Genomic DNA, 55,163 nt, shown 5'->3' with positions numbered 1-55,163 from the left:
CCCGCTACGACCCTGACGATTGAGACTGGCGGCGCCGGGCCTGATACCCTTTAGGTTTTCGGCGGTCCGTCGCGACCCTGGCCCAGGCGGCCGGTGGTCCGGGTCCGCCGGCCCGCAGACTGCCAGCCCCCAATGAACGCACCCGCCAAATTCACGACCTCCCAGATCCGCAGCGATTTCCTTGAATTCTTCAAGGGCAAAGGCCATACCATCGTGCCGTCGGCACCGCTGGTGCCTGGCAACGATCCGACCCTGCTGTTCACCAACTCCGGCATGGTGCAGTTCAAGGACGTGTTCCTCGGTGCCGAGAAGCGCAGCTACGTGCGCGCGGCCGATGTCCAGCGCTGCCTGCGCGCGGGTGGCAAGCACAACGATCTTGACCAGGTTGGCTACACCGCCCGCCATCACACTTTCTTTGAAATGCTGGGCAACTGGTCGTTTGGTGACTACTTCAAGAAGGACGCGATTGCGTGGGCGTGGGAGCTGCTGACCCAGGTCTGGAAGCTGCCGGCCGATCGCCTGCTGGTGACTGTCTACCAGACCGACGACGAAGCCTACGAACTGTGGCGCGACATGGTGGGGGTGCCGGAAGAGCGCATCGTGCGGATCGGCGACAACAAGGGCGCGCCGTTCGCGTCGGACAACTTCTGGCAGATGGCCGACACCGGCCCGTGTGGTCCGTGCACCGAGATTTTCTACGACCACGGCGACCACATTGCCGGCGGTCCTCCGGGGTCGCCGGATGAGGATGGCGACCGCTTCATCGAGATCTGGAATCTGGTGTTCATGCAGTTCGACCGCCAGCCGGACGGCACTCTGGTGCCGCTGCCGGCGCCGTGCGTGGACACCGGCATGGGCCTGGAACGTCTTGCGGCGATCCTGCAGCATGTCCACACGAACTACGAGATCGACCTGTTCCAGGCTCTGATCCGCAAGGCCGCCGAGCTGACCGGTACCTCCGACCTGGAGAACAAGTCGCTGCGCGTGATTGCCGACCACATCCGCGCCTGCTCGTTCCTGATCGTCGATGGCGTCCTGCCTTCCAACGAAGGACGGGGCTATGTGCTGCGCCGTATCATCCGCCGCGCCCTGCGTCATGGTTGGATGCTGGGTGTGCGCCAGCCGTTCTTCAGCAAGCTGGTGCCGACGCTGGTTGCACAGATGGGCGAGGCCTATCCGGAGCTGCCGGCGGCAGCGGACACCGTGACCCGCGCGCTGCAGGCTGAGGAGGAGCGGTTCGCCGAGACGCTCGACGCCGGCATGAAAATCTTCGAAGACGTTGCGGCGAGGGCCGGCAATGGCGTGATCCCGGGAGGTGACGCCTTCCGCCTTTACGACACCTATGGCTTCCCCCTGGACCTGACCCAGGACATCGCCCGCGAGCGTGACCTGACGGTCGATATCGCCGGGTTCGATGCGGCAATGGAACAGCAGCGCGAGACCGCGCGTGCCGCGGGCAAGTTCGGCGGTGGCGTGACCCTGCCGGCCGAGCTGGTGGCGACGCTCACCCCGACCGTGTTCCTGGGCTACGACCGCCTGCAGGCCGGTGACCTGACCGTGCTGGCGCTGCTCAAGGAGGGGCGTCCGGTGCAGTCGGCCAGTGCCGGCGATGCCGTCATCGTCATCACCAACCAGACGCCGTTCTATGCCGAGTCCGGCGGCCAGGTCGGCGATACCGGCGTAATGACCGGCAACGGCGTGCGCCTGGCGGTGGAAGACACCCAGAAGTTCGCGGGCCAGTTCCACGGCCATGTCGGTACCCTGACCGAAGGCGACCTGAAGGTGGGCGATGTGCTGGCTGGCGAGGTCGACGGTGAGCGCCGCGGCGCCACCATCCTCAACCACTCGGCCACCCACCTGCTGCACGCGGCCCTGCGCGAAGTGCTGGGTACGCACGTGCAGCAGAAGGGCTCGCTGGTGGCGCCGGACCGCCTGCGTTTCGATTTCTCGCATTTCCAGCCGATCAGTGCCGAAGAACTGGCCGTGATCGAGCGCAAGGTCAATCAGCAGGTGCGTGCCAACAATGTTGCCGAAGTGCACTCCATGGGCATGCAGGAAGCACTCGATTTCGGCGCAATGGCACTGTTCGGAGAGAAGTACGGCGAACAGGTCCGGGTACTGAAAATGGGCGACTATTCCACCGAACTGTGTGGTGGCACCCACGTCAAGCGCACCGGTGATATCGGCCTGTTCAAGATCACCTCGGAAGGCGGTGTCTCCGCGGGCGTGCGTCGCATCGAAGCGGTCACCGGTCAGGGCGCCCTGGATTACGTCGATGCCGAAGAGGCGCGGTTGTCCGAGGCGGCCGAGCTGCTGGGTGGCAGTGCTGCCGACGTGGTCGAGAAGATCCGGGCGCTTGGCCAGCGCCAGAAGCAGCTGGAACGTGAACTGGAAGCGGTGAAGGCCAAGGTTGCCGCGGGTGCGACCGCCGACCTTTCCAGCCAGGCGGTCGAGGTCGCGGGCGTGAAGGTACTGGCGGCCCGCCTGGAGGGCTTCGACGCCAAGGCGCTGCGCGATGCCGTGGACCGCCTGAAGCAGCAGCTGGGAGACGCGGTGATCGTGCTGGCAGGTGCCCAGGACGGCAAGGCCGCCCTGGTCGCCGGCGTGAACGGCAGTGCAACGGGCCGGGTCAAGGCCGGGGAACTGTTGTCGCATATCGCCGGTCAGATCGGGGGCAAGGGCGGCGGACGCCCGGACCTCGCCCAGGGTGGTGGCGAGGACGGGCCCGCCCTTGCCACTGCACTGGCTGCCGTCGTCGAATGGGTCAGCCCCCGCCTGTGATGAAGCCTGCCGTCCCCCTTCTTGTAGGAGCGGGACGGCTGACGGTACCATTGCGAATCTTTTCCCTTTGTCGTGGTAGCGCTTCTTGACGAAGCGTCAAGCCGGTGGGGGATACCCTTCCACACGGTTCCATGGAGACTTACAAAAATGTTGATCCTGACTCGCCGCGTCGGCGAAACCTTGATGATCGGTGACTCGGTGAGCGTCACCGTGCTCGGCGTCAAGGGTAACCAGGTACGTATCGGCATCACTGCGCCGAAGGACGTCGCTGTGCATCGCGAAGAGATCTACCAGCGCATCCAGCGTGGTGACGAAGCCGGCAGCGCCGGTGGTGAAAATTCTGCGGAATAAGGCTTTACCTTCGCGCGTGATTAACGTTATGATTCACGCCCCGCTGAGGTGCGACGCACCCCCGCGGTGAAATCCCCGGAGTGATGCCCGAGTGGCCGAAGGGGCTCCCCTGCTAAGGGAGTATAGGGTCAAAAGCTCTATCGAGGGTTCGAATCCCTCTCACTCCGCCAGATACTCAGAAAAGCCCCTGGAGACAGGGGCTTTTTTGTGGCCGGAATTCTCCCGTGCAGCACGTTGCCCATCACCTGCAGGAATCGAGTCTGCGCTGATTGCTGGACTTGGATTGCAGGTTCTGATGTGCTGAGCCGGTACGCCGACGGATCGGCGATCGATGGGACGGGAAGTGCGGATGCAGATTTCATTGAAGCGCGCTCTGATCGTGGGCGGCGTGGCAGTTGTCGTGTTGACCGGCGGTTATGTCCTGTGGGGCCGCGCGGATTCCATGCCGCAGGCGATTGCGGCGCACGCGCCTCACACGCAAGGCCGCACTGACGTCGCACCCGTGCCCTCAAAGCAGCATCGTGCCGCTGCGCGAACGGGTCCGCAGCCGCCGAATCCCCAGGTCTTCCGCCGGGTAGGTCCGAAGGCATACGAGATTGCCGGCAACCGTGAGCGGCGGCCGCCGGGCGATGCGCTTGAGTACATGAGGGTGATGAAGCAGCGTTCCGACGCCGGTGATGCGGATGCGAGCTATCTGATGGAGTTGACGGTGCGCGAGTGCAGGAACCTGATCAAGCATGATCCGGTCGCGTCATTCGATTTCCTTCGTAATGCAGGCATGACGCCGGATCCTGCCTCGTTGGTCAATGATGAGCGTCGTCTGGGCGAGTGTGCGTCCCTGGTAGCTGCGCCTGCCTTCTATCATGGAGCATGGCTTGCCAGGGCCGCCTCGCAGGGTTCAATCGAAGCCAAGCTGCTTTACGCGGCCGATCCCGAGACCGTCATCGGCCCTCCGTCGGAGTGGCTTGCGAATCCGGAATCCCTGGTCAGATGGCGGGAGAGTGCGATGCGCCATCTCCATGATGCTGCGGCAACGGGAAGCCTCGATGCGGTCAGTCACCTGTCCAGCGCGTACGACAAGGGAAGAATCACCGCCTACGATGGCGTGAATGCCTATGCATATGCCTTGGCCGCTGCCAAGGCAAATCCGGCACATATGCCGGCGAGGAGCCTGCAGGAGTTGCAGGCGAAGTTGAGCCCTGCGCAGCGCGAGGCTGCGCGCGAGCGGGCGACGCAGGTGTACGCGGACTGCTGCATCGCAGATCAATGACGCGCAGTCCCGATTCCGTCGGTTTCGATGGGGCAGGACGCGGCCTGCCGAATTTCGTCCTCGACCTCAATCGTGCTGGAACCGCAAGGGTTCACTGCCCATCGCCGGATCGCTGGTGCCGGGGCGGCCATCCTCGACGCGCCCTGCCAGGCGCAGCGCACCGCTTCCAGCGCTGACATGCAGGTCGTACCACCCTGCGGTAGGCGCTGCATCCCAGGCCAGTGATGTTTCCGAGCGCGCGGCAATGTCCAGCGTCTGGTCCGGCATGTGCCCGGCATAGGCGCCTCCCTGCACGCGGACCCGGCAGGGTTCATCGCCCGGATTACGCAGTCGCAGGCGAAGCTGGCCATCGGCGCGCTCCATCTCCGCCAGCAACATCGGGGAAGTGGCATCGCCGCGGAAGTGGCGATGGAATCCATTGGGGCCCAGCAGCCACAGGTCGAAGCGGCCATCGGCAGCAAGTGGCCAGCGCGCCTGCACGGGCGTGCCCGGCACCAGCGTGTAACGCCTCGGAATCGCGTCCAGGCGCAGCCGGTCGTAGACATGCAGTACCGCTGCCGCTCCTTCGCAGGCCAGCTGCAGATCGATGCTTCCGGCGGCCAATGCGGTGATCCGGGCCTGCGGCCGATAGGGCAGGGCGCGTGCCGGTCTCACCCCGGCTTCCTGGCGTGCAGGGTGCAACCCCTCCGGCAGGGCAGGCACGGTCCGGCCCGGCAGGGCCGCCGCGCGCGCGGCCACCGCATCGACGTCAGGCAACGCTTGCACGAAGGGGCGGGTATCGCGCTGGGCGAAATCGAACGCGTGGGTCAGATCGCCACAGACCGCGCGCCGCCACGGTGAGATGCCCGGTGCGGGCACACCGAAGCGGCGTTCGATCAGACGCAGTACCGAGGTGTGGTCATACACCTGCGAATCGACCCAGCCGCCCCGGCTCCAGGGCGAGATCACGTACAACGGCACGCGCGGGCCCAGTCCATAGGGGCGGCCACGCAGCTCGGCGGCGTCGTACTTCTCGTCGCCAGGCGCAGGATGCCGATGGTATTCGCCTTCGGTGCCGACCGACGATGCGCCGGCCCAGCCATCCGCCAGCGGTGAAGGCGGGGCGGGCGGCGGCACGTGGTCGAAGAAGCCGTCGTTCTCGTCGAACATCAACAGCAGGGCGGTACGACTCCAGACCTCCGGGTCGGCGGTCAGCGCGTCGAGCACGCGCGCGGTGTAGGCCGCGCCCTGCGCCGGGCTGGAGGGGCCGGGATGTTCGCTGCCGGCAGCGTCGGCGATGATGAAGCTGACCTGTGGCAACTGCCCGTCGACCACATCCTGGCGCAGCTGTGCCAGCCCGCGCGTGCTGACCCCGCGGGCGCGAAGCTGCGGATCGTGACCCGGTGCAGCGCGGTACGCCTGCCGGAAGGTCTCGAATCCCGCCAGCGGGTTGTCGGTGAAGTTGTCGGCCATGTCCTGGTAGATCTGCCAGGACACCCCTGCCTGCTGCAGCTGCTCGACGTAGCTGGTCCACTGGTAGGACGCCGGATGGCCGCCGTGCTCCGGGAAGTTGTCGTGGGAGTTGGCGATCACCGGGCCGCCGGCGCGGGCAAAGGGATCGTTGTGGCCGGTCCACAGGAACACCCGGTTCGGGTTGGTGCCGGCCTGGATCGCGCAGTGATAGGCATCGCAGACGGTGAAGGCATCGGCGAGTGCGAACTGGAAGGGCAGGTCGCTGCGCTGGAAGTAGCCCATGGAGTGATTCTGCTTGGCCTTGGGCCACTGCCCCATGCGCCCATGGTCCCAGGCACGCTGCGCGTCAGGCCAGGTGTGCGGCGTGCCTTCGACGCGCATGTAGCCGAAGTGCGCGGCGGTATCCAGCGGGAACGGTGCGATCGCCCGGCTGCCGCTGGCATCGGGTTGCAGCCACAGGGTGCGCGCAGCGCCACCGCCCGCCAGGGGGGCGGCGGGGGCCACGAAACGATCACCGAATCCGCGCACGCCCGGCAGGGTGCCGAAGTAGTGATCGAACGAGCGGTTCTCCTGCATGAACACCACGATGTGCTGCAGGTCCTGCAGGCTGCGGGTGCGTGCATCGGGGGCGATCGCGGCGGCCCGGGCGATGCTCGGCAGCAGCGGTGAAAGGCCGGCGGCAAGGCCGGCCTGCAACAGTCGGCGACGGCCGATATCGGTCACGGGTTCACTCACAGGTCCACGCGGAAGGAGATGCCGACGGTGCGCGGAGCGCCGATGAAGGCGCTGTCGCGGCCGTCGACACCTGCAAGATACCGCTTGTCGGTGAGATTGCTCACCACCAGGTTCGCACCCATGCCCTTCAGGCGTGGCGACAGGCCCTGCAGATCGAAGCCGATGTTGGCATTGAACACCGTGGCCGAGGGCAGTCTGCTGGCGTTGGCAGCATCGAGGTAGCGCGTTCCCAGGTAGCGGCCTGACAGGCCGAAGTTCCAGTTCTCGCCCTGCCAGTCAGCCGAGACCACCAGGATCTGCTCGGGCTGGCCGATCACCTTGGCGCCATCGACGATGCCCAGCTGGGCGTCACGCGCGGAATCGCCGCTGCCGAGGTACTTCGAGCGGTTGTAGGTATAGGCCGCGTTGATCCGCCAGCCGTTGTCCCAGCCGTATCCGAGCGCCGCTTCCAGGCCATTGCTCTCCACGCCCCCGAAGTTCTCGTAGACGCCGTCGGTCTCGCCCAGGTAATCGATGCCGCTGACGAAACCGGCCGGCAGGTAGACGATGCGGTTGTCGAACTTGATGTTGTACAGGGTGACCGAGGCGGTCAACGGCCAGCGGCTGATGCGCATGCCGAGTTCGATGTTGTCGGCGGTCTCCGGCTCGACGTTGCGGAAGCGCTGCGGATCGGTCTCGCCCAGTACGCCGGAGGGGATGGCCGCGAAGTTCTGCGAGAAGCCTGCGAACAGTTCCATGCCCTGAACACCGGGTGCCCAGGTGAAGCCGGTGGACAGCAGCGGATCGGACTTTGAATCGGACGTGACGTTCTCGGCGGCGCCGATCACACGCCGGCGGGACTGGTCCACGAAGAACTGCTTCACGCCCAGGCGCGCGCTGAAGGGGCCGAAGCGGGCCACGTCCTCGATGTAGTACATCTGCTCATCGACCTTGTACCGGTCTTCGAACTGGACCCAGTACGGCTGGTGATCGAAGGCGATGTCCTGCCCGACGTTGAGCAGCCGGTGCCAGTCGCGGCGTGCGGAGCGGTCCAGCTTTTCCACCCACAGGCCACCGCGGACCGTGTTGTCGATGCTGCCGAAGGTCTGCCGCCACTCGACGTCGGCAGTGACGCCCATGCGGTCGTTGTCGTAGTGGGTGTGGCGGTAGGACTGGGCGCCGAGCACATTGCCGGCGTAGCAGCCCGGATCATACTCGGCCGTGAAGCCCAGCCGCGGCGTGCAGGTGGCCAGACGCTGGGCGGCGCTGCCATCGGGATTGACGAAGTAGATCTGGCCCCGGTTGCTGCCGCCGTACACGGTGCTGCCGCCGGTGTACTCCGACTCGGGGCGACCGCTGCCATCGTCGCTGACCTGCGCCAGGTACGGCGGCAGCCAGTCGCCGCGACCCTGCATGCGATGACCGTAGGCCGCCATCGAGGCCTTGAAGCCGTTGCCACCGTCAAAGGCCGCGCGCAGGTAACCGAAGGTGTTCTCGCGCAGGGCACGGGAACCGGAACGGAAGTTCTGGTCCAGATAGGGAATGCCGGTCAGGGTGCCGACCAGGTTGTCGCGGTCCGGATTGGTGGCGAAGCCCTGTGGCGAAACGCTGGTGTACTCCGGTTCGTCGGCATCGTTGTAGGACAGATAGCCGGTGAGTGTCCAGCGGTCCAGTTCGGTGACGAACTTGCCGGCGATATGGTCGTTGCGGGTGCGGCCGCTGCCGTCGATCCAATCGTGCACGCGCGCCGAGGATGCACTGACCCAGGCACGGGTGTGGCCGCCAAGCACGCCGGTGTCGTAGCGCACGTAGTACTTGCGCGCTTCATTGTCACCGGCACCGACGACGAAGCGCAGCCGGCTGTCCTGCAGTGGATCGCCGGTGAGGAAGTTCAGGGTGCCGCCCAGCGCCTCGTTCGAGCGCGAGGAGATGTCAGCCGTGCCCTGGCTGACCTCCACCGTTTCCAGGTCCAGGGTGTCGATGTAGCGATTGGCCAGGGAGCCACCGCCGTAGCCCGAGCCACCATTGGGCAGGCCATCGATGGTGGTGCCGATCTGCTGCGTATCGCGGTTGGTGACGAAGCCGCGCATGCTGATCTGCGTGCCCCACACCGACGAACCGGTGGCATCGGCCTCGCTGACGACCACGCCGGGCACTTCGTTGAGCGCGTCGTTGACGCTGCTCATCACCAGCTGCCGGTTCAGTGTTTCCGTGCGCACCGCAGTCTTGGCGTAACTGGTTGCCTGGCCGATCACCTGGACCTGGTCCAGCGTGCGGGCGTCGCTGCGACGTGTCGTGTCACCCTCTCCCTGCGGTGCTTCGGCGAGGGCGTCCAGTGTGGGCGCGATCAGCAGGGCAAGCAACGAGATACGGGGAATACGCGCATGCGTTGGCATCGAAACCGGACCTTCACGTGTGGGGGGAAGCCCCGGAGTGTCGGCAGCGGCAGTGACGTGACGGTGACGTGCAGATGCAGCCTTCATTGCACCCGCGGCGCGGGAGGTGCCCTGCACCAAGCTGAATCGATGCTGCGCTGTCATCAAGCCGTCATCGAACCGCGATAGATGGCAAGCGCGGTGCCCGCTAGGCTGCCACGCTGTCGCATTTCTTCCTTGATCGCCCATGAAGCGCCCGCTGCTGCTGTTGCTGGCGTGCGCCGGCCTGTGGCTGGCTGCATGCTCTTCCTCGATGAATGCCGCATCCACCTCGCTCGCCGACCGCCTGGTCGCGCCGGGCGGCGTGTCGACGCTGCTTGACCAGCCGCGCATCGCTGCGGCCATTGCCGGGATTCCCAATCGCCATGGTTTCGCGCCGGGCCGTGATGGCGTGCCGATCTTCTGGCGCGTGTTCGATCCGGGCGACTACGGCGCCCGCTATCGCTATCTGCCGCAGCGGCACGAGAATGGCCTGCCGCTGGACACCGGACTCAGCCTGTCGGTGCCGCAGCCGTTCCGGGCACAGGCGCCGCGTGGCACCGTGGTGCTCCTGCACGGCTGGATGATGAACGGCGATTCGATGCTGCCGTGGTCATTGCAGCTGGCCGGATCGGGCTATCGCGTGGTCACGCTCGACCTGCGCAACCACGGTCAGTCCGGGGCTGGACCCTCCGGCTATGGCACCTACGAATCGGACGACGTGGTCGATGTGATCGCTGAGCTGCGCGCACGCGGCGAAGTCACCGGGCCCCTGTATCTGTTCGGCGTGTCCTATGGCGCGGCGACGGCGGTGTTCACCGCTGAAAAGCTCGGTGACCAGGTTGCCGGCGTCGTCGCGATGGAGTCGTTCGCCAATGCCGGCGTAGCCATCCGCACGATGATTCCGCACCTGATGGCGCTGCAGCCGGAAGGGTGGAAAGCACAGGCCGTGGCCTCATATGCGCGGTGGCGCTATGGCGGACAGGACATCGACCAGGTGATTGCTGCGGCCAGCCGCCGCATCGATGTCGATCTTGACCATGTGGATGTGGCCCGTGCGCTGGCCGACACGCGCGCCTGCGTGCTGCTGCTGCACGGGCAGGGCGACCAGCACATTCCTGTGAGCCAGGGGCGCGAACTCGCGCAGGCCAACCCGCGGGCGCACTACATCGAGATGCGCGGCGAGGACCATATCACCCTGCCGCTGCGGCTGGATCTGTTGGCCGGTGTGGTCGACGACTGGATGGCGCGCGACGAACGGCACCCCCCGTCCACCTGCCCGGCGCCGCAGCTGCCGGCACAGGCCGAGTGGCTGGTGCACGATGTGCCGGCAGCGGAGCCGGCACGCGGTTGATGCATCGTCAGGACAGCCGGCGCGCCAGTGCGGGCGCCGACAGCGCGACACCGATCAGCAGTGCCGCCACGCAGAGGAACGCGAAGCCCAGGCTGCTGGCATGGGCCAGTGCGCCGATCGCGGCCGGGCCGGCGAGAATGCCGGCATAGCCCAGTGTGGTGACAGCCGTGATGGCGATGTTCTCGGGCATCGCGCGCTGCTGTCCAGCCATCGAGAACAGTGCCGGCACGATGTTGGCGCAGCCCAGGCCGACCAGCGCATGGCCCGCAAGGGCAACCGGCAACGATGGCACCAGGGTGGCCACGGCAAAGCCGGCCGCAGCGGTGATGCCGCCGATGACAAGGGTGCGGGTGCGGCCGAGACGCTCGACGATGCCATCGCCGAACAGGCGCATGGCTGTCATCGCCAGAGTGAACACCGCGAAGCCCGCGCCGGCCTGGTCGCGAGGCACCTGCCGTACCTCGGCCAGGAACACGGCGCTCCAGTCCAGCATCGAGCCTTCGGCGAGAAACACCACGAATGCCAGCACGCCGATGAACAGCACCACGCCATGTGGCAGTGCCAGCAAGGGGCCTTCGTGCAGGATCCGTTGCGGACGCCAGTGCGGTGCCGACAGCACAGCTACCAGCAGCAGTGCCGCCGCCGCGAGCAGCGCGGCCAGCCAGAGCGGTGTGCCCAGGATCAGCAGACCGGTCATGCAGCCGGCGCCGACAAAGCCACCGATGCTGTAGAAGGCGTGGAAGCCGGACATCATCACCCGGCCGGCTTCGCGTTCGACGGCCACTGCCTGCATGTTCATCGTGCAGTCCATCGCACCCACGCCCGCGCCGAACACGAACAGGGCCGCACCGAGCACGAAGGGCGAAGGCGGCACCGCCAGCAGCGGCAGTGCCAGCAGCACGAGTGCACAGGTGACCACCAGCAGCCGACGGCAGCCGAAGCGACCGGTCAGCGCACCGGCCAGCGGCATGGCCAGCAGTGAGCCCAGCCCGAGGCACAGCAGCACGGCGCCCAGACCGGCGTCGGACAGCCCTGCCTGGGCCTTGGCGAAGGGCACCATCGGTGCCCACGCGGCGGTGGCGAAACCGGGAATGAAGAAGGCGGCGCGGGTGGCGTGCTGCTGGGCACGTGGGGAAGAAGGCGTCATGCGCAGTAGGAAGCTCCAGTGAACCGACATGGAAGCGATTTCATGGCGGTTCGGCAAGTGCCAACGGAGGGGGGGCGACATGCATACGATTGCAGCGCGCCAAGGGCGAGGCGGCATCGAACCCCGCCCCGCACCGCGACGGTGATCTGTGGCCGCGTATGGACAGACCCCACGAGAGCTTCTGTTCAGAACCCGCAGATGATGGCCGATCGGATCCAGCCCCGGCGTCTTCTGCAACTGGATGCGAGCCATGCTTCGCTGGCGTCGAAACCGGCCGAGGTGACTGCGTTGATTCTGGAGGCCTGCGCCGCCGTCGGCGGTTGAGGCCAGAGGTCGCCCGCGGTACCGGTCGGCACCGCGGGCGTGACTTCACAGCGGCAGGTCGAACACCAGCACTTCGGCGTCGTTGCCGTTCTCCAGCGTCAGCTGCGCTTCGTCGCTGATCTGCAGCGCATCACCGGCTTCCAGGGTGATGCCGTTGACCTGCAACTGGCCACGGGCGACCTGCACATAGGCACCGCGTCCGCTGCCCAGGGCGTGGTGCAGCTTGTGGCTGCCGTCGAGCAGGGTGGCGAAGATGCGGGCATCCTGGTGGATGCGCAGCGAACCATCTGCACCGTCGGGCGAGGCGATCAGGCGCAGCTGGTTGCGCTTGCTGTCCGGCGTGAAGTGGGTTTCCTCATACGACGGGGTGATGTTCTCCGTGTCCGGGAAGATCCAGATCTGCAGGAAATGCACGGGTTCGGTGGCCGAGTGGTTGAACTCGCTGTGGCTGACGCCGCTGCCGGCGCTCATGCGCTGCACATCGCCGTAGCGCAGTACCGAACCGGTGCCCATCGAGTCCTTGTGTTCCAGTGCGCCGCCCAGCACGTAGGAGACGATCTCCATGTTGCTGTGGCTGTGGGTGCCGAAGCCCTGGCCGCCGATCACCTTGTCCTCGTTGATCACCCGCAGCGGACCGAAGCTGACATAGCGCGGATCGTAGTAGTTGGCGAACGAGAAGGTGTGGCGCGAGGACAGCCAGCCATGTTCGGCCAGGCCACGGGTAGCACTCTTGCGGATCTGCAGCATGGGATATCTCCTTGTTCGATGTTTTCGATGGGGCGGGGCAGGGCATTGATCGCCGTGTTTCCCTGTTGGAGAGAAGTATCCGCTTGCGCCGGTGCTTTGAAAAACGGATAGTTTTGAAAGCCATCATCGAAAAATTCGAATGCTCAAGCTCAGCCTCGAAGCCCTGCAGATCCTGGACGCCATCGATCGCCGCGGTTCGTTTGCGGGCGCCGGCAAGGCCCTGCACAAGGTGCCGTCCACCATTTCCTACACCGTGGCCAAGCTGGAAGAGGATCTTGGCGTGCAGCTGTTCGACCGGGTGGGCCCGCGTGCGGAGCCGACCGAGGCCGGTCGCGCGCTGCTGGATGAGGGCCGGCATCTGCTCCGTGCGGCCCGCGAACTGGAACTGCGGGTGCGCCGGGTGGCCTCCGGCTGGGAAACCGAACTGACCCTGGCAGTGGATTCGGTGTTTCCCACCTGGCTGCTGGGCCCGGACATCGCCGCATTTCGCGGCGCTGAGGCGCCGACCCGCCTGCGCTTGATCGGCGAGGCGCTGTCCGGCACCTGGGAGGCGCTGCTGGACCGGCGTGCCGATCTGCTGGTGGGCGCGCCGGGCGAGGGGCCGAGCGGTGGTGGCTACGTGGTCGAGCCGTTGGGTACGGTCGAGTTCGTGTTCGCGGTTGCCCCGGATCATCCCTTGGCGGCAGTGCCGGGCGTGCTGGGACGTGAGCAGCTGGTCGAGCACTGTGCGATCGCGGTGTCCGATTCGGCGCGGCGCTTGCTGCCCCGTACGGTTGGCCTGCTGATGGGGCAGGAGATGCTGACAGTGCCCGACATGGCCAGCAAGCTGAAACTGCAATGCGAGGGCGTGGGCTTCGGCTTTCTGCCCGAGCCGTGCGCGCGCGCGGCCGTGGCACGAGGCGAACTGGTTATCCGTGAGGTCGAGGAACACAAGCCGGAGGAGACCTTCTGGTTGGCCTGGCGGACCGGTGAGGATGGCGCGGCATTGCGCTGGTGGCGCGAGCGCCTGCGCAGGCCGGAGCTGCTGTCGCAGTGGTGGCGGGCAATGGCCGGGGGATAGGTGTGCGGCAGGGCTGCGCCCTGCACCCGTTACGGGCGGGAACACGGCAACAGCAGCAGCCACGGCCGAAGCGGGTTTGCCGGGGCAGGACGGGGCGGGTCCGGTTGCGGGAGACGCCGTAAACCCGTGCTTGGGGGCTTGGCCGCGGCATTCATGCCGCGGACACTCCCGCAACCGGACCCACCTCGCCTTCGACAGTTTTCCGCTATCTGTCGGAACGGCGTACTGCTCTGGTAGGTGTCGACCTTGGTCGACACGGTAGATCCACGCCATGCATGGATGAATTCACTCGATATCTGACAGATGTGTCGACCAAGGTCGACACCTACCAACAGCCGCGTGAACCTGTCGAAGGTGGGGCGGTGTCGGAATGCGCGCTGTTGCTGTTGCTCCGGCTTTGGCTTCGGCGGGTGCAGGGCGCAGCCCTGCCGAAGAACACACATAAAAAAACAGCAGGCCGAGGCCTGCTGTTTCGGTGTAATGGTGCGCCCGGAGAGATTCGAACTCCCGACCGCCTGGTTCGTAGCCAGGTACTCTATCCAACTGAGCTACGGGCGCCAATTACATAAACCTGTTGTGTTGATCGTGTATGGTGCGCCCGGAGAGATTCGAACTCCCGACCGCCTGGTTCGTAGCCAGGTACTCTATCCAACTGAGCTACGGGCGCGCGGTACACAATCAAATTTTACTTCATTTCCAGCGGCGGATGCCGGAAACCTGTCGAGTGGTGCGCCCGGAGAGATTCGAACTCCCGACCGCCTGGTTCGTAGCCAGGTACTCTATCCAACTGAGCTACGGGCGCCCTGCGACAGGAGCGGAATTATGCGGATGTCGGCGCGTACCGTCAACCGTTTTTGTGAAGATTTTCATCCAGCTGAATGAAAAATTGGTGGGCGACCGCCTGTGGCGCCTTCATCCACGCGAAGTGGTCGGCACGCGTGCCCAGTTCCCCGTCGGACAGCACATGCAGGTGTGATGCCACATTCGGCAGTTTGTCCAGCAACGCCTGCATCGAACCGGTCGGTGCCAGCCAGTCGTGTTCCATCACCACGGCCTGCGCGCTGCCATGCACGCGTGCCATCTGCGCATCGAGATCCTCGGTCATGCCCGCGGCTGCGTAATGGTTGCTCAGGCCCACCCGCGACCAGTCGGCAATCAGGCCGCGTGCTTCGGTGCCCCCAAAGCCCAGGCGCCGGCCGTGCAGCACGCCCTGGCGGCGGGCGATCCAGGGCAGGAAGCGGTACACCAGCGGCAGAAGCCATCCGCGCGGAGGCGGAAACGTACGCCAGAACGGCGTGCCACTGGCGGCCAGCCACAGGTGCTCGAAGTGCTGCGGTTGCCGTCCTGCATGCACGCAGGCCAGCTGCCCACCCAGGCTGTGCCCACCGATGATCCAGGGCAGCGCGCCTTCGCCGGCATCGGCGTTGGCGAGCAAAGCCTGGCTGGCAGGCAGGTCCTGCTCGAGCACTTCACGATAGCCCCAGTCCTGCGTGCGCGAAGGGCGCAGTGAACTGCTGCCGTTGCCACGCCACTCGTGCAGGTAGACCGCGATGCCTTTCGCAGCCAGGGCCTGTGCCAGTGGCAGGTAGTGGCGCGCGGCCACGCCCAGTGCGGGGAGCCATAGCAGCCGCGCCAGCGGCTGCTCGGGTACGCAGGCCATCACCTCGAAGCGATGGCCGTCGCCGCATTCCACGGCCAGTGTCCGTGATGGCAGGCTCATGCGTGGGGCGCTGCGCCGAAATGATCCAGCACGCGCACATCGCTGCGCCCCGGCATGTAGCCCAGTTGCAGCCCGCGTGCCACGTAGTCGATCGATGCTTCGCAGGCGTTGGCCAGGCTCAGGCCATTGCACAGTTGCGCGGCGATGGCCGAGGCCAGTGTGCAGCCGGTGCCGTGGGCATCCAGCGGCAGGCGCGCGTGACTGAATTCCTCGCTGCTGACGCCATCGAAGTAGCGATCGATCACGCGGTTGCCCTCGTGCAGGTGGCCGCCCTTGAGCAGCACCGCGCCGGCCCCGAGATTCAGCAGTGCCGACGCAGCCCGCTCGGCGTCGTCTCCATCGCCGATCGTGCGGCCCACCAGCAGTTCTGCCTCCGGTGTGTTGGGAGTGACCAGCGTGGCCAGCGGGAGCAGACGCTCGCGCATTGCCTGCAGGGCGCTGTCTTCCAGCAGGCGCGCACCACTGGTGGCGACCATCACCGGATCCAGCACCACATGTGCGGGCCGGTGACGCTGCAGCGCATCGGCCACGGCGTGGATCACCTCGGCATTGGCCAGCATGCCCAGCTTCACCGCGTGGATGTCGAAATCATCGAAGCACGCGTCGAGCTGCGCGCGCAGGAATTCGATTGGCGGCACATGCACGGCGGTGACACCGCGGGTGTTCTGCGCGGTCAATGCGGCGATCGCGGAGAGGCCATGCACGCGGTGTGCGGCGAAGGCCTTCAGGTCGGCCTGGATGCCGGCGCCTCCGCCGGAGTCGGAGCCGGCGATGGTGAGGGCGGAAACGGGAGTGGTCGGGCTCATGCGGCGATTGTGCCGTGGTCACCGGGATGGGGGTAGTGCCGGCTACGGGCTGCCGGCAGGGGCGGACGCCTCATGCTGCGCGTGCGTGCGGCGACGCTCAGTACCGCCAGCGTACCCATTGCTGGTACAGCACATAGACCAGCCCGGTCGCGCCGGTCAGCAGCGCGGGGGCAAGCAGGGCATCGTACTGCCAGCGCAGGAACAGCCACGCACCCATCACGCCACCGGCCAGGAAGCCGCTGATGATCAGTCCGCTGAGCGTCAGCCGCCGCACCTGCAGCGGCAGCCCGCGCAACAGATGGCCCAGGCCGATGCCAAGATCGGTGAACATGCCGCTGAGGTGGGTGGTCCGTATCACCGCGCCGCTGAAGGTGGTGGCCATCGCGTTCTGCAACCCGCAGGCCATCGCTGCCGACAACGCGCCCCAGATCTGCTGCTGCTTGAACAAGGGAATGGCGGCCAGCAACAGCGCCGATTCCAGTGCCAGAGCGACGCCATAGCGCCGGCCGAGCTGCAGTGCGCTGTCCTGGATCAGCAGCCCGCTGAGCATCGCACCCAGCGAAAAAGCGATCAGCAGGCCCCACAGGTGCCCGACCGCGCGCCAGTCGCCCTGCGCCAGTGCCATGCCGAGCTGGCTGGTACTACCGGTCATGTGGCTGACGGCCTGATGCTCGAAGCCCAGAAACCCGACCACGTTGACCATGCCGGCCACGCACGACAGCGCTACGGCACCGATCCAGACCCAGGTGGGAAGGCGTATGCCCATCGGCGCGACCCTCAGGGACCGCCGAGACCGCCGTTGAACTGCAGCTCGCTGAACGCACCGGTGGCCGGGTCGAACACCGCGCCCCAGAACTGCTTGCCACCATCGCAGACGCGGATGGCCTCGCGCGCCGGCTTGATGCCGCTGTCGTCAGGCAGGCGGAACGCATTGATGTAGATCAGGCGCTTGCCGGCGCTTTCGATGCCGACGTACTGGCGGTCGAAGTCCAGTACGTCGGGCACCTGCGCCTGCAGCGAAGGCAGTGCGGCTTCCAGCTGGTCCACCTGTTGCCGGCTGGGGGCCCAGTAGCCGGTGACGCGGCCGGCATCCCGGCCCGGGCTGTGCCGCGAGCAGGTGTCGAGCACCTGCGCGGCGACGATCGGCCGGGTGACCACCCACGACTGGCCGGTGCGTTCGGCGGTCGGCACGCTGGCCGGCCCGCGGGTGGTGGTGCAGGCACCAAGGACGGCTGCGAGGGTGATCGCAGCCGTCGGCAGCAGCAGGCGGGCAGAACGGTTCACAGCACCTCCGAAGCGTAATCGGCCAGCCGCGAGCGTTCGCCACGGCGCAGGGTGATGTGCGCACTGTGCGGCCAGTTCTTGAAGCGGTCCACCGCGTAAGTCAGGCCGGATGTCGTCTCGGTCAGGTACGGGGTGTCGATCTGCTCGACGTTGCCCAGGCAGACGATCTTGGTGCCGGGACCGGCACGGGTGATCAGCGTCTTCATCTGCTTAGGGGTGAGGTTCTGCGCCTCGTCCAGGATCAGATAGCGCGACAGGAAGGTGCGGCCGCGCATGAAGTTCATCGAGCGGATCTTGATGCGGCTGGCCAGCAGATCGTTGGTTGCCTGGCGTCCCCAGGTTCCGCCTTCCTGGTTGTGCGTGAGCACTTCCAGGTTGTCGGTCAGCGCGCCCATCCACGGTGTCATCTTCTCTTCCTCGGTGCCCGGCAGGAAGCCGATGTCCTCGCCGACGCTGACGGTGGCCCGGGTCATGATGATCTCGCGGTAGCGCTGCTGGTCCATCGTCTGTGCCAGCCCCGCGGCCAGTGCCAGCAGGGTCTTGCCGGTGCCGGCGGTGCCGAGCAGGGTGACGAAGTCGATCTCCGGATCCATCAGTGCATTGAGCGCGAAGTTCTGTTCGCGGTTGCGCGCGCTGATGCCCCACACGGCATGGCTGCCGTGGCGGAAATCATCAACCAGCGACAGCACCACCTTGCCATCGCCGACCACGCGGCTGACGCGAAGCTCCACCTCGTCCTCGCCCGGCAGGTAGACGTACTGGTTCGGGTACCATTCCTCGTCGTCCCTGGCCAGGATCTCGTAATGGGTGCGGCCCTTGTCGCTCCAGCTGCGCAGGTCGTCGCCATGGAGCTTCCAGAAATCCTCCGGCAGCTCGGTGGCGCCGGTGTAGAGCAGGCTGAAATCGTCCAGTGCGCGGTCGTTTTCGTAATCTTCCGAAACGATGCCGGCGATGGCCGCCTTGATCCGCAGGTTGATGTCCTTGGAGACGAACACCACCGGGATCTCCGGGGTCTGCTCCTTCAGCGCCAGGATGGCACCGAGGATGGCATTGTCCGGGATGACCTTGCCGAAGCTCTTGCCGGCGTCGAAATGACTGGTCTGGAAACGCAGCTTGCCGGCGCTGTGCTTGCCACGCAGCTGCAGGCCCTGTGGGCGCTGCAGCGGAATGCCGTCAGCCAGATTGTCCAGGCCGGAGGCCTGCACCAGCTCGTTGAGGAAACGGCTCACCTGGCGGGCGTTGCGGCTTGCCTCGGACGTGCCCTTCTTGCCGTTGTCCAGCTCCTCGATCACCTGCATCGGCAGGTAGACGTCATGCTCCTCGAATTTGAACAGCGCGGTCGGATCGTGCATCAGCACGTTGGTATCCAGCACGTAGATGCGCTTGCCTCGGGTCATCGTCGATTCCTGGTTACGGACAGGGAAAAACCACCACGACCTGCGGGGCAGGGTGATGGCGGACAAAGTGGGCGATGGGAATCACTTGGATTGGGCGGCCTTCAGTTCGGCAAGCACGGCGTCGGCATGGCCGGCGACCTTGACCTTGCGCCAGGACTGCGCGATGCGGCTGTCGGGAGAAATCAGGAAGGTGCTGCGCTCGATGCCACGTACCTGCTTGCCGTACATGTTCTTCATCCGGATCACATCGAAGGCGTTGCACAGCGCTTCGTCGCCATCGCTGACCAGCGGGAACGCGAAGCCCTGTTTGGCACAGAAGTTGTCGTGTGATTTCACCGAGTCACGGGAGACGCCGAGTACGGTGGCGCCTGCCTTGCGGAACTCCGGCAGCAGCGCGTTGAAGTCGATGCCTTCGGTGGTGCACCCCGGGGTGCTGTCCTTGGGGTAGAAGTACAGCACCAGCCATTGGCCCGCGAGGTCGCCGAGGGTGGTGTGTTCGCCGCCTGACAGGGCCAGCGGGAGCGAGAGGGTGGTGCGGTCCAGGGTATCGCCGTTGTTCATGAGGTCCTTGGTTCCGGAGCCTGGGGTATTTCTACGACAGTTGCATGAAACGCCGCGCGCCCGTGACGAACGCGCGAAAAATCAGAACTTCATCGGATCCATGATCGCGTCCAGGTTCAGGTGGTCGCAGAATTCGAGGAAATCATCGCGCAGGGCGGCGATGTGCATGTTGGCCGGCACGCCGATGGTGACCTGCGCGCTGAACATTTCCGCACCGGTCTGCATGGCGCGATAGCGCGTGCTCTGCAGGGTCTCGATGGTGATGCCCTGGCGGTCGAAGAAGTCGGCCAGCTGGAACAGGATGCCCGGCTTGTCAGCGGCGATCACTTCAACGATGTACGGCAGCAGATTGGACTGGGCCTGCTTGGCCTCGGTGCGGTACCAGACCAGTTTCAGGCCTTCCTCGCGCTCGAGCCGGGTCAGCATCGCTTCCAGCTTGGCGACCGAGTCCCACGACCCGGTGGCCAGCGCGGTGACCGATACGTCGCGGCCAACCGTGGCCAGGCGCGCGTCCACCAGATTGCAGCCGCTGTCGGCAATGCGTCGGGTGACGGACAGCAGTGGGGACTCCGGATGCGTCGTATAGGCGTTGATCAGGAGGTGGTTTTCGCTCGGCGCGGGGCGCGGGGTGGTGTCGGTCAAGGCGATTCCGGGTAATGCATGCGTGAGTCTGAATGCCCGCCAGAGGCGGGGATCCACCGGAGTGCAGCATACTTGCCCGTGCTTTCGCGCCGCAAGTAACATTCAAGTCGCCCCCGCCCTTTCGTGGCGGGCGTTTTCCCTTCCCAGCCAAGAGCAGCACGTCCTTGTCCCTTTCCGGCCTCATCACCGCGCTGGCGACCCCGTTCCGGGCCGACGGTGCCCTCGATCCCGACGGTTGGCAGCGCCTGCTGCATCTGCAACTGGAAGGTGGCGTCCATGGCGTTGTCGTCGCCGGCTCGACCGGCGAAGCGGCGACGCTGTCCGATGCCGAGTACGACCAACTGCTGGCCAGTGCCGTCGAACGCATCGGCGGACGCATCCCGGTCCTGGCCGGTACCGGCCTGTCCGGCACCGCCAAGACCATCGAACAGACCCGTCGCGCTGCCGCGCAGGGTGCCAGTCACGCTCTGGTGGTGACGCCGCCTTACGTGCGTCCGACACAGGCCGGGCTGATCGCGCACTACCGGGCCGTGGCCGACCACGGCGGGTTGCCCGTGGTGCTGTACAACGTACCGGGGCGCACCGGATGCGACATGCTGCCGGAGACCGTGGCCGAGCTGGCGGATCATCCCAACATTGTCGGCATCAAGGAGGCCGTCGGCGACATCGGGCGCGTGAAGGCCCTGCTGGCGCTGCGCAGTTCCAGCTTCGCCGTGCTCAGTGGCGACGACGGCACGGCTGCGCGCTCGATCCAGGCCGGTATCGACGGGCTGATCTCGGTCGGCTCCAACGCGCTGCCTGGTGCGTACCGCCGGATGTGCGAGCTGGCTGCCGCCCACGACCATGACGCCACCGCATCCTGGGACGCGCGCCTGCAGCCGTACCACGATTTCTGCGGTATCGAATCCAACCCGATTCCGGTCAAGGCGCTGCTGCGCCGCATCGGCATCGGCCACGACCTGCGCCTGCCGCTGCTGCCACTGTCGGCAGCGCATCATCCGGCAGCCGATCATCTGGCCGGCGACATCGCCGCGCTTGAAGCCCTTTCCAGCCACTGACCTTCCGTCTTGGTCTGATCCAGGAGATCCACATGCGTCAATCCGTTTCCGCCGTCCGCGTGCTGTCCTTCGCGCTCATCGCCCTCACCACGGCCGTGACCACCACCGGCTGCTTCAAGCGCGGTGCCAAGGGCGACTACGCCCTGACCCCGGAGATGCGTCCGCTGGAAGTGCCGCCGGACCTGAACCTGCCGTCCGCGTCGGGCGAGAACCAGGTACCGAGGCTGGCCTCGACCACCGCCCCGGCTGCTGTGGCCGCTCCGGCTGCCCCGGCCGTGGGCAATACCGGTTTCACCATTCCGGGCAGCAAGGACGAGGCGTTCGCCAAGGTCGGCACCGCGCTGGAAGGCGTGCAGGGCGTGACCATCGCCAGCCGCGCCCAGCTGCTGGGCTCCTACGACGTGGCCTATGAAGGCAGTAACTTCCTGGTGCGCGTGGTGGCCGTCGATGCCGGCGCTTATGTCTCTGCGGTCGATCCGCGTGGTCTGCCGGCGACCGCCGAGGCCCCGGTGAAGCTGATTGCCGCACTGAAGGCCGCGCTGGCGAAGTAAGGAACCGCCGGCAGCTGCGGACCGGGCCACGCGCCCGGGTTCGGCCGGGCAGTGTCTGGCATTGCCGGAACAGGAAAAGGGCGCCCATGGCGCCCTTTTTTCATGGCGGCGGGTGCTGGCGCCTCAGCGCTCGAGCAGCTTCAGTTTGTCCGGTTTGCCATCCCACTCACCGGCGTCCGCCGGCGGGTCCTTGCGCACAGTCAGTACCGGCCAGGCCTTGGCCAGTTCGGCATTGAGGGCGACGAAGCCCTCCTGTCCGGCGGGGACATCGTCCTCGGGGAAGATCGCGTTGACCGGGCACTCCGGCTCGCAGAGGGTGCAGTCGATGCACTCATCCGGGTCGATCACCAGGAAGTTCGGGCCTTCGTGGAAGCAATCCACGGGGCACACTTCCACGCAATCGGTGTGCTTGCACTTGATGCAGTTTTCGGTGACGACAAAGGGCATGGGCTTGGGGGTGGATCGATTCCTGAACCCGCCAATTCTAGAACAGGTTGCCCCCCGGTGTCGGCGCGGGCCTGAAAAGGGGGATCTGCCGGGCTCGAGGGCACGGCCCATTGGCGATGGGGCGGCGCCTGTGCGAGGCTGCGCGCTGCTGGCTGCTGTGGCAGCCGGACTGTCCTCCCTCCTGGAATGCCCATGTCCCCAGCTCAGCCTGCCGCCGCCGATGGTGGAGAGAACACCGCGTTCATCGTCCTGATCAGCTGCGTGGCCACCTTGGGAGGCTTCCTGTTCGGATTCGACAGTGGCGTAATCAACGGCACGGTTGATGGCCTGCGGCAGGCCTTCAACTCCAGCGAGGCGGCCCTGGGCTTCGAGGTTGCCTCGATGCTGCTGGGCTGCGCGATCGGCGCGTTTCTCGCCGGCTGGCTGGGCGACCGCCTGGGCCGACGCGGCGTGCTGATCGTGGCGGCGGTGCTGTTCCTGCTGTCGGCGCTGGGTGCGGGCGCCGCGCACGCCTCCTGGCTGTTCGTGACCGCTCGCGTGCTGGGCGGCTTCGCCGTCGGTGCGGCCAGCGTGATGTCGCCGGCCTACATCGCCGAGGTCGCTTCCGCACGCTACCGGGGCCGCCTGGCGACGGTGCAGCAGATGGCGATCATCTGCGGCCTGTTCGCCGCTTTCCTCAGCAACTACCTGCTGGCCCGTGCGGCAGGCACCTCCACCGAGCCCCTGTGGTTCGGGCAGGAGGCCTGGCGCTGGATGTTCTGGATGCAGGCGCTGCCGTCGGCGCTGTTCCTGTTGCTGCTGCTGGTGATTCCGGAAAGCCCGCGCTTCCTGGTGGTGAAGGGGCGCCAGGCGCAGGCCAGGGCGGTTCTGTCGCGGCTGTACGGCGACGCCGCGGCGGCCGCCAAACAGGCGGAGATCGAGGCCAGCCTGGACCAGGACCAGCACAAGCCGCGCTTCGGCGACCTGCTGGACAAGGGCACCGGCAGGCTTCGCCCGATCATCTGGGTGGGCATCGGCCTGGCGATGTTCCAGCAGCTGGTCGGCATCAACGTGGTGTTCTACTACGGCGCGGTCCTGTGGCAGGCCGTCGGCTTCTCGGAAAGCGATGCGCTGCTGATCAACGTTCTTTCCGGTGCGCTGAGCATCGGCGCCTGCCTGTTGACGGTGATGCTGATCGATCGGATCGGGCGCAAGCCGCTGTTGTGGGTCGGTTCGGTCGGCATGTCGGTTGCCCTGGTGCTGATGGTGGTGGCATTCGCCAGCGGCAGCCTGGTCGAAGGGCGCCTGCACCTGTCCGATGGCATGGGCCGCCTGGCGCTGGTGGCGGCCAACGTCTATGTGGTGTTCTTCAACATGTCCTGGGGCCCGGTGATGTGGGTCATGCTGGGCGAGATGTTCCCGAACCAGATCCGCGGCCCTGCGCTCGCGGTGGCCGGTGCGGCGCAGTGGACGTCGAACTTCGCCATCACCGTGACCTTCCCGCTGCTGCTGGCGGGTATCGGCCTGGCCGGTGCCTATGGCATCTACACGGTTGCAGCGATCCTCTCGATCTTCTTCGTCGTCCGCTACGTCCGCGAGACCAAGGGCAAGGAGCTGGAGCAGATGGAAGGCTGATGGCGCCGCCCTGGTTTCCAGCGCCTTCCTGTTCCGTGGCGGCGGCAGGCCAGCCGCTCCAGGACAGGCAGGGGCGGCTCGCCCCCGAGGCGACCCGCTCGACGCAACAGGCAAACCCCGGGAAACAGAAAAGCCCGCACGAGGCGGGCTTTTTCGGTTCCTGCTGTGGCGACTGGCGCTCCCTAGGGGACTCGAACCCCTGTTTTAGCCTTGAGAGGGCCACGTCCTAACCACTAGACGAAGGGAGCGTATATGTGTCGCTGCCGAGGCAGGAGCGCTAGTATATGCACCTCGATGCCATTGGGCAATCCCGAAACTTCAACCGGAAGCGCCAACATCATTTCTCCTGCTCCATCACCGTTCAGCCTGCGCGTCATCCCGCGCGACCAGCACACCATTTCCCGCAAGGACATCAGCCCGAACGCCCTGCGCGTGCTTTATCGCCTGCGCGATGCCGGCTTCGGCGCCTACCTTGTCGGCGGCGCGGTGCGCGACCTGCTGGTCAATGGCCAACCCAAGGATTTCGACGTGGCCACCGATGCCACGCCCGAACAGGTCAAACAGCTGTTCCGCAACTGCCGCCTGATCGGCCGCCGATTCCGCCTCGCCCATGTGGTGTTCGGCCGCGAGATCATCGAAGTCGCCACCTTCCGCGCCAACGTCGATGACGGCAGCGGCGACCGCGAAATGGAAAACGGCATGCTCGTGCGCGACAACGTGTACGGCAGCATCGAAGACGACGCGGTGCGCCGCGACTTCACCTGCAATGCCCTGTACTACGCGATCGAGGATTTCTCGGTGCGCGACTACGTCGGCGGTTTCGAAGACGTCCAGGCGCGCCTGATGAAGCTGATCGGCGACCCCGAACAGCGCTATCGCGAGGACCCGGTGCGCATGCTGCGCGCGGTGCGCCTGGCGGCCAAGCTCGGCTTCCAGATCGAAGAGGGCACCGCCGCGCCGATCCCGCACCTGGCAGGCCTGCTGAACGAAGCCGCGCCCGCGCGGCTGTTCGAGGAAGTGCTGAAGCTGTTCCTGTCCGGCCACGGTGTTGCCAGTTTCGAAGGCCTGGAGCGCTACGGCCTGCTCGACGTCCTGTTCCCTGAAAGTGGCAGGGCGCTGAAGGCGAACCGCACCGGTGCACTGCGCCGCATGCTGGTCGAGGGCCTGGCCAATACCGATGCACGCGTTGCCAACGATGAGCCTGTCTCGCCCGCGTTCCTGTTCGCGCTGCTGCTGTGGCCGGCGTTCTGCCGGGCGCAGGCCACCCTGCTCAAGCAGGGCGTGGCGCCGGAAGAAGCGCAGCGTCGTGCTGCCGACCGCGTGACGGTGCAGCAGCTGAGCACCATCGCGCTGCCGCGCCGTTTCTCGCTGCCGATGCAGGAGATCTGGCTGTTGCAGTCGCGTTTCGGCTCGCGCCAGCGCAAGCGCGTGTTCCGCACGCTCACCCACCCGCGCTTCCGTGCAGCGTTCGATTTCCTGACGCTGCGCCAGGTCGCGTCGGCCGAACACGAGGCAGATGTGGCGTTCTGGCGTGAGGCGCAGGTGCAACCGGGGCGCGAGCTGGAATCCGCGCTGGATGCGATGCATGCCGAACCGGGCGACGAGGATGAGGGCGCACCGCGCAAGCGCCGGCGCCGCCGTCGGCGCTCCGGTGCCACGGCCGGCAGCGCTGGCGAGTAAGCCATGACGCTGGCCTGGATCGGCCTGGGCGCCAATCTTGGCGACGCGGCCGCGACCGTCCGTGCGGCGATTGCCGCACTGGACGCGCTTCCTGACACGCGGCGCTGCCAGGCGTCGCGCCTGTATGCCACGCCGGCCTGGGGCAACGAGGATCAGCCGCCGTTCGTCAACGCGGTGGCGTCGGTGGAAACGCGCCTGCCGGCCTCCGGATTGCTGCGGGCGATGCTGGAGCTGGAGCAGCATTTCGGTCGCGTGCGCGATCCAGCCGTGCACTGGGGACCGCGGGCACTGGATCTGGACCTGCTGCTGTATGGCGCGCAGGTACTGGATGAGCCGGGTCTGCAGGTGCCGCATCCCTACCTGCACGAGCGTGCCTTCGTGTTGGTGCCGCTGGCCGAGATCGCGCCGGATCTGGCCATTCCCGGCCATGGTCGCGTGCGGGATGCAGTGATGCGGGTGGATGCCTGCGGGATTGCGCCGATAGGGTGATAATGCCCGGGTTATCTCCCCCGGTTATCAGCACATGAGCACCCACGCAGACAGCAAGCCCTGGACCGTTCCCGCCTTGGCCGAGGCCAAGCGGAATGGCCAGAAGCTGGTCATGTTGACCGCCTACGACGCTGGCTTCGCCCGCACCTTCGACGCCAACGGCGTCGACCTGATCCTGATCGGTGATTCGCTGGGCATGGTCGTGCAGGGGCACGATTCCACCCTGCCGGTGACCGTGGCCGACATGGTCTATCACACCCGCGCCGTGGCCCGCGTGCTGCAGCGCGCGCTGCTGGTTGCCGATCTGCCGTTCGGTGCCGATGCAACCCCGGAACGCGCGCTCGATGCGTCGCTGCAGCTGCTGCAGGCAGGCGCGGAGATGGTCAAGATCGAGGGGGCCGGCTTCAAGGTCGATATCGTCCGTTACCTGGTCGAACGCGAGATTCCGGTCTGCTCGCATCTGGGCCTGACCCCGCAGTCGGTCCTGCGCCTGGGCGGGTTCAAGATCCAGGGCCGTGGCGATGCGGCCCGGCAGCTGGTGGAGGACGCCAGGGCCGTGGCCGACGCGGGCGCCAGCATCATCGTGCTGGAATGCGTGCCGACCCCGGTCGCGGCCGAGGTCACCGCTGCAGTGCCGGTGCCCACCATCGGCATCGGTGCCGGTCCGCAGTGCGATGGCCAGGTGCTGGTCCTGCATGACTTCCTGGGCCTGGACAGCGGCCATCGCCGACCGAAATTCGTCAAGGATTTCCTTGCCGAAGGGGGCTCGGTGGCCGGAGCCACCCGCGCCTACGCCGACGCCGTGCGTGACGGCAGCTTCCCCGACGAACAGCACGCTTACGCCCAATGATCCAGACCTTCAATGAGCTCGGCGCGTTGCGCGGGCAGATCGCCCAGTGGAAGCGCGAAGGCCTGCGCGTCGCGCTGGTGCCGACCATGGGCAACCTGCACGGTGGCCATCACGCGCTGGTGAGCCTGGCCCGCCAGTACGCCGACAGGGTGGTGGCCAGCATCTTCGTCAATCCGACCCAGTTCGGGCCCAACGAGGATTTCAGCCGGTATCCGCGCACGCCCGAGGCCGACGTCGCGGGGCTGGAGCAGGTCGGCTGCGATGCGGTGTGGCTGCCGAGCGTCGAGGCGATGTATCCGCTGGGCGTGGACAAGACCACGCGCATGCACGCGCCCGGCATCAGCGAGGTGCTGGAAGGTGCCAGCCGTCCGGGCCATTTCGATGGCGTCTGCACGGTGGTCGCCCGCCTGTTCCTGCAGGTGCAGCCGGACGTGGCTGTGTTCGGCCGCAAGGACTACCAGCAACTGGCGGTGATCCGCCAGATGGTGGCCGAGCTGTCGTTCCCGGTCCAGATCGTCGGTGCGGAGATCGTCCGTGATGACGATGGGCTGGCCAAGAGTTCGCGCAACCAGTATCTGAGCCCGGAACAGCGCCCCGTCGCGACGACCCTTCATCGGACCCTGCTGGCCATGCGCGAAGGCTATGTGGCAGGCCAGCCGCGCGAGCGCATCGAGGCCGATGCCACCGCCGCGCTGCAGGCGGCTGGTTTCCAGGTCGACTACGCCGTGCTGCGCACGCCCGAGCTGGCCGAGCCGGCATTCGAGGGTGGCGGCCGGGTGGCGCTGATCGCCGCGCGGCTGGGCACGACCCGGCTGATCGACAACCTGGAGTTCTGAGTTCCGCTGTGATGGTGGCGCCGGGCCATGCCCGGCGCTACCTGAACGGTTTGCCGGTCGTGATGCCCCGCGTTGTGCGGGTGCTAGAATCCACGCTTTCCTCTGCGTTGTACCGTGCCATGCACCTGTCCCTGCTCAAGACCAAGATCCACCGCGCCACCGTCACCCACTCCGAGCTGAACTACGAAGGCTCGATCGCCATCGATGACAACCTGCTGGCTGCCACCGGTATCCGCGAGTTCGAGCAGGTCCACATCTGGGACGTGACCAACGGTGCGCGCTTCTCGACCTATGCGATCCGCGCCGAAGCCGGAAGCGGCATCGTCTCGCTCAATGGTGGCGCCGCGCGCCACGTGCAGGTCGGCGACATCATCATCATCGCCGCCTTCGCCAGCATGACCGAGCAGGAAGCGGACAGCTTCAAGCCGAAGCTGGTGTACGTGGATGGCAGCAACCAGATCACCCACACCAACGACACGATCCCGACCCAGGCCGCATGACAACGAACAACGGATTCGACTCGCTGCATTCCCACGCCCAGCGCCTGAAGGGCGCAAGCATCCCCAGCCTGCTCGCCACCGAACCTGGCCGTGTGCAGGAGCTGGCGCTGCGGGTCGGTCCGTTGTACGTGAACTTTGCCCGGCAGAAGTACGACGCCGCGGCGCTGCAGGCGCTGCTGGCGCTGGCAGCAGAACGCGATGTCGGGGGCGCCATCAACCGCCTGATGCGCGGCGAGCAGGTCAACCTGACCGAAGGCCGCGCGGCGCTGCACACGGCGCTGCGTGGTGACGTGGTCGACGCGCCGGTGGCCGCCGATGCCCATGCCACTGCACGCGAAATCCGTCAGCGCATGGGAGTCCTCGTGCGTGCGCTGGAAGACAGCGGCGTGACCGACGTGGTGAGCGTCGGCATCGGGGGATCCGATCTTGGCCCGCGGCTGGTCGCCGATGCGCTGCGCCCGGTCAGCGGCGCGCGCCTGCGCGTGCATTTCGTATCGAACGTGGACGGCGCGGCCATGCAGCGCACGCTGGCCACGCTTGACCCGGCGCGCACCGCCGGCATCCTGATCTCCAAGACCTTCGGCACCCAGGAAACCCTGCTCAACGGCCAGATCCTGCACGACTGGCTGGGTGGCAGTGAACGCCTGTATGCCGTCAGCGCCAATCCCGAGCGCGCAGCGAAGGCCTTCGCCATCGCCGCAGAGCGCGTGCTGCCGATGTGGGACTGGGTCGGTGGCCGTTACTCGCTGTGGTCGGCGGTCGGCTTCCCGATTGCGCTGGCGATCGGCTTCGAGCGTTTCGAACAGCTGCTGGAGGGTGCGGCGCAGATGGACGCGCACGCACTGGATGCACCGCTGGAGCGCAATCTGCCGGTGCTGCATGGCCTGACCGACATCTGGAACCGCAACCTGCTGGGCTGCGCCACCCATGCGGTGATGACCTACGACCAGCGCCTGGCGTTGCTGCCGGCCTACCTGCAGCAGCTGGTGATGGAAAGCCTGGGCAAGCGCGTGCAGCGTGATGGCCAGCCGGTGACCACCGATACCGTGCCGGTGTGGTGGGGCGGTGCGGGCACCGATGTGCAGCACAGCTTCTTCCAGGCGCTGCACCAGGGCACCAGCATCGTCCCGGCTGACTTCATCGGCTGTGTGCACAACGACGATCCCTATACCGTCAATCATCAGGCGCTGCTGGCCAACCTGCTGGCGCAGACCGAAGCGCTGGCCAACGGTCAGGGCAGCGACGATCCGCACCGCGACTACCCGGGCGGTCGTCCGAGTACGCTGATCCTGCTCGATGCACTGACGCCGCAGGCGCTGGGTGCGCTGATCGCCATGTACGAGCACGCGGTGTACGTGCAGTCGGTGATCTGGAACATCAACGCCTTCGACCAGTTCGGGGTCGAGCTGGGCAAGCAGCTGGCCAACCAGTTGCTGCCGGCATTGCAGGGCGAGGGCGTGGCGATCGCCGACCCGATGACCCGCGAGATCCTGGCGCAGCTGAAGGGCTGAGCCAGGTCGGGGATGTGTCGCCGGGCATTGGCCCGGCGTGTCGGGCTCAACGGCTCGGATCGCGTTCCGGGCTTGGCCGCTTGGCCAGTTTGCGCTGCAGCGACCGTCGGTGCATGCCGAGCAGGCGGGCGGCAGCGGACACGTTGCCGCCCGTCTCGTGCATCGCCTGCTGGATGTGTTCCCACTGCAGGCGACTGATCGGCGTCATCGCGTCGGGGACTTCCATCTCGCCGTCGTCGGCCGGGCCGTCGTCCTCTTCGCCCAGCGCGCGCAGGATCATCGGTACCGTTGCCGGCTTGGGCAGATAATCGTCTGCGCCCAGCTTGATGGCTTCCACGGCTGTGGCGATGCTGGCATAACCGGTGACCAGCAGGATCCGCATGTCCGCACGCAGGGCACGCAGGGGCTGGATCAGGGCCAGGCCGGAATCACTGCCGAGCTTGAGGTCGATCAGCGCGAAGGCCGGTGGATGCTGGCGGGCCAGCATCAGCGCAGTGGCCGCGTCCTGCGCGGTCTGCGTTTCGAGTCCCTTGCGCGCCAGGCTGCGCTGCAGGGTACGCAGGTACAGCTCGTCGTCGTCGACCAGCAGGCCCTGGGTGGAGTGGTGCAGGCTCATGGGGTGTCCTCGCGTGGGGCCAGCGGCAGGCGGAAGCCGACGCGACTGCCGGCCCCCTGGGCCGGGCGCATCCACATCTCGCCGTCGAGGCGTTCGATGGTGGCATGGGACAGGGCCAGGCCGACGCCCATGCCCTCGCTCTTGCTGCTGCCGAACAGCGTGCCCGGCAGCACGGCGGCACGGGCATCGAAGCCGTGGCCGTAGTCGCGGACTTCGCCGATCAGGTCGTCGCCGTCGATGCGCAGGCTCAGGTCCACGCGCGGGCGCCCGGCCTGCTCTCCGGCATCGGCCGCGTTGTTGAGCAGGACCATCAGCAGGTGGCCCACGCCGGGGTCCAGCGGCAGCCGCAGCGGCGCATCGTCGTTGCGGTGCAGGTCGATGGTCGGCCGCACCAGCCGCCATTGTTCCAGCACCTGCTGGGCGCTGGAGCGGCTGCGTCCGGGCATGTCGGCCGATGCCGGCGCGGCCAGTGCCAGCACCCGTTCGCGGCACTGCACGAGCAGTTCGCGCAGGGTTTCCATGTCCTCGCGTACTTCCGGCTCCTCGCTGCGCTCGGCAACGTCGTCGGCCAGCAGGGTCATGGTCGCCAGCGGCGTGTTCAGTTCATGCGCCACCGAGGCGGCGTGGGTGGCCAGGGCGACAATGCCCTCGTTGCGGGCGAAGCGTTCACGCAGTGCCGAGAGCTCCAGTTCCCGTTGCCGCAGGGCCAGGGCCAGGCGCGTGGAGAACGTCAGCACGACGGTGGCGGAGATCAGGAAATTGGCGACCACGCCCCAGCGGTTCAGGTCCTGCGCACGGAAGTAGCCGTCCGGCAGCGGCTGGCCGAACAGTCCGCTGGCGGCGTAGCCGAGCAGGCAGGCCAGGGCCACCGCCAACGCCCAGCGCAGGGGCAGGGCGAAGGCGGCCAACGCAATCAGGATCAGGAACAGGGAGCTGAATGGATTGGCCATGCCGCCGCTCCAGCTGATCATCCAGGTCAGGATGATCACGTCCACCAGGATGTGGCCGAAGGCTGTCAGTGGCGCGGTATCGGCCCCTTCCGGCCGCAGCTGGGTGTAGACATTGAACAGCGCGAGCACGGCGACGCCGGCCCACAGCGGCAGTGGCGGCAGCGGCAGGCCCAGCACCCAGGTGGCGACCAGGATGGTGGCGGCCTGGCCGGCCACGGCCAGCCATCGCAGGCTGCACAGGGTGCGGAGAAACGGGGCGTCGGGACCGGTCATTCGCGCCCATCGTATGCGTTCGCGGGCGGGTGTGCCTGCGACAATCGGCCGCAGCCGTGCCAGCGGCTGAATGCGAGTCACCCGGAAACCGGAGGCGGGCGCTAGAATGCCCGCATGCACGACGCCGTTACCCGCCCGACCCCGCCTTCCGAGCCCACCGCCTGGTCCCGTCGCCAGACCCACGCCGTCCAGATCGGCGGAGTCACCGTCGGCGGCGGCAGGCCGGTGGTGGTGCAGTCGATGACGAATACCGACACCTCCGACGTGGCCTCCAGCGTGAAGCAGGTCGCCGAGCTCTGGCGCGCCGGTTCGGAAATGGTGCGCTTGACCGTCAACACCGTCGAGGCCGCGGCCGCGATCCCGCGCATCGTCGACAAGCTGGCGATGATGGGCATCGACGTGCCGCTGATCGGTGATTTCCACTACAACGGCCATCAGTTGCTGACCGCCGAACCGGCGTGTGCCGAAGCACTGGCCAAGTACCGCATCAATCCGGGCAATGTGGGCTTCGGCAAGAAGAAGGACCTGCAGTTCGCGCAGTTGATCGAGTTCGCCATCCGCTACAACAAGCCGGTGCGCATCGGCGCCAACTGGGGCTCGCTGGACCAGGCGCTGGCGGCCAGGCTGATGGATGAGAACAACGAGCGCGAGCAGCCCTGGGACGCCGGACGTGTCCTGCGCGAGGCACTGATCCGGTCAGCGCTGGATTCGGCCGAACAGGCCGTGGAGCTGGGCCTGCCGCGCGACCGCATCGTGCTGTCGGCCAAGGTCAGTGGCGTGCAGGAGCTGATCGCGGTCTACCGTGACCTGGCACAGCGTTCGGAGTTCGCGCTGCATCTGGGCCTGACCGAAGCCGGCATCGGCAGCAAGGGCATCGTTGCGTCGGCAGCGGCGCTGAGCGTGCTGCTGCAGGAAGGTATCGGCGACACCATCCGCATCTCGCTGACGCCCGAGCCGGGCCAGTCGCGGACGCAGGAAGTGATCGTCGCCCAGGAGCTGCTGCAGACCACCGGCCAGCGCGCGTTCACGCCGCTGGTGACAGCCTGCCCGGGATGCGGCCGCACCACCTCCGAGTTCTTCCAGGAGCTGGCCAAGGTGGTGCAGAACCACGTGCGCGAGAAGATGCCGCTGTGGAAAGTGCAGCACCCGGGGGCGGAAAACATGACCCTGGCGGTGATGGGCTGCGTGGTCAACGGCCCGGGAGAATCGCGGCACGCCAACATCGGCATCTCGCTGCCGGGAACCGGGGAGGCGCCGTCGGCGCCGGTGTTCGTCGATGGCGAGAAGAAGGTGACCCTGCGTGGCGAGAACATCGCCCAGGAATTCGTCGCCCTGATCGACGACTACGTCGAACGAACCTATGTCCGAAGCGCAGGATAAGCCCGCGATCCTTGCCGCGCCGGAGCCGGCCTCCGGCTTCCGTCACTGGATGGCGCGCAATGCGTGGCGCCTGGTCCTGCTGTTCGCCGGCGTGCTGTTGCCGCTGGCCGGCTTCGTCGCGCTGGCCGACGAGGTGCATGAGTTTGAATCGTTCCATTTCGACGCGCCGCTGCTGTGGCAGATGCACGGCCTGCATTCGCCGTGGCTGGACCGGTTCTTCGTGCTGCTGTCCCGGCTGGGTTACGAGTGGTTCCTGATTCCCGCCGATGTGCTGATCGTCGCGGCACTGCTGGGCTACCGCCGCTGGCGCGAGGCCACCTTCGTGGCCGTCAGTTTCCTCGGATCGGCACTGTTGAACATGGGCAGCAAGCGGTTCTTCCAGCGGGACCGCCCCAGCCTGTGGGAGTCCATCGCACCGGAATCGACGTTCAGTTTCCCCAGCGGCCACGCCATGGGGTCGATGACCCTGGCGGCAACCCTGGTACTTCTGGCCTGGAATACCCGCTGGCGCTGGCCGGTGCTGGTGCTGGCCCCTGCGTTCAGCTTGCTGGTCAGCGTGTCCCGGGTCTATCTCGGGGTCCATTACCCGTCGGATATCCTGGCCGGATGGTGTGCAGCACTGGTTTGGGTGGTAGGGTGCTACCTGGTCATGTTCAGTCGTCGGCATCCTTGGCGACGCCGCGATTCGCCGCCATCGACGGCCAGCGAAGCATCAACACAGGGGGAGTGACGTGGATGGCTCTTCGCGGGCGTCTACGTGATAGATGAGCTGTTTCGTTGCAGTGGGTTCTGCAAGACAGGGGGTAAGCACAATGCGTGAGACTGTGATCAACCCGGCACTCTTGCCCGGTATGCACTTCGACCGCGCTTGCGAGGGTTCGGCACCCTGCCTAGCTTGACCCGCAATGGCCGCATTCGAAGAGGTACGTGAATGACGATTCGAGTCTACCTGGTGGACGACCACGCACTGGTCCGCACCGGGATGAAGATGATCCTGTCGGGTGAGACCGACATCGAGGTGGTGGGCGAGGCCGAGACCGGCGAGGACGCGCTGCGCGAGATCCGCCAGCTGCAGCCGGACGTGGTGCTGTGCGACCTGCACCTGCCGGGTGTCAGCGGCATGGAAGTGACCGAGCGCATCGTGCGCGGCCATCGCAGCACGCGCGTGGTGATCGTGTCCGTCCTGGAGGATGGCCCGCTGCCGAAGCGGCTGCTGGAAGCCGGCGCGGCCGGGTACATCGGCAAGGGCTGCGACGCCCAGGAACTGCTGCGCGCGGTGCGCGACGTGGCAGGCGGGCGCCGCTACCTGGGCACCAGCATCGCGCAGAATCTGGCGCTGTCGACGGTGGAGGGGAATGGTTCGCCGTTCGACACCCTGTCTCCGCGCGAGCTGGAAGTGGCGCTGCTGCTGACCCAGGGATTGCGCCAGGAAGACATCGCGCGCCGCCTCAGCCTCAGCGCCAAGACCGTCAACACGCACAAGGCGCGCCTGTTCGAGAAGATGGGTATCCACGACAACATCGCGCTGGCGCGCATGGCCAGCCAGTACGGGCTGGTGGATCCGGCACGGCCGCTGTGAGGGTTTCAGCCAACGGCTGAGTTGCATCGCGCGCCCGGAATCTGTCTTCCAGTTCCGGCCCGCGGTCGCGGGGCCAAGCGTCGGCCCCGCGCTCACCCATCGGGCGCTCAGGTGCCGCGCACGCGCTTGACGATGGCCGCCGCCTGCGCGGCACTGGCGCGCACCTTGTCCCAGTCGCCATCCGCAATCCAGTTGCCGGGCACCATCCATGAGCCACCGATGCAGACGACGTTCTTCTGCTCGAGGTACTCGGCGGCGGTATTTTCCGTGATGCCGCCGGTCGGGCACAGCTTCAGATCGGCAATTGGACCGGCCACGCCCTTGATCATCGCCAGGCCGCCGACCGCAGTGGCCGGGAACAGCTTGCACACCCGGAATCCGCGCGCATGCAGCGACAGCAGCTCGGTCGGCGTCGCCGCACCGGGCACCACCGGCAGCGGTGCAGCGGCCAGCGCATCGGCCAGCGCGGGCGGCGTACCCGGGGTCACCAGGAAGTCCGCGCCGGCATCAATCGACTGCTGCATCTGCTCAACGGTCAGCACCGTACCGGCACCCACCACCACGTCCGGCAGTTCGCGCTTGAGCATGGCCAACGCCTCCATCGCCACCGGCGTGCGCAACGTCAGCTCGATCGCCGGCAGACCGCCTTCCAGCAGCGCCGCACTCACCGCACGGGCCTGGTCCAGCGTATGAATCGTCACCACCGGCAGGATGCCCGCCGCATGCAACAGCTCCGCCGCCTTCAGCTGATGTTGTTCGATACCCATAGCTCTGCTTCTGCCTTTGCTTCCGAATTTGATTTTCAGTGATCACTTCGCGGCGTTGATGCGCCCGAAAGTGTGACGCCGCCACCAGCACACTCACCGCCGCAACACACCCGCAGCGCTGTTCAACCCTCAGGCGTCCTTCGCCTCATGCGGCGCTGCCGCAGCCGCCGCATCGTGTCCCAGTTCGTACTCGGCGTCGTAATCCCACGGCCCGCCATCGGCCGCTGCCGGCCCGCACGAAATCGAAATGGCCCCCTGATCGGCCGGCCCGACCACACGACGGTTGATCGCGAACAGGTTGCGGCCCAGATCATTGGCCGTGGGTGCGGTGTTCGGGGCCTGAGTGCGTGCGGCCCATTCGGCAGCGTCCACCAGGACCTCCAGCGTGCCTGCCTCGCCGTCCAGGCGGATGATGTCGCCTTCGCGGACTTTCGCCAGCGGACCACCACGCGCGGCTTCCGGCGTGACATGGATCGCCGCCGGGATCTTGCCCGACGCCCCGGACAGCCGGCCATCGGTGACCAGCGCAACGCGTCGGCCCTGGTTCTGCAGAAGGCCCAGCAGCGGCGCCAGCGAATGCAGCTCCGGCATGCCGTTCGCGCGCGGGCCCTGGTAGCGCACCACCGCCACGAAATCCTGGGGAAGCAGCCCGGCAGCATGCAGCTTGTTGAGCACCTGGGGCGCATCAACGACAACGGCCGGTGCTTCGATCGAGCGGTATTGCGGCTTCACCGCCGACAATTTGATCAACGACCGGCCCAGGTTGCCGCGCAGCAGGCGCAGGCCACCCTGGCTCTCGAACGGAGCGTCGACGCCGCGCACCACCTCCTCGTCGGCACTGCGCTCCAGCCCGGGCAGATAGACCAGGGTGCCGTCACGCAGCTGCGGTTCGCGGGCGTAATCGGCCATGCCGCCGCGCGCCACACTGACCAGGTCGCCGTGCATCAGCCCGGCCCTGATCAGTTCGCCGAACACGAAAGCCGGGCCGCCGGCCGCCGCGAAGCGGTTCACGTCGGCTTCGCCGTTCGGATAGACGCGGGCCAGCAGGGGAATCAGCTGCGACAGCTCGTCGAAGTCGTCCCAGGTCAGCACGATGCCGGCGGCACGTGCGACCGCGATCCAGTGGATGGTGTGGTTGGTCGAGCCGCCGGTGGCCATCAGGGCGATGACGGCGTTGATGATCGCGCGCTCGTCGATGATCCGGCCGAGCGGACGGAAATCCTCGCCCAGCGCGGTGATCTCCAGCGCACGCTCGGTGGCCTCGCGGGTGAGCGCATCGCGCAGCGCAGTGCCCGGGTTGACGAAGGATGCGCCTGGCAGCTGCACGCCCATCGCTTCCAGCAGTACCTGGTTGGAGTTGGCGGTACCGTAGAAGGTGCAGGTGCCTGCGCCATGGTAGGAGGCCGACTCGGCCTCCAGCAGTTCTTCGCGGGTGGCTTCGCCGGCCGCATAGCGTTCGCGCACCTCGGCCTTCTGCTTGTTCGGAATGCCCGGCGTCATCGGGCCGGCCGGAATGAACACCGCCGGCAGGTGGCCGAACGCGAGCGCGCCGATCAGCAGGCCGGGCACGATCTTGTCGCACACGCCAAGGTAGACCGTGGTATCGAACATGTCATGGCTGAGGCCGATCGCGGTGGCCTGCGCGATCACATCGCGCGAGAACAGCGACAGTTCCATGCCGCCGCGGCCCTGGGTGACGCCGTCGCACATCGCCGGCACACCGCCGGCCACCTGTGCGGTGGCGCCCAGTTCACGGGCGATCCCGCGGATCTGCTCCGGATAGGTCTCGAACGGCTGGTGGGCCGACAACATGTCGTTATAGGCGGTGATGATGCCCAGGTTCGGCGTCACCCCGCCGCGCAGGCGGCTCTTGTCAGTGCCGCCGCAGGCAGCGAAACCATGGGCGAGATTGCCGCAGCTCAGGCGGCTGCGGAAGGGGCCTTCGCGCAGGGCGGCGTCGACAGCGGCCAGGTAGGCCGCGCGCGAGGCAGCGCTGCGACGGATGACGCGGTCGGTGATGGCTTGCAGTTGCGGATGGAGGCTCATTGGCTACCGGCGTTCGAGGTGGCGAGAGGTGGGCGGCGGCGATATGCCGCCACCGACATCAATCTGCCCAGTGGACGCGCAGGCGCGCGCCTTCCAGGTGGATTGCGTTGAGGATCGGGTACTGCTGGGCATTGTTGCTGTCCAGCGCCTGCCGCAGCACCTGCAGCTTCTGCTTGCCGCGCAGCAGCAGCAGGCGCTGGCGGCACTGGCGCAGGCCGTGCGGGGTCAGCGTGATCCGCAGCGGCCACTGGTTGGCGCCCGGGCAGCCGGTCGCATCCAGTGCGGCATAGGGCAGGGGGCTTTCCAGCGCGCGGGCCAGGTCCTTCGAGCCGGGGAACAACGAGGCCGTGTGGCCATCATTGCCCATGCCGAGCGCGACCAGGCTGGGCGGCTGGCTGTGCTGTGCCTGCAGATTGGCGGTGTACACGCATTCCGGAAGCGGCTTGCCGATGCGCACCAGCGGGTCGAAATGTGCACCTTCGGCGCGCTTGAGCAGGTGCTCGCGTACCAGCCAGGCATTGCTGTCGCGATCCTGCGGCGACAGCCAGCGCTCATCGGCCAGGCTCACTTCCACGCGGTCCCAGTGCACTTCCATTTCTGCCAGCGCCTGGTACACCGGCGCCGGCGTGGTGCCACCGGACAGCAGGATGCGTGCGCGGCCGACTTCGTTGATGTCACGGTTGATGGTCTGTGCCATTTCGGTGGCCACCGCTTCGATCCAGCCATCGGCATCGCCGTGACTGACGAAATCGATGCGGTCGTCCTGGAAGACAGGGCTCATGCGGCAACTCCCGGAGCGTCACGTTCGGCATCGGCTGCATAGGCGGCAGCGCCCAGCAGGCCGGGGCAGGGGTGCATGATCGCCAGCGAAGGCACCCGCGCCATGATCGAGGAGAACCGGCCCTTGTGCTCGAAGCGCTGGCGGAAGCCGGAGTGCTGCAGCGAATCCAGCATTTTGGGCACCAGGCCGCCGGTCAGGAACACGCCATCCCAGGCACCCTGGATCAGCACCAGGTCGCCGGCGATGGCGCCGAACACTGCGCAGAACACATCCACGGTGCGCATCGCCTGCGGATCGCCGAGCGCGGCACGGGCGGTGACGTCGGCCGGCTGCAGATGGCCCGGATCGACACCAGCCATCTCACAGACCGCACGATGGATGTTGACCAGGCCGGGACCGCAGATGAGACGCTCGTTGGACACGCGGCCGAACTGCTCGGACAGGATCTCCAGGATCCGCACTTCTTCCGGCGTGCCCGGCGGGAAGCTGACGTGACCGCCTTCGGTTTCCAGCGGGTAGCTGCGGCCGTGGCGCACCACCAGGCCACCGACGCCGAGGCCCGTGCCGGGGCCGATCACTCCGTAGTTGCGTGGCTGGCCCGGCGCGGCCGGCGTCCAGTGCGCACCGCCGATCTGCACCACGTCCTGCGGTTGCAGCAGGGCGACGGCCATCGCCTGTGCGGCGAAGTCGTTGATCAGGTGCAGCTCGTCGAAGCCGAGCATCGCTGCGGTGCGGCTGCGCGAGATCACCCACGGATGGTTGGTGATGCGTGCCTCGTCGCCATCGACGCGGCCGGCCACCGCAAACACGCCGCGGCGCGCGCTGGCCCCGGCCTGCTCAAGGTAGTGGCGGGCGGCATCGCCCAGCGACGGGAACTCGGCGACCGCGAACTCGCGGATGCTGTCCTTCTGCAGGGGCGCATCCAGCGAAGTGTCGGCCAGTGCGAAGCGGGCATTGGTGCCGCCGATGTCGGCGACCAGAACCGGCTGCGAGCTGCCACTCATGCCGAGGCTCCGGTGTCCGGCGCATCCACGCCCTGTGGCAGGAAGCCGGTGGCATCGGCCGGACCCCACTGGCCTGCAGGGTAAGGCTGGAGCGGCAGGCCGGCTGCCTTCCAGGCATCGGCGACGCTGTCGATCCACGCCCAGGCGGCGCGCACTTCGTCGTCGCGCACGAACAGCGCATGGTTGCCGTTGAAGGCGTCCAGGAACAGGCGCTCGTAAGCGATGCGGCGGTGCAGTCCCGTCGGCACCGACAGCTCCAGTTCCAGCGGATGCAGTTCCAGCGCGCCCCATTCCGGACCGGCCAGGCTGCTCATCAGGCCCAGCTCGATGTTTTCCTGCGGCTGCAGCTGGAACACCAGGCGATTGGGTGCGGCCTGCGCGCGCTGCGGGCGCTCGAACAGCCAATGGGTGACCGGCTTGAGGGTCACCACCACGCGGGTGGTGCGCTCGGGCAGGCGCTTGCCGGTGACCAGATGGAAGGGAACGCCGGACCAGCGCCAGTTGTCGATGTGCGCGGTGACGCCGGCAAAGGTTTCCACGTCGCTGCCTTCCGGCGGCTGGTAGGCCTGTGCCGGCTGGCCGTTGATGGTGCCGGCGGTATAGCGGCCGCGCACGCTGTCGCGGGCCGCATGCTGGGCGTCGAGGGGGCGCAGGGCGCGCAGCACCTTGACCTTCTCGTCGCGGATGCGGTCGGCTTCGAGCGACGCCGGCGGTTCCATCGCCACCAGGCACAGCAGCTGCAGGATATGGCTCTGCACCATGTCACGCAGGGCGCCGGACCGCGCGTAGTACGCATCGCGGCCGTCCACGCCTTCGCTCTCTGCGACCAGGATGTGCACCGACTCGATGTAGTTGCGGTTCCACACCGCCTCCAGCAGGGTGTTGCCGAAGCGCAGGGCGATCAGGTTCTGCACCGCAGCCTTGCCCAGATAGTGATCCAGGCGGAACACGCGGTCTTCGTCGATCCACTGGCCGATGGTGCTGATGATCTCTTCGGCACTTTCGCTGTCGCTGCCGATCGGTTTCTCCAGCATCAGCCGGGCCGGTGCGGCAAGGGCGCCCCCCTTGGCCAGGCCTTCGCAGGTGGAGATGTACAGGCCCGGCGGAATGGCCAGGTAGCTCACGCACCGGCGGTCCACCAGGTCGGAGACGGCGGCGGCGACCGAGTCGACATCGCGCAGGTCCACCGAACGGTAGTCGATGCGGCGCAGCAGCGCGGCGATGTCGTCCTGCGAGGCCATCGGCATGGCCTGCTGCAGGCGCGGGCGCAGGATGTCATGGAAGGCCGCGGTGTCATGGCCGGACAGGGCCAGCGCACGGATGCGGAAATCCTCCGGCAGCAGACCATCGCCAAGCAGGCGCAGCAGCGAAGGGAACAGGTAGCGCTGGGCCAGATCACCTGTGGCACCGAACAGGAAGAGGGTGTCGTGCATCGCTCGAGTTTCAGATCCGGGTGACATCGTTGTCAATCGCTTCATGGCTGGGTTCGGGGGACATCCGCGCAACTGCCTGTCCGAGGTTCGCGGAACGCGATCTGCAGGGGATACCAGCAGGCCGTTCCATGCGAAACCACCGCACCGGCGAACGTTCCATTGTCCGCCGACGCAGGTCGGTGCGCACCGACCATCGGATAGTGCCACGTGAAAACGTTTACATGGCAGAATGGGCAACTGTATTCGATTGCAGTGCTCGCCGTCATGCGGCAGTCGCGCAATCATTGCTGCCATCGGGAGGGCCGAGGCAGTCCCAAAAGACAGCCCGGCGTCGGGCAGACCGGATCAGGTGATATGGCAAAAGTGCAGTTGCAGGGTGTGCGCAAGGTCTACGACAACGGCCAGGTTGCGGTGAAGGACGCCACTTTCGAGGTCGCCGATGGCGAACTGATGGTGCTGGTCGGTCCTTCCGGCTGTGGTAAGTCGACCCTGCTGCGGATGGTGGCAGGCCTGGAAGAGATCAGCGGTGGCACGCTGAGCATCGGTGACCGCGTGGTCAACGATGTGGCACCGAAGGATCGCGACATCGCCATGGTGTTCCAGAGTTATGCGCTTTACCCGCACATGACCGTGGCCGAGAACCTGGCGTTCGGCCTGAAGCTGCGTGGCCACGACAAGGCCACCATCGACAGGCGGATTGCCGAAGCGGCGCAGACGCTGGGCTTGACCGAGATGATGGACAAGCTGCCCAAGGCGATGTCAGGTGGCCAGCGCCAGCGTGTTGCGCTGGGGCGCGCGCTGGTGCGCGAACCTGCGGTGTTCCTGCTCGACGAGCCGCTGTCCAATCTCGATGCCAAGCTGCGCCACAGCGTGCGTACCGAGATCGCGCAGCTGCACCGCAAGCTGGGTACGACCATGATCTATGTCACGCACGACCAGGTCGAAGCGATGACGCTGGGCCAGCGCATCGTGGTGCTCAAGGACGGCATCATCCAGCAGATCGATACGCCGATGGCGCTGTATGACCGCCCGGCCAACCTGTTCGTGGCCGGTTTCCTCGGCAGCCCGGCGATGAACGTGCTGCGCGGGACGTTGCAGGGCGATGCGGGCGGCGTGACGGTGGTCGAGGGTGAGTGGCGCGCGCCGCTGGGCCAGGCCACGATCGACCCCGCGTGGCTGCAGAAGCCGATCAACGTCGGCGTGCGCCCGGAGCACCTGCAGCCGGCGACGGGAGATGACGCGCATGCGTTCACTGCGCGCATCGAGGGCATCGAGCCGGTCGGCAACGAGATCTTCGTCAACCTCAGCAGCGGCCAGCATGCACTGACCATGCGGGTGGCGCCGCAGGCGCTGCCGGCCGTGGGCGAGGACATCCGCGTTTCGATCCATCCGCAGGGCCTGCACTTCTTCAACGCGGAAACCGGCGAGCGCCTGTAAGACTTGGTGGCGCCGGGCCATGCCCGGCGTCATCGGCAGATCCCCGCCCTGCGTGGATGGGGCGCAGCCTCAGCGCGCCAGGCCATCCAGCAGTGGAATCCGCTGCGCGGGCGCATCGCCGACCTGCAGCGCAGCGTCGCTCGTTTCAAGCGGCAGCACCGCCAGCGCGAGATCGCCGGCCACGCTGGCGATCGTGCCCAGTGCCGCGCCGTCCTGCTGCACGCCGTCACCGGCCTGCGCCGGCGCATGGGTGTGCAGCAGCTGCACCGCGCGCTTGGCCTTGCCGAGGAAGTGGGTGCGGGCGACGATTTCCTGGCCCGGGTAGCAGCCTTTCTTCACGCTGTAGCCGTTCAGACGGTCCAGCCCCAACTGCTGCGGGGTCCACACCTCGCGCTGGCTCTGCTCCAGCCGGGGCAGGCCATACCGCAGGTCAGCCTGGCGCCAGGCCAATGCAAAGGCCACGTCGTCGTCCGGCCCACCGGCCGGGAAGGTGTCAGCGGCACCGATGCGCAGCGCGCGCGGCAGCGCGTCGCTGCCCAGGTCCAGCTCCCAACCGCCTGCATTGGCGGCGATCGCTGCGCCGGTAGCCGCTTCCGGTGCGGTGAACGCGCCGGCCACGGCCAGATCGTCGCGCAGCTGCACCTTGACCTTGCGGCGGAACACGAAACGCTGCAGTTGCGACGCAGTCGCATCCGCGTCGCCATCGGCGAACACCAGCATCACGTGATCCTCAGCCAGCCGGAGCAGCTGGAACACCGCCAGGGTGCGGCCCTTGGCACTCAGCCAGGCGCTCCACTGCCAGTGCTGCTGGGGCAGAGCGAGGACATCGCTGCTGAACTGGGCGTGGGCGAAGGCAGCTGCGTCCACGCCCTGCAGGCTCACCAGCTGGTGGCCCGGAAGGCGTGGATATCCGACGAAAGCAGGGGGCAGGTTGTCAGGCACGTGAACGAGGTCTAAAATTTGTGCGTTGCGAGACCGACCATGATAGGCCAAACAACCCCCACTCCCGACGACGAAACTGAAGCCCCGCTGGTCCCTGCGGCACCCGTGCCCGTGGAACAGGAAAAGGCAGAGGAATTCGGCGGCCGCGGCGGACTCGATCCGGTGCGGTATGGCGATTGGGAGAAAAACGGACGCTGCATCGATTTCTGATCAGCATTGAGCCAACGCGGCCGCGTGCCGCCCAGCCGAGACAACGAGCCCAGCGAATGGCGACCAGACAACGCCCACTTTCCCCGCACCTTCAGGTGTATCGCTGGCAGATTCAGATGGCCACCTCGATCCTGCATCGAGCCACTGGCGTCTTTCTGTCTGTTGGTGCCCTCATCATCGCTGCGGGCCTGCTGGCCCTGATGATGGGGCCCGATTCGTGGAACTGCTTCACCGGCCATGCCGGGGCCTGGTATGGCCGCGTGTTCCTGTTCGCGTGGACATGGTCGTTCGCCTATCACCTGTGCAATGGCATCCGCCATGTGGTGCAGGACTTCGCCATCGGCTTCAGCATCCCCGCCTTCATCCGCAGCAGCTGGCTGTCGGTCATCGGCAGCCTGGTGATCACCCTGCTGGTGTGGGCCTACGTGATGTTTGGAGGTGCCGCGTGAGCAAGTTCCGTACTCCGCTGAAGAACGTGCGTGGCCTGGGTTCGGCCAAGACCGGCACCGAGCACTTCGTGCACCAGCGCCTGACCGCCGCCGCCCTGGTGGTGCTGGGGATCTGGTTCCTGGTCTTCGTGCTGGGCCTGCTGGGTTCCGACTACGCGACCGCCACTGCTGCCATCGCCAAGCCGTGGAACGCGGTGCCGCTGATCGGCCTGCTGATCGCCATGTTCTGGCACGCACAGCTCGGCATGCAGGTCGTGCTGGAAGATTACATCCACGAATCGCTGCTGGCCCTGGTGCTGCAGACCGCGGTGAAGTTCGTCGCCGTGCTCGGCATGATCGTCAGTGTGTTCGCGGTGGGCCGCATCGCCCTCGGCGTTGCCTGAGCCCAGGCACCTACACAGGAATCCAGACTAGATGTCCGCTTACAAGATCACCGAACACAAGTACGACATGGTCGTGGTGGGCGCCGGCGGCGCCGGCCTGCGTGCCACGTTCGGCCTGGCCGCCAAGGGCCTGCAGACCGTGTGCCTGACCAAGGTCTTCCCGACCCGTTCGCACACCGTCGCCGCCCAGGGCGGTATCTCCGCCGCGCTCGGCAACATGGGTGAGGACGACTGGCGTTACCACTTCTTCGACACCATCAAGGGGTCGGACTGGCTGGGCGACCAGGACGCCATCGAATACATGTGCCGTGAGGCCATTCCGGCCATCATCGAGCTCGAGCACTACGGCGTGCCGTTCTCGCGTACCGCCGAAGGCAAGATCTACCAGCGCCCGTTCGGTGGCATGACCACCAAGTACGGCGAAGGCCCGGCGGCGCAGCGCACCTGCGCGGCGGCCGACCGTACCGGCCACGCGATGCTGCATACGCTGTACCAGCAGTCGCTGAAGCACGACGCGCGCTTCATGATCGAGTACTTCGCGCTCGACCTGATCTTCGACGACGAAGGCGTCTGCCGCGGCGTGCTGGCCCTGGACATGTCCGACGGCACGCTGCACCTGTTCCGCGCCCAGGGCGTGGTACTGGCCACCGGCGGCTACGGCCGAGCCTATTTCAGCGCAACTTCCGCGCATACCTGCACCGGCGACGGTGGCGGCCTGGCCATGCGTGCCGGCATCGCCATGCAGGACATGGAGTTCGTGCAGTTCCACCCGACCGGCATCTACGGCGCCGGCTGCCTGATCACCGAGGGTGTCCGCGGTGAAGGTGGCATCCTGCGCAACAGCAGCGGCGAGCGCTTCATGGAGCGCTATGCACCGCATTACAAGGATCTGGCATCGCGCGACGTGGTCAGCCGTTCGATGACCATCGAGATCCGCGAAGGCCGCGGTGTCGGCGAGCACAAGGATCACATCCTGCTCGACCTGACCCACCTGGGCCCGGGCGTGATCGATGACAAGCTGCCGGGCATCGCCGAGAGCGCCCGCATCTTCGCCGGCGTCGACGTGCACAAGCAGCCGATCCCGGTCATCCCGACCGTGCACTACAACATGGGGGGCATCCCGACCAACTACCACGGTGAAGTGGTGCGCAAGGTCGGCGACAACCCCGATGCCGTGGTGCCGGGCCTGTACGCCATCGGCGAAGCCGCCTGCGTGTCCGTGCACGGCGCCAACCGCCTGGGCTCCAACTCGCTGCTGGATCTGGTGGTGTTCGGCCGCGCGGTGGCCAACCGCTGTGCCGAGACCATCAAGCCGGGCGCGGCGCACAAGCCGCTGCCGGCCGATGCCTGCGACAAGGCGCTGGGCCTGCTGGACAAGCTGCGCCACGCCAACGGCGATACCCCGACCTCGGTCATCCGCGACCGCATGCAGCGCACCATGCAGGCCGACGCGGCCGTCTTCCGCACCAGCCAGACGCTGAAGGAAGGCTGCGAGAAGATGGACAAGATCTTCGATTCGTTCCAGGACGTGAAGGTCTCGGACCGTTCGCTGGTGTGGAACTCGGACCTGATCGAGACCTACGAGCTGAACAACCTGCTGCTCAACGCGGTGGCGACGATCAACTCGGCCGAACAGCGCAAGGAAAGCCGCGGCGCGCATGCGCACGAGGACTTCCCGGACCGCGACGACGTCAACTGGCAGAAGCACACCCTGGTCAGCGTCGACGAGAAGGGCAAGTGCAGCTTCGACTACCGTCCGGTGCACATGTACACGTTGACCGATGACGTGTCCGTGGTGCCGCCGAAGCCGCGCGTGTACTGATCCGACCCCGCCTACCATGCAATCCGCGCCTTGAGGGCGCGGGCCGCCTGAGCCAACGAGAGCAGCCATGGCCGAGTTTTCACTCCCCAAGAATTCCAAGATCACGAAGGGCCAGCACTTCCCCGTCAAGAACGGCGGCAAGAACGTGCGTACCTTCAAGATCTACCGCTGGAGTCCGGATGACGACAGCAATCCGCGCACCGATACCTATGAGGTCGATCTGGACGCCTGCGGCCCGATGGTCCTGGACGCGCTGATCAAGATCAAGAACGAGATCGATCCGACCCTGACCTTCCGTCGCTCCTGCCGCGAAGGCATCTGCGGTTCGTGCGCGATGAACATCGACGGCACCAACACGCTGGCCTGCACCCGCGCCATCGCGGACTGCGGCAAGAAGGAAGTGCCGATCTACCCGCTGCCGCACATGAACGTGGTCAAGGATCTGGTTCCGGACCTGACCCACTTCTACGCGCAGTACGCCTCGATCAAGCCGTGGATCCGCACGCAGACGCCGGCGCCGCCGGATCGCGAGCGCCTGCAGTCGCCGGAAGACCGCAAGAAGCTCGATGGCCTGTACGAGTGCATCCTGTGCGCCTGCTGCTCGACCAGCTGCCCGAGCTACTGGTGGAACGGCGAGCGTTACCTGGGGCCGGCGATCCTGCTGCAGGCCTACCGCTGGATCATCGACTCGCGCGATGAGGACACCGGTGCGCGCCTGGACGATCTGGAAGATCCGTTCAAGCTGTACCGCTGCCACACCATCATGAACTGCGCCCGCACCTGCCCGAAGGGCCTGAACCCGGCGTTGGCGATTGCCGAGATCAAGAAGCTCATGATGGAGCGTCGCGCCTGATCCATCCCGCATGCGGCCGCATCGACGGCGGCCGCACGCACCCCAGCCGAGCCACGCCATGCGTGGCTTCGCTGTATCTGGAGGCCTGCAATGGATGAAGAAACCCTGCTGAAGAAGCTGCGCTGGCGCTGCCGGCGTGGCATGCGCGAACTGGACCAGCTGTTCGAACGTTACCTCGACCGCGAATGGAGCGCTGCGCCGACCGAAGAGCGCGAGGTTTTCCTGTTCCTGCTCGACTGTGAGGACGATAAATTGTGGCGCTGGTTCATGGGCTACGAGGTCTGCCCGCATGCGCACGCCATCCCGCTCATGGACAGGATCCGCGCCCTCAAGCCTTGAGTGGCGTCCTTCACGGCTGCAGGCGGGTGCCCAGCTGGCGGTACTGCTCGCCGCCCCCTGGCTGCTGCGCGCTTCGGATCTGCCCCGAGACGCCCTGGTTCCCGTCGTACTGCTGGTCTGGGCGCTGGGCCTGGCCGAGCTCTTCTGGCGCCTGCGCCGGCCGAAGGTGAGGGTGTGCCTGCCCGCGTTGCCCGCTCCGCTGCAGGTGGCGGGGCAGGCGCTGGACGCTCCACAGCTGGTGATCCGCGGCCCGTGGCTGTTGCTGCATGGGCGCCAGGGGCGGCGGCAACGGCGGCTGCTGTTCTGGCCGGATGTACTCGATGCCCGGCAGCGACGTGAACTGCGACTGGCCGTCGCCGCACGCGCCGTTTCCCGTCGAGCCCGGTCGATGGCACCATAGGCTGAATCGTCCGGCGTGCCTGCATGTTCAAACCCATTCCCGTGGCCATCGGCCTGCGCTACCTGCGCGCCAAGCGCCGCAACGGCTTCATCTCCTTCATTTCGATGGCATCGATCCTGGGCATCGCGCTCGGCGTTACGGTGCTGATCACCACCCTGGCGGTGATGAGCGGCTTCCAGAAGGAAATCCGCAGCCGCCTGCTGCAGATGACGGCGCATACCACCATCAGTCGCGACGGCGAGCCCATGCCGGACTGGATGCGCGTGGTGGACGTGGCCAACAAGGACCCGCGCGTGGCGGGCGCCGCACCCTATATCGAGATCCAGTCGATGATCAGTGGCCCGCGCGTGCAGGGTGCGATCATCCAGGGCATCGACCCGGCACTGGAGCCGAAGGTGTCGGTGATCGACCAGAAGGTGGTCAAGGGCAGCTACGACAGCCTGAAACCCGGCAGCTTCAATCTGCTGCTGGGCAAGGAACTGGCGATCTGGCTGGGCGTCGATGTCGGCGACCAGGTGCTGGTGACCTTCGCCGAAGTGCAGGGCACACCTGCAGGCGCCGTTCCGCGGATGAAACGCTTCACCGTCAGCGGTATTTTCGAGGCCGGCTACAACGAGGTCGACCGCGGCGTCGGCTTCGCCAACATGAAGGATCTCGAGCGCGTACTGCGCGCCGATGGCGCGACCGGCGTGCGCCTGAAGCTGCACGACATGGACCGCTCGCTGGAAGTCGGCGTGGACCTTGCGCAGAACCTCGGCGGCGCCTATCGCGTGAGTGACTGGACCCAGCAGAACGCCAATCTCTACCACTCGCTGCGCATGGAAAAAGTGGTGATGGGCATCCTGCTGTCGCTGATCATCGCCATGGGCGCGTTCAATCTGGTGTCCTCGCAGGTGATGCTGGTCACCGACAAGCAGGCGGACATCGCCATCCTGCGCACGCTTGGCCTGACCCCGGCCGGGGTGATGCAGGTGTTCATGGTGCAGGGCTCGTTGATCGGCATCTTCGGCACGCTGGCCGGACTGATCGGCGGCATCACCCTGACCTTCAACCTGGAACGCATCCTCGGTGCCATCGAGCGCGTATTCAACGTCAAGCTGCTGCCGGAAGACGTGTACTACATCACCGGCCTGCCGACGGACATGCAGACCGGCGACGTGGTGGTGATCACCGTGGTCGCGCTGCTGATGAGCTTCCTGGCCACCCTGTATCCCGCCTGGCGGGCGGCACGCACCCAGCCGGCGGAGGCCCTGCGCTATGAATGAAGCCTTTGACCGCGGCCAGGAAGTGATCCGCGCCGAGCACCTCGGCAAGATCTATGCCGAAGGGCGCATGCAGACCCCGGTATTCGACGGCCTGAACCTGACCGTCACCGCGGGTGAAACCGTGGCCATCATCGGCGCGTCCGGTGCCGGCAAGAGCACGCTGCTGCACCTGCTGGGGGGACTGGACGTACCCAGTGCCGGCGAGGTGTACGTGGCCGGTCAACGCATGTCGGCGCTGTCGGATACCGCACGTGGCCTGCTGCGCAACCAGGCGCTGGGCTTTGTCTACCAGTTCCATCACCTGCTGCCGGAATTCACCGCGCTGGAAAACGTGATGATGCCGCTGCTGCTGTCCCGCTCGCATTCGCCGATGTCACAGCGGGCGATGTTCGCCGGCCTGGGCGTGGTGGGGACGGCGCTGGCCAGCATCGTCAACGGAGCCACCGCCTTCGTCCGTGGTCGTCCTGAAGTGGAGGAGGCGGCCGCGCGCGCAACCTTGCTGCTGGAGTCGGTCGGGCTGGGCCATCGCCTGGACCACAAACCGGGCGAGCTTTCCGGTGGCGAGCGCCAACGTGCGGCGGTGGCGCGCGCGCTGGTGAACCATCCGGCCTGCGTGCTGGGCGACGAGCCGACCGGAAACCTGGACGATCGCACGGCCGGCACCGTGTTCGACCTGATGCTCGAACTCAATCGTGCCCGCCATACCAGCCTGGTGCTGGTCACCCACGACCGCGGCCTGGCGCGGCGCCTGGACCGGGTGCTGGAGCTGCGCGAAGGGCGCCTGCACGAGCTGGCCCACGCCGACGTCTGAGCGGCCGGCAACGTGCACCTCCCGGCGCCTGAACGGTGGCGCCGGGATTCTCGCCGCCCATACCCGGGCAGGCGCATGATGGCCCCCGGTTCCCCGTGGAGATCGACATGAAGACCCCGCTTGTGATCGCAGGGCTCTGCCTTGCCCTGGCCGCGTGTGCGACCACCGGCCGCCTGAGCAGTGCCGAGCGGCTGGACCTGTACCGGGCGCACGCCGGCGCACCGCAGAATGACATGCAGTTCTTCGGCAGCCTCAACGGCTGGACCGAACTGGGCGACAGTGCACTGGCGGTATGGACCCGGCCCAGCGAGGCCTACCTGCTGGAATTGAACGGCCCCTGCCAGGATCTGTCGTTTGCGACCGCCATCGGCCTGACCAGCCGCATGAACCGCGTGTCGGCCCGCTTCGACAAGGTGCTGGTCCGTGACCCGACCGGAGGCCCGCGCCTGCCGTGCTTCATCAGCAGCATCCGCAAGCTTGACGTGAAGGCGCTGCGTGCTTCGGAACAGGAGCTGCGGCAGGCGCAGGTGCAGGAGCGCGAGGAGCCGGCGAACTAGGCCGGCGCCATCTCCGGATCAGGCTTCCGGGATGAAGCCGGCGGGCTTCTCCGCGTCCTTCTCGAACAGGAACTTGACCAGTTCCCCTTCCAGGAACGCGCGGTGCTTCGGGTCGCGCGGTGACAGGCGGTTCTCGTTGATCAGCATCGTCTGGTGCGCCAGCCATGCCGCCCAGGCCTGCTTGCCGATGTGGTTGAAGATGCGCTGGCCCAGTTCGCCCGGATAGGGCACGAAGTCCAGGCCCTCGGCATCGCGTTGTTCGTACTGGCAGAAGACGGTTCGGGGCATGGCACTCACTCGTGGTTGCGGGGTTTCTTGGATCTGCGTTGTGGCGGTTTGATCGCGGTGCCATCAAGCAGCTTGCGGATGGGAGCCGGCAAGCCCAGCGTCGGCAGTTCGTCGGCGGTGACCCAGCGCAGCGAGGATTCTTCCACGCGCAGGCCGCGTACCTGTCGCGACAGGATCTGCAGGTGCAGCCTGTAGTGGCTGAAGGTGTGCTGCAGCACCGGCAGCTCGTCGGCATCTTCCAGCGAGCCGTCCACGTGTGCATCGAACCAGTCCTGCAGCGCTTCACCGGCGTCGGCCTGCGGCAGGGTCCACAGTTGCGCCCAGATGCCGGTCTCCGGTCGCTTCTGCAGCAGCACGCGCTGCTGGGCATCGCGCAGCAGCAGGGCCACGGCTTCGCGTTCGGGCAGGGCCTTGCCTGGCTTCGGCGTGGGCAGCTCGGCGGTCCGGCCTTCGCGGCGCGCCACGCAGTCCTGCTGCTGCGGGCAGATCACGCAGGCGGGCCTGGCGCGGCTGCACACGGTGGCACCGAGGTCCATCTGCGCCTGCGTGTAGTCGGCCATCCGGCCATCCGGCACCTGGGCCGCGTGCGCTTCGGCGATGGCCCACAACTGCTTTTCGATGGCTGGCAGGCCGGGGAAGCCTTCGATGCCGTGATACCGGCTGAGCACGCGCTTGACGTTGCCGTCGAGGATCGGAAACCGGTCGTTCCAGGCCTGGCTGAGGATCGCGCCTGCAGTGCTGCGGCCGATGCCGGGCAGCGCATGCAGCGCGTCGAAATCACGCGGCAGTTCGCCGTCATGCAGTTCCACGCAGCGCTGGGCCGCCGCATGCAGGTTGCGCGCACGGGCGTAGTAGCCCAGCCCGGCCCACTGCGCCATCACTGCATCGTTGCTGGCCGCGGCCAGCGCGGGCAGGGTCGGGAAATGCTGCAGGAACCGCTGGAAGTAGGGGATGACCGTGGCCACCTGGGTCTGCTGCAGCATGATCTCCGACAACCAGACCCGATAGGGGCTGCGCGGATGCTGCCAGGGCAGGTCGTGGCGGCCGTGGTCGTCGAACCAGTGCAGCAGGCGGGCGACGAACGGGTCGCCCGCGGGCACGACGGTGGCCTCAGGCACTGCCAAGCGCTTCGGGCAGCAGCGCGTCGACGAAGGCTTCCGGATCGAATTCACGCAGATCTTCAGGGCGTTCACCGATGCCGGCGAAACGGATCGGAATGCCGAACTCGCGGGCCAGTGCGAACACCACGCCGCCCTTTGCGGTGCCGTCCAGCTTGGTCACCACCAGGCCGGTCACGTTCACCGCGGCGTTGAACTGGCGCAGCTGCGACAGCGCGTTCTGGCCGGTGGTGCCGTCGATCACCATCAGCACCTCGTGCGGCGCAGCGGGATCGATCTTGCCGAGCACACGACGGATCTTGCCCAGCTCGTTCATCAGGCCGGACTGGGTATGCAGGCGGCCGGCGGTATCGGCAATCAGCACCGACGTGCCGCGCGCCTTGCCGGCCTGCAGCGCGTCGTAGGCCACCGAGGCGGCGTCGGCGTTCTGGCCCTGGGCCACCACGGCCACGCCGTTGCGCTCGCCCCAGGCCTGCAGCTGGGCCACGGCAGCGGCACGGAAGGTATCGCCGGCGGCCAGCATCAGGCTGTGCCCGTCGTCCTTGAAGCGCTTGGCCAGCTTGCCGATGGTGGTGGTCTTGCCGACACCGTTGACGCCAACGGTCAGCACCACGAAGGGCCTGGCGTTGCGATCGATCACCAGTGGCCTGGCGACCGGCTGCAGGATCGCGATCAGGTCGGCACGCAGTGCGCCCAGCAGTGCGTTGGCATCGGCGAACTCACGTGCCTTCATGCGTCTGCGCAGGCCTTCGACCAGCTCGGTGGTCGCACCGACGCCGACATCGGCGGTGATCAGCGCGGTTTCCAGTTCGTCCAGCAGGTCATCGTCGAGCTTGGGATTGCGCGAGAACAGGCCGCCAAAGCTGCGCGCGATGACGCTGTTGCGCAGGCGTTCGCGCCAGCCGGACTTGCCGGCGGGGGCCGGGGCGGCATCCACCAGCACCGGCAGGTCGGCGGCCGGTGCGGAGGGCTGCTGTGCGGGGATCACCGGAGCCAGCGGGGCGAGCACGGCTGCGGCGGCACGTGCCTCGGCCTCGAAGTCTTCCGGTGCCAGGACGCGTTCGGTCGCTGCCGGCGCCGGCGGGGACGCCGGGGCAGCGGCGGGCGGCGCCGGGACGGGCACCGCCTCAGCCGGAGCCACGGCTGGCGGGGCGTCGGCTACGACCGTGGTGTCCTCGACGGGCGCGGCCGACGGGAATGCCGCCGCCAGCTCTTCAGCCGAGTAGTGCTGGGTCTTGGGCGCGTCCGGTGTGGCGGCGTCCTGGGGCTTCTTGCGGCGGAAAAAACTGAGCATTGGCAAAAGGCGCTGAAATCAGAGGGATATGCTACCACCCGAGCCCGTCTGCCCGATGTGGACTCAAGGTCGCGGCCGGCCAGCCGCTAATGGCTTCGGAGGGCTGCACCGGGCGGCCCGGAGACCGCCATGGACAACGTGATGGCAACGGCCTGGAGCGGCATGCGGGCCGCAGCACAAGGCGTGCAGGTGGCCGCGCACAACGTGGCCAACCTGGCGACAGCCGATGCGCCGCGCCTGCAGGTGCAGCGCGCGGCGGTGGAACAGGGTGGGGTGCAGACCCGGGTGACCGCTGCCGGCGCCGATCCCGCCGCGCCGCTGGCTGATCTGCTGGCGGCAAACGCGGAGGTGGTGGCCTTCGCCGCCAACGCTTCGCTGGTCCGCCGCCAGGACCAGATGCTGGGGTCGCTGCTGGATCGCCGGGCCTGAGCAGCCCGGCCTGGCAGATGACAGCCAGCGCCTGGCAGCGCCGGGCCATGCCCGGCGACCACCCAGCGTGTCAGGCCGACAGTTCCAGCAGCAGCTTGTTCAGGCGCGCAACGTAGGCGCCCGGGTCCTTCAGGCTGTCGCCGGCCGCGAGCGCGGCCTGGTCGAACAGCACGCGGCCGAGATCATCGAAACGATCACCATCGGCCTCGCCATCGAGCTTGGCGATCAACGGGTGCCCCGGATTGATCTCCAGCACCGGCTTGCTGTCAGGCACCTTCTGGCCGCTGGCTTCCAGGATCTGGCGCATCTGCAGCCCCAGATCCTGTTCGCCGATGGCCAGCACCGCTGGCGAATCGGTCAGCCGGTGCGACACGCGGACTTCGGCCACGTCGTCGCCAAGCACCGCCTTCAGCCGCTCGATCAGGGCCTGCTTGTCCTTGGCCGCCGCTTCCTGTTCCTGCTTGTCCGACTCGGTCTCCAGCGCGCCGAGGTCGAGGTCGCCACGGGCGATGTCGACAAAGCCCTTGCCGTCGAAGTCGGTCAGGTAACCCATCAGCCATTCGTCGATGCGGTCGGTCAGCAGCAGCACTTCCACGCCCTTCTTGCGGAACACTTCCAGGTGCGGGCTGTTGCGGACCTGGCTGTAGCTCTCGCCGGTCAGGTAGTAGATCTTGTCCTGGCCTTCGGCCATGCGACCGATGTAGTCGGCCAGCGAGACGGTCTGGGCATCGCCCTCGCCACGGGTGGAGGCGAAGCGCAGCAGGCCGGCCACCTTCTCGCGGTTGTTGTAGTCCTCGGCCGGTCCTTCCTTCAGCACCTGGCCGAACTCCTTCCAGAACGTGGCGTACTGCTCGGGCTTGTCGGTTGCCAGCTTCTCCAGCATGTCCAGCGAGCGCTTGGTCAGCGCGGCCTTCATCGAATCGATGACCGGGCCGGACTGCAGGATCTCGCGCGAGACGTTCAGCGACAGGTCGTTGGAATCGACCACGCCCTTGATGAAGCGCAGGTACAGCGGCAGGAACTGCTCGGCCTGGTCCATCACGAACACGCGCTGGACATACAGCTTCAGGCCCTTGGGCGCATCGCGGTGATACAGATCGAATGGTGCACGGCCCGGCACGTACAGCAGCGAGGTGTACTCCAGCTTGCCTTCGACCTTGTTGTGGCTCCACGCCAGCGGATCGCTGTGGTCGTGTGCCACGTGCTTGTAGAACTCGCTGTACTCGGCGTCGCTGATCTCGGTGCGCGGACGGGTCCACAGCGCGCTGGCACGGTTGACGGTTTCCCATTCGACCGCCGCGCCCTCTTCACCCCCTTCCTTCGGCATCTGGATCGGCAGGCCGATGTGGTCGGAGTACTTCTTGAGGATGCTGCGCAGGCGCCAGCCATCGGCAAAGTCGTGTTCGCCGTCCTTCAGGTGCAGCACGATGCGGGTGCCGCGCTCGGGCTTGTCGAGGGTCGCGACATCGAAGTCGCCTTCGCCGCGCGAGGTCCAGCGCACGCCTTCGCTGCTGGCCAGGCCGGCCCGCCGCGAGGTGACTTCGACTTCGTCGGCGACGATGAACGCGCTGTAGAAGCCGACACCGAACTGGCCGATCAGCTGCGAGTCCTTCTTCTGGTCGCCGGACAGCTGGCGCAGGAAGTCGCCGGTACCGGACTTGGCAATGGTGCCGAGGTGGGCGATGGCCTCGGCGCGGCTCATGCCGATGCCGTTGTCCTCGATGGTGATGGTGTGGGCGGCCGGGTCGAAACTGACGCGCACGCGCAGGTCGCTGTCGTCTTCCAGCAGGGACGGCTGGGTCAGCGCCTCGAAGCGCAGCTTGTCGGCCGCGTCGGCGGCATTGGACACCAGCTCGCGCAGGAAGATCTCCTTGTTGGAGTACAGCGAGTGGATCATCAACTGCAGCAGCTGCTTGACTTCGGTCTGGAAGCCAAGGGTTTCGGTCTGGGTCGTCTCGGTCATCGATAGGGCTCCGTGTGCAATGCCGCGCCAGCGCGTGCGGCCTCGCCAAGGGGTAGGGGTGATTGTCCCGAAATCAAGGGGGTTGGTCGGGCAGGGCGGCGCCCTGCACCCGCAGAGGCCAGAGCAAAAGCCAGGGCTAAAGCGGCTCTGGGTTGTCTGCTTGCTTGGCGGGGCGGTGTGGGGTGGCAGGACCGTTGGCGCCATGGATGGCGCC

Annotated in this window: 53 protein-coding genes, 5 tRNA genes and 1 pseudogene (1 of these 59 running past the window's edge); 31 read left to right on the top strand and 28 right to left on the bottom strand. The window is 67.0% G+C overall.

Annotation, left to right across the window (positions count from 1 at the left end):
• From recX to ACVOJ1_RS02455, 5 genes are all read left to right on the top strand, one after another.
• On the top strand, window positions 1-23 hold the final stretch of the coding sequence (recX, locus tag ACVOJ1_RS02475) for a recombination regulator RecX (RefSeq protein ID WP_111186069.1). 472 nt of this gene lie to the left of the window's left edge; 23 of the gene's 495 nt are visible here — the last part of the coding sequence; its start codon lies off the left edge, out of view; it ends in the stop codon at window positions 21-23.
• A gap of 109 nt (window positions 24-132) precedes the next feature.
• A complete protein-coding gene (gene alaS, locus ACVOJ1_RS02470; protein WP_197600435.1) occupies window positions 133-2,781 on the top strand; it encodes an alanine--tRNA ligase in 2,649 nt (882 codons plus the stop codon).
• A gap of 147 nt (window positions 2,782-2,928) precedes the next feature.
• Complete coding sequence (gene csrA, locus ACVOJ1_RS02465; RefSeq protein ID WP_053520007.1) at window positions 2,929-3,132, top strand: carbon storage regulator CsrA; 204 nt, start codon at window positions 2,929-2,931, stop codon at window positions 3,130-3,132.
• Window positions 3,133-3,209: 77 nt separating this feature from the next.
• A tRNA-Ser gene (locus ACVOJ1_RS02460) sits at window positions 3,210-3,302 on the top strand.
• A gap of 179 nt (window positions 3,303-3,481) precedes the next feature.
• Window positions 3,482-4,402 carry a hypothetical protein gene (locus tag ACVOJ1_RS02455; protein ID WP_065181262.1) on the top strand — a complete coding sequence of 307 codons (921 nt, stop codon included), beginning with the start codon at window positions 3,482-3,484 and terminating at the stop codon, window positions 4,400-4,402.
• 66 nt (window positions 4,403-4,468) lie between these two features.
• Here ACVOJ1_RS02455 and ACVOJ1_RS02450 read toward each other — a convergent pair whose 3' ends face one another.
• The gene (locus ACVOJ1_RS02450) at window positions 4,469-6,577 is read right to left on the bottom strand and encodes a phosphocholine-specific phospholipase C (protein ID WP_197600460.1); all 2,109 of its coding nucleotides are present in this window, start codon (window positions 6,575-6,577) and stop codon (window positions 4,469-4,471) included.
• Window positions 6,578-6,585: 8 nt separating this feature from the next.
• Window positions 6,586-8,964, bottom strand: a complete 2,379-nt coding sequence (locus tag ACVOJ1_RS02445) for a TonB-dependent receptor (protein ID WP_193395531.1) — start codon at window positions 8,962-8,964, stop codon at window positions 6,586-6,588.
• Between the two features lie 226 nt (window positions 8,965-9,190).
• On the opposite strand from ACVOJ1_RS02445, the gene ACVOJ1_RS02440 reads away from it, so the two are divergent.
• Entirely contained in the window at window positions 9,191-10,336 is a 1,146-nt protein-coding gene (locus ACVOJ1_RS02440; RefSeq protein WP_180876655.1) for an alpha/beta fold hydrolase, read from the top strand.
• Window positions 10,337-10,343: 7 nt separating this feature from the next.
• On the opposite strand, the gene ACVOJ1_RS02435 is transcribed toward ACVOJ1_RS02440, so the two are convergent.
• Both ACVOJ1_RS02435 and ACVOJ1_RS02430 read right to left on the bottom strand, forming a co-directional pair.
• The gene (locus tag ACVOJ1_RS02435) at window positions 10,344-11,483 is read right to left on the bottom strand and encodes an MFS transporter (RefSeq protein WP_065181266.1); all 1,140 of its coding nucleotides are present in this window, start codon (window positions 11,481-11,483) and stop codon (window positions 10,344-10,346) included.
• Window positions 11,484-11,852: 369 nt separating this feature from the next.
• A complete protein-coding gene (locus ACVOJ1_RS02430; protein ID WP_053520377.1) occupies window positions 11,853-12,554 on the bottom strand; it encodes a pirin family protein in 702 nt (233 codons plus the stop codon).
• Between the two features lie 139 nt (window positions 12,555-12,693).
• Here ACVOJ1_RS02430 and ACVOJ1_RS02425 point away from each other — a divergent pair, with 139 nt between their 5' ends.
• Window positions 12,694-13,614: a LysR family transcriptional regulator gene (locus tag ACVOJ1_RS02425; RefSeq protein ID WP_065181268.1), complete on the top strand. Its 921-nt coding sequence runs from the start codon at window positions 12,694-12,696 to the stop codon at window positions 13,612-13,614.
• Window positions 13,615-14,095: 481 nt separating this feature from the next.
• Here ACVOJ1_RS02425 and ACVOJ1_RS02420 read toward each other — a convergent pair.
• From ACVOJ1_RS02420 to ACVOJ1_RS02375, 10 genes and pseudogenes are all read right to left on the bottom strand, one after another.
• Window positions 14,096-14,172 (bottom strand) — tRNA-Arg (locus tag ACVOJ1_RS02420).
• Between the two features lie 32 nt (window positions 14,173-14,204).
• Window positions 14,205-14,281 (bottom strand) — tRNA-Arg (locus ACVOJ1_RS02415).
• Between the two features lie 58 nt (window positions 14,282-14,339).
• Window positions 14,340-14,416: transfer RNA gene (locus ACVOJ1_RS02410), tRNA-Arg, on the bottom strand.
• Window positions 14,407-15,334 (bottom strand): annotated as a pseudogene (locus tag ACVOJ1_RS02405) (alpha/beta hydrolase family protein). Before ACVOJ1_RS02405 ends, ACVOJ1_RS02410 begins: the two are co-directional and overlap by 10 nt.
• Window positions 15,331-16,140 (bottom strand): bifunctional hydroxymethylpyrimidine kinase/phosphomethylpyrimidine kinase, encoded by an 810-nt coding sequence (gene thiD / locus ACVOJ1_RS02400; protein WP_346479942.1) that lies wholly within the window; start codon window positions 16,138-16,140, stop codon window positions 15,331-15,333. Before thiD ends, ACVOJ1_RS02405 begins: the two are co-directional and overlap by 4 nt.
• A gap of 97 nt (window positions 16,141-16,237) precedes the next feature.
• On the bottom strand, window positions 16,238-16,906 hold the full coding sequence (locus ACVOJ1_RS02395; protein WP_053517265.1) for a YoaK family protein: 669 nt from the start codon (window positions 16,904-16,906) through the stop codon (window positions 16,238-16,240).
• An 11-nt stretch (window positions 16,907-16,917) separates the two neighbouring features.
• A complete protein-coding gene (locus ACVOJ1_RS02390; RefSeq protein ID WP_053517266.1) occupies window positions 16,918-17,424 on the bottom strand; it encodes a hypothetical protein in 507 nt (168 codons plus the stop codon).
• Complete coding sequence (locus tag ACVOJ1_RS02385; protein WP_053517267.1) at window positions 17,421-18,821, bottom strand: PhoH family protein; 1,401 nt, start codon at window positions 18,819-18,821, stop codon at window positions 17,421-17,423. Before ACVOJ1_RS02385 ends, ACVOJ1_RS02390 begins: the two co-directional genes overlap by 4 nt.
• A gap of 81 nt (window positions 18,822-18,902) precedes the next feature.
• On the bottom strand, window positions 18,903-19,382 hold the full coding sequence (locus ACVOJ1_RS02380; protein WP_065174941.1) for a peroxiredoxin: 480 nt from the start codon (window positions 19,380-19,382) through the stop codon (window positions 18,903-18,905).
• 81 nt (window positions 19,383-19,463) lie between these two features.
• Window positions 19,464-20,024: a glycine cleavage system transcriptional repressor gene (locus tag ACVOJ1_RS02375; RefSeq protein ID WP_025879444.1), complete on the bottom strand. Its 561-nt coding sequence runs from the start codon at window positions 20,022-20,024 to the stop codon at window positions 19,464-19,466.
• A 164-nt stretch (window positions 20,025-20,188) separates the two neighbouring features.
• Here ACVOJ1_RS02375 and dapA point away from each other — a divergent pair, with 164 nt between their 5' ends.
• A complete protein-coding gene (gene dapA / locus ACVOJ1_RS02370) occupies window positions 20,189-21,082 on the top strand; it encodes a 4-hydroxy-tetrahydrodipicolinate synthase (protein WP_111185428.1) in 894 nt (297 codons plus the stop codon).
• A 32-nt stretch (window positions 21,083-21,114) separates the two neighbouring features.
• Window positions 21,115-21,633 carry a hypothetical protein gene (locus tag ACVOJ1_RS02365; protein ID WP_346479941.1) on the top strand — a complete coding sequence of 173 codons (519 nt, stop codon included), beginning with the start codon at window positions 21,115-21,117 and terminating at the stop codon, window positions 21,631-21,633.
• Window positions 21,634-21,756: 123 nt separating this feature from the next.
• Here ACVOJ1_RS02365 and fdxA read toward each other — a convergent pair whose 3' ends face one another.
• Window positions 21,757-22,080 (bottom strand): ferredoxin FdxA, encoded by a 324-nt coding sequence (fdxA, locus tag ACVOJ1_RS02360; RefSeq protein ID WP_049411316.1) that lies wholly within the window; start codon window positions 22,078-22,080, stop codon window positions 21,757-21,759.
• Between the two features lie 192 nt (window positions 22,081-22,272).
• Between fdxA and ACVOJ1_RS02355 the strand changes: the two genes are divergently transcribed.
• Window positions 22,273-23,694, top strand: a complete 1,422-nt coding sequence (locus ACVOJ1_RS02355) for a sugar porter family MFS transporter (RefSeq protein WP_053517272.1) — start codon at window positions 22,273-22,275, stop codon at window positions 23,692-23,694.
• Window positions 23,695-23,867: 173 nt separating this feature from the next.
• Here the strand turns inward: ACVOJ1_RS02355 and ACVOJ1_RS02350 are convergent.
• Window positions 23,868-23,942: transfer RNA gene (locus ACVOJ1_RS02350), tRNA-Glu, on the bottom strand.
• 52 nt (window positions 23,943-23,994) lie between these two features.
• Between ACVOJ1_RS02350 and pcnB the strand changes: the two genes are divergently transcribed.
• From pcnB to pgi, 6 genes are all read left to right on the top strand, one after another.
• The gene (pcnB, locus tag ACVOJ1_RS02345; RefSeq protein ID WP_053517274.1) at window positions 23,995-25,374 is read left to right on the top strand and encodes a polynucleotide adenylyltransferase PcnB; all 1,380 of its coding nucleotides are present in this window, start codon (window positions 23,995-23,997) and stop codon (window positions 25,372-25,374) included.
• 3 nt (window positions 25,375-25,377) lie between these two features.
• Complete coding sequence (folK, locus tag ACVOJ1_RS02340; protein ID WP_346479940.1) at window positions 25,378-25,863, top strand: 2-amino-4-hydroxy-6-hydroxymethyldihydropteridine diphosphokinase; 486 nt, start codon at window positions 25,378-25,380, stop codon at window positions 25,861-25,863.
• Between the two features lie 34 nt (window positions 25,864-25,897).
• Window positions 25,898-26,713, top strand: a complete 816-nt coding sequence (gene panB / locus ACVOJ1_RS02335; protein WP_053517276.1) for a 3-methyl-2-oxobutanoate hydroxymethyltransferase — start codon at window positions 25,898-25,900, stop codon at window positions 26,711-26,713.
• Window positions 26,710-27,549, top strand: coding sequence for a pantoate--beta-alanine ligase (gene panC / locus ACVOJ1_RS02330; RefSeq protein ID WP_074901264.1), 840 nt, complete (start codon window positions 26,710-26,712; stop codon window positions 27,547-27,549). The genes panB and panC overlap by 4 nt, the downstream gene beginning before the upstream one ends.
• 119 nt (window positions 27,550-27,668) lie before the next feature.
• On the top strand, window positions 27,669-28,049 hold the full coding sequence (gene panD / locus ACVOJ1_RS02325) for an aspartate 1-decarboxylase (RefSeq protein WP_053517331.1): 381 nt from the start codon (window positions 27,669-27,671) through the stop codon (window positions 28,047-28,049).
• Window positions 28,046-29,560 (top strand): glucose-6-phosphate isomerase, encoded by a 1,515-nt coding sequence (pgi, locus tag ACVOJ1_RS02320; RefSeq protein ID WP_197571622.1) that lies wholly within the window; start codon window positions 28,046-28,048, stop codon window positions 29,558-29,560. Before panD ends, pgi begins: the two co-directional genes overlap by 4 nt.
• Window positions 29,561-29,606: 46 nt before the next feature.
• Here pgi and ACVOJ1_RS02315 read toward each other — a convergent pair whose 3' ends face one another.
• The gene (locus tag ACVOJ1_RS02315) at window positions 29,607-30,176 is read right to left on the bottom strand and encodes a response regulator transcription factor (RefSeq protein WP_053517280.1); all 570 of its coding nucleotides are present in this window, start codon (window positions 30,174-30,176) and stop codon (window positions 29,607-29,609) included.
• Window positions 30,173-31,399 (bottom strand): ATP-binding protein, encoded by a 1,227-nt coding sequence (locus ACVOJ1_RS02310; RefSeq protein WP_065174948.1) that lies wholly within the window; start codon window positions 31,397-31,399, stop codon window positions 30,173-30,175. The genes ACVOJ1_RS02315 and ACVOJ1_RS02310 overlap by 4 nt, the downstream gene beginning before the upstream one ends.
• Window positions 31,400-31,513: 114 nt before the next feature.
• Here ACVOJ1_RS02310 and ispG point away from each other — a divergent pair, with 114 nt between their 5' ends.
• The 3 genes from ispG (at window position 31,514) to ACVOJ1_RS02295 (ending at window position 34,358) form a co-directional block, all read left to right on the top strand.
• Window positions 31,514-32,779, top strand: a complete 1,266-nt coding sequence (ispG, locus tag ACVOJ1_RS02305) for a flavodoxin-dependent (E)-4-hydroxy-3-methylbut-2-enyl-diphosphate synthase (protein WP_053517283.1) — start codon at window positions 31,514-31,516, stop codon at window positions 32,777-32,779.
• Window positions 32,760-33,509: a phosphatase PAP2 family protein gene (locus ACVOJ1_RS02300; RefSeq protein WP_053517284.1), complete on the top strand. Its 750-nt coding sequence runs from the start codon at window positions 32,760-32,762 to the stop codon at window positions 33,507-33,509. The genes ispG and ACVOJ1_RS02300 overlap by 20 nt, the downstream gene beginning before the upstream one ends.
• Before the next feature lie 201 nt (window positions 33,510-33,710).
• Window positions 33,711-34,358 carry a response regulator gene (locus ACVOJ1_RS02295; RefSeq protein WP_065174949.1) on the top strand — a complete coding sequence of 216 codons (648 nt, stop codon included), beginning with the start codon at window positions 33,711-33,713 and terminating at the stop codon, window positions 34,356-34,358.
• Window positions 34,359-34,465: 107 nt separating this feature from the next.
• Here the strand turns inward: ACVOJ1_RS02295 and eda are convergent, their stop codons facing one another.
• The 5 genes from eda to zwf all read right to left on the bottom strand — a co-directional run bounded on the left by eda (window position 34,466) and on the right by zwf (window position 40,389).
• The gene (gene eda / locus ACVOJ1_RS02290) at window positions 34,466-35,125 is read right to left on the bottom strand and encodes a bifunctional 4-hydroxy-2-oxoglutarate aldolase/2-dehydro-3-deoxy-phosphogluconate aldolase (RefSeq protein WP_065181278.1); all 660 of its coding nucleotides are present in this window, start codon (window positions 35,123-35,125) and stop codon (window positions 34,466-34,468) included.
• A gap of 129 nt (window positions 35,126-35,254) precedes the next feature.
• A complete protein-coding gene (edd, locus tag ACVOJ1_RS02285; protein WP_346479939.1) occupies window positions 35,255-37,171 on the bottom strand; it encodes a phosphogluconate dehydratase in 1,917 nt (638 codons plus the stop codon).
• A 58-nt stretch (window positions 37,172-37,229) separates the two neighbouring features.
• Window positions 37,230-37,952, bottom strand: coding sequence for a 6-phosphogluconolactonase (gene pgl / locus ACVOJ1_RS02280; protein ID WP_053517289.1), 723 nt, complete (start codon window positions 37,950-37,952; stop codon window positions 37,230-37,232).
• On the bottom strand, window positions 37,949-38,956 hold the full coding sequence (gene glk / locus ACVOJ1_RS02275) for a glucokinase (protein WP_053517290.1): 1,008 nt from the start codon (window positions 38,954-38,956) through the stop codon (window positions 37,949-37,951). Before glk ends, pgl begins: the two co-directional genes overlap by 4 nt.
• Window positions 38,953-40,389 carry a glucose-6-phosphate dehydrogenase gene (zwf, locus tag ACVOJ1_RS02270; RefSeq protein ID WP_346479938.1) on the bottom strand — a complete coding sequence of 479 codons (1,437 nt, stop codon included), beginning with the start codon at window positions 40,387-40,389 and terminating at the stop codon, window positions 38,953-38,955. The genes glk and zwf overlap by 4 nt, the downstream gene beginning before the upstream one ends.
• Window positions 40,390-40,743: 354 nt before the next feature.
• On the opposite strand from zwf, the gene ACVOJ1_RS02265 reads away from it, so the two are divergent.
• Window positions 40,744-41,826: an ABC transporter ATP-binding protein gene (locus ACVOJ1_RS02265; RefSeq protein ID WP_065174953.1), complete on the top strand. Its 1,083-nt coding sequence runs from the start codon at window positions 40,744-40,746 to the stop codon at window positions 41,824-41,826.
• A gap of 69 nt (window positions 41,827-41,895) precedes the next feature.
• Here ACVOJ1_RS02265 and ygfZ read toward each other — a convergent pair whose 3' ends face one another.
• Entirely contained in the window at window positions 41,896-42,768 is an 873-nt protein-coding gene (ygfZ, locus tag ACVOJ1_RS02260) for a CAF17-like 4Fe-4S cluster assembly/insertion protein YgfZ (RefSeq protein WP_253118841.1), read from the bottom strand.
• 39 nt (window positions 42,769-42,807) lie between these two features.
• Between ygfZ and ACVOJ1_RS02255 the strand changes: the two genes are divergently transcribed.
• The 10 genes from ACVOJ1_RS02255 (at window position 42,808) to ACVOJ1_RS02210 (ending at window position 49,857) form a co-directional block, all read left to right on the top strand.
• Window positions 42,808-42,978, top strand: a complete 171-nt coding sequence (locus ACVOJ1_RS02255; protein ID WP_074901279.1) for a DUF1674 domain-containing protein — start codon at window positions 42,808-42,810, stop codon at window positions 42,976-42,978.
• A 56-nt stretch (window positions 42,979-43,034) separates the two neighbouring features.
• Window positions 43,035-43,427 (top strand): succinate dehydrogenase, cytochrome b556 subunit, encoded by a 393-nt coding sequence (sdhC, locus tag ACVOJ1_RS02250; RefSeq protein ID WP_004153151.1) that lies wholly within the window; start codon window positions 43,035-43,037, stop codon window positions 43,425-43,427.
• Entirely contained in the window at window positions 43,424-43,810 is a 387-nt protein-coding gene (sdhD, locus tag ACVOJ1_RS02245) for a succinate dehydrogenase, hydrophobic membrane anchor protein (RefSeq protein ID WP_053517295.1), read from the top strand. The genes sdhC and sdhD overlap by 4 nt, the downstream gene beginning before the upstream one ends.
• Before the next feature lie 31 nt (window positions 43,811-43,841).
• Window positions 43,842-45,632, top strand: coding sequence for a succinate dehydrogenase flavoprotein subunit (sdhA, locus tag ACVOJ1_RS02240; RefSeq protein ID WP_053517296.1), 1,791 nt, complete (start codon window positions 43,842-43,844; stop codon window positions 45,630-45,632).
• Between the two features lie 67 nt (window positions 45,633-45,699).
• Window positions 45,700-46,485 carry a succinate dehydrogenase iron-sulfur subunit gene (locus ACVOJ1_RS02235; RefSeq protein WP_053517298.1) on the top strand — a complete coding sequence of 262 codons (786 nt, stop codon included), beginning with the start codon at window positions 45,700-45,702 and terminating at the stop codon, window positions 46,483-46,485.
• Between the two features lie 90 nt (window positions 46,486-46,575).
• A complete protein-coding gene (locus tag ACVOJ1_RS02230) occupies window positions 46,576-46,824 on the top strand; it encodes an FAD assembly factor SdhE (protein WP_053517299.1) in 249 nt (82 codons plus the stop codon).
• The gene (locus ACVOJ1_RS02225; protein ID WP_081279720.1) at window positions 46,775-47,224 is read left to right on the top strand and encodes a hypothetical protein; all 450 of its coding nucleotides are present in this window, start codon (window positions 46,775-46,777) and stop codon (window positions 47,222-47,224) included. Before ACVOJ1_RS02230 ends, ACVOJ1_RS02225 begins: the two co-directional genes overlap by 50 nt.
• A 23-nt stretch (window positions 47,225-47,247) precedes the next feature.
• Window positions 47,248-48,489, top strand: a complete 1,242-nt coding sequence (locus tag ACVOJ1_RS02220; protein ID WP_065174956.1) for a lipoprotein-releasing ABC transporter permease subunit — start codon at window positions 47,248-47,250, stop codon at window positions 48,487-48,489.
• Window positions 48,482-49,300, top strand: coding sequence for an ATP-binding cassette domain-containing protein (locus tag ACVOJ1_RS02215; RefSeq protein ID WP_065174957.1), 819 nt, complete (start codon window positions 48,482-48,484; stop codon window positions 49,298-49,300). Before ACVOJ1_RS02220 ends, ACVOJ1_RS02215 begins: the two co-directional genes overlap by 8 nt.
• 107 nt (window positions 49,301-49,407) lie before the next feature.
• Window positions 49,408-49,857 carry a DUF6491 family protein gene (locus ACVOJ1_RS02210; protein ID WP_053517332.1) on the top strand — a complete coding sequence of 150 codons (450 nt, stop codon included), beginning with the start codon at window positions 49,408-49,410 and terminating at the stop codon, window positions 49,855-49,857.
• Window positions 49,858-49,875: 18 nt separating this feature from the next.
• Here ACVOJ1_RS02210 and ACVOJ1_RS02205 read toward each other — a convergent pair whose 3' ends face one another.
• The 3 genes from ACVOJ1_RS02205 to ftsY are packed head-to-tail and all read right to left on the bottom strand — an operon-like array spanning window position 49,876 to window position 52,557.
• Entirely contained in the window at window positions 49,876-50,145 is a 270-nt protein-coding gene (locus ACVOJ1_RS02205; protein ID WP_065174958.1) for an oxidative damage protection protein, read from the bottom strand.
• Between the two features lie 5 nt (window positions 50,146-50,150).
• Window positions 50,151-51,263, bottom strand: a complete 1,113-nt coding sequence (gene mutY / locus ACVOJ1_RS02200) for an A/G-specific adenine glycosylase (RefSeq protein ID WP_231107715.1) — start codon at window positions 51,261-51,263, stop codon at window positions 50,151-50,153.
• Complete coding sequence (gene ftsY, locus ACVOJ1_RS02195) at window positions 51,256-52,557, bottom strand: signal recognition particle-docking protein FtsY (RefSeq protein ID WP_065181286.1); 1,302 nt, start codon at window positions 52,555-52,557, stop codon at window positions 51,256-51,258. The genes mutY and ftsY overlap by 8 nt, the downstream gene beginning before the upstream one ends.
• 129 nt (window positions 52,558-52,686) lie before the next feature.
• Here ftsY and ACVOJ1_RS02190 point away from each other — a divergent pair, with 129 nt between their 5' ends.
• On the top strand, window positions 52,687-52,986 hold the full coding sequence (locus ACVOJ1_RS02190) for a hypothetical protein (protein ID WP_193395520.1): 300 nt from the start codon (window positions 52,687-52,689) through the stop codon (window positions 52,984-52,986).
• Window positions 52,987-53,056: 70 nt separating this feature from the next.
• Here the strand turns inward: ACVOJ1_RS02190 and htpG are convergent, their stop codons facing one another.
• On the bottom strand, window positions 53,057-54,949 hold the full coding sequence (gene htpG, locus ACVOJ1_RS02185; protein WP_053517309.1) for a molecular chaperone HtpG: 1,893 nt from the start codon (window positions 54,947-54,949) through the stop codon (window positions 53,057-53,059).
• Window positions 54,950-55,163 lie beyond the last annotated feature (214 nt).

This window comes from Stenotrophomonas sp. STEN225 (assembly GCF_056756445.1).
This window is presented reverse-complemented; position numbering and strand designations above follow the sequence as displayed.

Bases quoted from the DNA above. Each gene is read 5' to 3' on its own strand.
- alaS (WP_197600435.1), top strand. From the start codon at position 133: ATGAACGCACCCGCCAAATTCACGACCTCCCAGATCCGCAGCGATTTC.
- csrA (WP_053520007.1), top strand. From the start codon at position 2,929: ATGTTGATCCTGACTCGCCGCGTCGGCGAAACCTTGATGATCGGTGAC.
- ACVOJ1_RS02455 (WP_065181262.1), top strand. From the start codon at position 3,482: ATGCAGATTTCATTGAAGCGCGCTCTGATCGTGGGCGGCGTGGCAGTT.
- ACVOJ1_RS02445 (WP_193395531.1), bottom strand. From the start codon at position 8,964: ATGCCAACGCATGCGCGTATTCCCCGTATCTCGTTGCTTGCCCTGCTG.
- ACVOJ1_RS02440 (WP_180876655.1), top strand. From the start codon at position 9,191: ATGAAGCGCCCGCTGCTGCTGTTGCTGGCGTGCGCCGGCCTGTGGCTG.
- ACVOJ1_RS02435 (WP_065181266.1), bottom strand. From the start codon at position 11,483: ATGACGCCTTCTTCCCCACGTGCCCAGCAGCACGCCACCCGCGCCGCC.
- ACVOJ1_RS02430 (WP_053520377.1), bottom strand. From the start codon at position 12,554: ATGCTGCAGATCCGCAAGAGTGCTACCCGTGGCCTGGCCGAACATGGC.
- ACVOJ1_RS02425 (WP_065181268.1), top strand. From the start codon at position 12,694: ATGCTCAAGCTCAGCCTCGAAGCCCTGCAGATCCTGGACGCCATCGAT.
- thiD (WP_346479942.1), bottom strand. From the start codon at position 16,140: ATGAGCCCGACCACTCCCGTTTCCGCCCTCACCATCGCCGGCTCCGAC.
- ACVOJ1_RS02395 (WP_053517265.1), bottom strand. From the start codon at position 16,906: ATGGGCATACGCCTTCCCACCTGGGTCTGGATCGGTGCCGTAGCGCTG.
- ACVOJ1_RS02385 (WP_053517267.1), bottom strand. From the start codon at position 18,821: ATGACCCGAGGCAAGCGCATCTACGTGCTGGATACCAACGTGCTGATG.
- ACVOJ1_RS02380 (WP_065174941.1), bottom strand. From the start codon at position 19,382: ATGAACAACGGCGATACCCTGGACCGCACCACCCTCTCGCTCCCGCTG.
- ACVOJ1_RS02365 (WP_346479941.1), top strand. From the start codon at position 21,115: ATGCGTCAATCCGTTTCCGCCGTCCGCGTGCTGTCCTTCGCGCTCATC.
- fdxA (WP_049411316.1), bottom strand. From the start codon at position 22,080: ATGCCCTTTGTCGTCACCGAAAACTGCATCAAGTGCAAGCACACCGAT.
- ACVOJ1_RS02355 (WP_053517272.1), top strand. From the start codon at position 22,273: ATGTCCCCAGCTCAGCCTGCCGCCGCCGATGGTGGAGAGAACACCGCG.
- folK (WP_346479940.1), top strand. From the start codon at position 25,378: ATGACGCTGGCCTGGATCGGCCTGGGCGCCAATCTTGGCGACGCGGCC.
- panB (WP_053517276.1), top strand. From the start codon at position 25,898: ATGAGCACCCACGCAGACAGCAAGCCCTGGACCGTTCCCGCCTTGGCC.
- panC (WP_074901264.1), top strand. From the start codon at position 26,710: ATGATCCAGACCTTCAATGAGCTCGGCGCGTTGCGCGGGCAGATCGCC.
- panD (WP_053517331.1), top strand. From the start codon at position 27,669: ATGCACCTGTCCCTGCTCAAGACCAAGATCCACCGCGCCACCGTCACC.
- pgi (WP_197571622.1), top strand. From the start codon at position 28,046: ATGACAACGAACAACGGATTCGACTCGCTGCATTCCCACGCCCAGCGC.
- ACVOJ1_RS02315 (WP_053517280.1), bottom strand. From the start codon at position 30,176: ATGAGCCTGCACCACTCCACCCAGGGCCTGCTGGTCGACGACGACGAG.
- ACVOJ1_RS02310 (WP_065174948.1), bottom strand. From the start codon at position 31,399: ATGACCGGTCCCGACGCCCCGTTTCTCCGCACCCTGTGCAGCCTGCGA.
- ispG (WP_053517283.1), top strand. From the start codon at position 31,514: ATGCACGACGCCGTTACCCGCCCGACCCCGCCTTCCGAGCCCACCGCC.
- ACVOJ1_RS02300 (WP_053517284.1), top strand. From the start codon at position 32,760: ATGTCCGAAGCGCAGGATAAGCCCGCGATCCTTGCCGCGCCGGAGCCG.
- ACVOJ1_RS02295 (WP_065174949.1), top strand. From the start codon at position 33,711: ATGACGATTCGAGTCTACCTGGTGGACGACCACGCACTGGTCCGCACC.
- eda (WP_065181278.1), bottom strand. From the start codon at position 35,125: ATGGGTATCGAACAACATCAGCTGAAGGCGGCGGAGCTGTTGCATGCG.
- edd (WP_346479939.1), bottom strand. From the start codon at position 37,171: ATGAGCCTCCATCCGCAACTGCAAGCCATCACCGACCGCGTCATCCGT.
- pgl (WP_053517289.1), bottom strand. From the start codon at position 37,952: ATGAGCCCTGTCTTCCAGGACGACCGCATCGATTTCGTCAGTCACGGC.
- glk (WP_053517290.1), bottom strand. From the start codon at position 38,956: ATGAGTGGCAGCTCGCAGCCGGTTCTGGTCGCCGACATCGGCGGCACC.
- zwf (WP_346479938.1), bottom strand. From the start codon at position 40,389: ATGCACGACACCCTCTTCCTGTTCGGTGCCACAGGTGATCTGGCCCAG.
- ACVOJ1_RS02265 (WP_065174953.1), top strand. From the start codon at position 40,744: ATGGCAAAAGTGCAGTTGCAGGGTGTGCGCAAGGTCTACGACAACGGC.
- ACVOJ1_RS02255 (WP_074901279.1), top strand. From the start codon at position 42,808: ATGATAGGCCAAACAACCCCCACTCCCGACGACGAAACTGAAGCCCCG.
- sdhC (WP_004153151.1), top strand. From the start codon at position 43,035: ATGGCGACCAGACAACGCCCACTTTCCCCGCACCTTCAGGTGTATCGC.
- sdhA (WP_053517296.1), top strand. From the start codon at position 43,842: ATGTCCGCTTACAAGATCACCGAACACAAGTACGACATGGTCGTGGTG.
- ACVOJ1_RS02235 (WP_053517298.1), top strand. From the start codon at position 45,700: ATGGCCGAGTTTTCACTCCCCAAGAATTCCAAGATCACGAAGGGCCAG.
- ACVOJ1_RS02230 (WP_053517299.1), top strand. From the start codon at position 46,576: ATGGATGAAGAAACCCTGCTGAAGAAGCTGCGCTGGCGCTGCCGGCGT.
- ACVOJ1_RS02225 (WP_081279720.1), top strand. From the start codon at position 46,775: ATGCGCACGCCATCCCGCTCATGGACAGGATCCGCGCCCTCAAGCCTT.
- ACVOJ1_RS02220 (WP_065174956.1), top strand. From the start codon at position 47,248: ATGTTCAAACCCATTCCCGTGGCCATCGGCCTGCGCTACCTGCGCGCC.
- ACVOJ1_RS02215 (WP_065174957.1), top strand. From the start codon at position 48,482: ATGAATGAAGCCTTTGACCGCGGCCAGGAAGTGATCCGCGCCGAGCAC.
- ACVOJ1_RS02210 (WP_053517332.1), top strand. From the start codon at position 49,408: ATGAAGACCCCGCTTGTGATCGCAGGGCTCTGCCTTGCCCTGGCCGCG.
- ACVOJ1_RS02205 (WP_065174958.1), bottom strand. From the start codon at position 50,145: ATGCCCCGAACCGTCTTCTGCCAGTACGAACAACGCGATGCCGAGGGC.
- ftsY (WP_065181286.1), bottom strand. From the start codon at position 52,557: ATGCTCAGTTTTTTCCGCCGCAAGAAGCCCCAGGACGCCGCCACACCG.
- ACVOJ1_RS02190 (WP_193395520.1), top strand. From the start codon at position 52,687: ATGGACAACGTGATGGCAACGGCCTGGAGCGGCATGCGGGCCGCAGCA.
- htpG (WP_053517309.1), bottom strand. From the start codon at position 54,949: ATGACCGAGACGACCCAGACCGAAACCCTTGGCTTCCAGACCGAAGTC.